The sequence below is a fragment of the Deinococcus fonticola genome (genome assembly GCF_004634215.1).
GTDB lineage: Bacteria > Deinococcota > Deinococci > Deinococcales > Deinococcaceae > Deinococcus > Deinococcus fonticola.
Genome location: NZ_SMMH01000016.1, coordinates 1 through 56,524 on the forward strand (window position 1 = coordinate 1; position 56,524 = coordinate 56,524).

At 66.1% G+C, this 56,524-nt stretch carries 50 protein-coding genes and 2 pseudogenes (1 of these 52 cut by a window edge); 33 read left to right on the top strand and 19 right to left on the bottom strand.

The window, feature by feature from the left end:
- Positions 1–238: 238 nt before the first annotated feature.
- The 5 genes from gcvP to E5Z01_RS10800 form a co-directional block, all read right to left on the bottom strand.
- Entirely contained in the window at positions 239–3,097 is a 2,859-nt protein-coding gene (gcvP, locus tag E5Z01_RS10780; RefSeq protein WP_135229370.1) for an aminomethyl-transferring glycine dehydrogenase, read from the bottom strand.
- A 468-nt stretch (positions 3,098–3,565) separates the two neighbouring features.
- On the bottom strand, positions 3,566–3,931 hold the full coding sequence (gene gcvH / locus E5Z01_RS10785) for a glycine cleavage system protein GcvH (RefSeq protein ID WP_135229371.1): 366 nt from the start codon (positions 3,929–3,931) through the stop codon (positions 3,566–3,568).
- Positions 3,932–4,005: 74 nt separating this feature from the next.
- On the bottom strand, positions 4,006–5,079 hold the full coding sequence (gene gcvT / locus E5Z01_RS10790) for a glycine cleavage system aminomethyltransferase GcvT (protein ID WP_135229372.1): 1,074 nt from the start codon (positions 5,077–5,079) through the stop codon (positions 4,006–4,008).
- Positions 5,080–5,184: 105 nt separating this feature from the next.
- Positions 5,185–5,745: a 5-formyltetrahydrofolate cyclo-ligase gene (locus tag E5Z01_RS10795; protein ID WP_240738301.1), complete on the bottom strand. Its 561-nt coding sequence runs from the start codon at positions 5,743–5,745 to the stop codon at positions 5,185–5,187.
- Positions 5,742–6,686, bottom strand: a complete 945-nt coding sequence (locus E5Z01_RS10800) for a phosphodiesterase (protein ID WP_135229373.1) — start codon at positions 6,684–6,686, stop codon at positions 5,742–5,744. Before E5Z01_RS10800 ends, E5Z01_RS10795 begins: the two co-directional genes overlap by 4 nt.
- 210 nt (positions 6,687–6,896) lie before the next feature.
- Here E5Z01_RS10800 and E5Z01_RS10805 point away from each other — a divergent pair, with 210 nt between their 5' ends.
- Both E5Z01_RS10805 and E5Z01_RS10810 read left to right on the top strand, forming a co-directional pair.
- Positions 6,897–7,445, top strand: coding sequence for a phosphoribosyltransferase family protein (locus E5Z01_RS10805; RefSeq protein WP_119762337.1), 549 nt, complete (start codon positions 6,897–6,899; stop codon positions 7,443–7,445).
- Positions 7,446–7,672: 227 nt separating this feature from the next.
- Complete coding sequence (locus E5Z01_RS10810) at positions 7,673–9,226, top strand: S41 family peptidase (protein WP_135229374.1); 1,554 nt, start codon at positions 7,673–7,675, stop codon at positions 9,224–9,226.
- Between the two features lie 112 nt (positions 9,227–9,338).
- Here the strand turns inward: E5Z01_RS10810 and E5Z01_RS10815 are convergent, their stop codons facing one another.
- Positions 9,339–9,659: a hypothetical protein gene (locus E5Z01_RS10815; RefSeq protein WP_119762332.1), complete on the bottom strand. Its 321-nt coding sequence runs from the start codon at positions 9,657–9,659 to the stop codon at positions 9,339–9,341.
- Positions 9,660–9,752: 93 nt separating this feature from the next.
- Here E5Z01_RS10815 and E5Z01_RS10820 point away from each other — a divergent pair, with 93 nt between their 5' ends.
- The 6 genes from E5Z01_RS10820 to alr all read left to right on the top strand — a co-directional run bounded on the left by E5Z01_RS10820 (position 9,753) and on the right by alr (position 13,770).
- A complete protein-coding gene (locus E5Z01_RS10820; RefSeq protein WP_135229375.1) occupies positions 9,753–10,229 on the top strand; it encodes an NUDIX hydrolase in 477 nt (158 codons plus the stop codon).
- A 150-nt stretch (positions 10,230–10,379) separates the two neighbouring features.
- Positions 10,380–11,165 carry a LysM peptidoglycan-binding domain-containing protein gene (locus tag E5Z01_RS10825; protein WP_135229376.1) on the top strand — a complete coding sequence of 262 codons (786 nt, stop codon included), beginning with the start codon at positions 10,380–10,382 and terminating at the stop codon, positions 11,163–11,165.
- A gap of 88 nt (positions 11,166–11,253) precedes the next feature.
- Entirely contained in the window at positions 11,254–11,574 is a 321-nt protein-coding gene (locus E5Z01_RS10830; protein WP_135229377.1) for a PadR family transcriptional regulator, read from the top strand.
- Positions 11,571–11,942, top strand: coding sequence for a hypothetical protein (locus E5Z01_RS10835; protein ID WP_135229378.1), 372 nt, complete (start codon positions 11,571–11,573; stop codon positions 11,940–11,942). The genes E5Z01_RS10830 and E5Z01_RS10835 overlap by 4 nt, the downstream gene beginning before the upstream one ends.
- The gene (gene lepB, locus E5Z01_RS10840) at positions 11,939–12,643 is read left to right on the top strand and encodes a signal peptidase I (RefSeq protein ID WP_135229379.1); all 705 of its coding nucleotides are present in this window, start codon (positions 11,939–11,941) and stop codon (positions 12,641–12,643) included. The genes E5Z01_RS10835 and lepB overlap by 4 nt, the downstream gene beginning before the upstream one ends.
- Positions 12,644–12,696: 53 nt before the next feature.
- The gene (gene alr, locus E5Z01_RS10845) at positions 12,697–13,770 is read left to right on the top strand and encodes an alanine racemase (RefSeq protein ID WP_135229380.1); all 1,074 of its coding nucleotides are present in this window, start codon (positions 12,697–12,699) and stop codon (positions 13,768–13,770) included.
- Between the two features lie 104 nt (positions 13,771–13,874).
- Here the strand turns inward: alr and E5Z01_RS10850 are convergent, their stop codons facing one another.
- The gene (locus tag E5Z01_RS10850) at positions 13,875–14,924 is read right to left on the bottom strand and encodes a peptidylprolyl isomerase (RefSeq protein WP_135229381.1); all 1,050 of its coding nucleotides are present in this window, start codon (positions 14,922–14,924) and stop codon (positions 13,875–13,877) included.
- Between the two features lie 280 nt (positions 14,925–15,204).
- Here E5Z01_RS10850 and E5Z01_RS10855 point away from each other — a divergent pair, with 280 nt between their 5' ends.
- Positions 15,205–16,278: a lipid II:glycine glycyltransferase FemX gene (locus E5Z01_RS10855; protein WP_135229382.1), complete on the top strand. Its 1,074-nt coding sequence runs from the start codon at positions 15,205–15,207 to the stop codon at positions 16,276–16,278.
- Between the two features lie 47 nt (positions 16,279–16,325).
- Here the strand turns inward: E5Z01_RS10855 and E5Z01_RS10860 are convergent, their stop codons facing one another.
- Positions 16,326–19,064, bottom strand: a complete 2,739-nt coding sequence (locus tag E5Z01_RS10860; RefSeq protein ID WP_135229383.1) for an ATP-binding protein — start codon at positions 19,062–19,064, stop codon at positions 16,326–16,328.
- 75 nt (positions 19,065–19,139) lie between these two features.
- Here E5Z01_RS10860 and E5Z01_RS10865 point away from each other — a divergent pair, with 75 nt between their 5' ends.
- On the top strand, positions 19,140–19,337 hold the full coding sequence (locus tag E5Z01_RS10865) for a hypothetical protein (protein ID WP_135229384.1): 198 nt from the start codon (positions 19,140–19,142) through the stop codon (positions 19,335–19,337).
- A gap of 137 nt (positions 19,338–19,474) precedes the next feature.
- Positions 19,475–21,127: a C1 family peptidase gene (locus E5Z01_RS10870; protein WP_135229385.1), complete on the top strand. Its 1,653-nt coding sequence runs from the start codon at positions 19,475–19,477 to the stop codon at positions 21,125–21,127.
- A 180-nt stretch (positions 21,128–21,307) separates the two neighbouring features.
- Here the strand turns inward: E5Z01_RS10870 and E5Z01_RS10875 are convergent, their stop codons facing one another.
- The gene (locus E5Z01_RS10875) at positions 21,308–22,525 is read right to left on the bottom strand and encodes a saccharopine dehydrogenase family protein (RefSeq protein WP_135229386.1); all 1,218 of its coding nucleotides are present in this window, start codon (positions 22,523–22,525) and stop codon (positions 21,308–21,310) included.
- Positions 22,526–22,658: 133 nt separating this feature from the next.
- Here E5Z01_RS10875 and E5Z01_RS10880 point away from each other — a divergent pair, with 133 nt between their 5' ends.
- The gene (locus E5Z01_RS10880) at positions 22,659–23,276 is read left to right on the top strand and encodes a hypothetical protein (protein WP_135229387.1); all 618 of its coding nucleotides are present in this window, start codon (positions 22,659–22,661) and stop codon (positions 23,274–23,276) included.
- Between the two features lie 12 nt (positions 23,277–23,288).
- On the opposite strand, the gene E5Z01_RS10885 is transcribed toward E5Z01_RS10880, so the two are convergent.
- The 7 genes and pseudogenes from E5Z01_RS10885 to E5Z01_RS10910 form a co-directional block, all read right to left on the bottom strand.
- The gene (locus E5Z01_RS10885) at positions 23,289–24,491 is read right to left on the bottom strand and encodes an FHA domain-containing protein (RefSeq protein ID WP_135229388.1); all 1,203 of its coding nucleotides are present in this window, start codon (positions 24,489–24,491) and stop codon (positions 23,289–23,291) included.
- Positions 24,492–24,506: 15 nt separating this feature from the next.
- Positions 24,507–26,825: a serine/threonine-protein kinase gene (locus E5Z01_RS10890; protein WP_240738306.1), complete on the bottom strand. Its 2,319-nt coding sequence runs from the start codon at positions 26,823–26,825 to the stop codon at positions 24,507–24,509.
- A gap of 9 nt (positions 26,826–26,834) precedes the next feature.
- Positions 26,835–26,900: pseudogene (locus E5Z01_RS20375) on the bottom strand (zinc-ribbon domain-containing protein); the annotation flags it as partial.
- 124 nt (positions 26,901–27,024) lie between these two features.
- Entirely contained in the window at positions 27,025–28,944 is a 1,920-nt protein-coding gene (locus tag E5Z01_RS10895; protein ID WP_240738307.1) for a protein phosphatase 2C domain-containing protein, read from the bottom strand.
- 2 nt (positions 28,945–28,946) lie between these two features.
- Positions 28,947–29,903: an FHA domain-containing protein gene (locus E5Z01_RS10900; protein WP_135229390.1), complete on the bottom strand. Its 957-nt coding sequence runs from the start codon at positions 29,901–29,903 to the stop codon at positions 28,947–28,949.
- A gap of 58 nt (positions 29,904–29,961) precedes the next feature.
- Positions 29,962–31,578, bottom strand: a complete 1,617-nt coding sequence (locus tag E5Z01_RS10905; RefSeq protein ID WP_240738308.1) for a serine/threonine-protein kinase — start codon at positions 31,576–31,578, stop codon at positions 29,962–29,964.
- Positions 31,579–31,626: 48 nt separating this feature from the next.
- Positions 31,627–33,030, bottom strand: coding sequence for a vWA domain-containing protein (locus tag E5Z01_RS10910; protein ID WP_135229391.1), 1,404 nt, complete (start codon positions 33,028–33,030; stop codon positions 31,627–31,629).
- A gap of 236 nt (positions 33,031–33,266) precedes the next feature.
- Here E5Z01_RS10910 and E5Z01_RS10915 point away from each other — a divergent pair, with 236 nt between their 5' ends.
- The 11 genes and pseudogenes from E5Z01_RS10915 (at position 33,267) to E5Z01_RS10965 (ending at position 43,593) form a co-directional block, all read left to right on the top strand.
- Positions 33,267–34,136, top strand: coding sequence for a glycerophosphodiester phosphodiesterase family protein (locus tag E5Z01_RS10915; RefSeq protein WP_135229392.1), 870 nt, complete (start codon positions 33,267–33,269; stop codon positions 34,134–34,136).
- Positions 34,133–34,681, top strand: a pseudogene (locus E5Z01_RS10920) (DUF1572 family protein). The gene E5Z01_RS10915 and the pseudogene E5Z01_RS10920 overlap by 4 nt, the downstream one beginning before the upstream one ends.
- Positions 34,682–34,738: 57 nt before the next feature.
- Complete coding sequence (locus tag E5Z01_RS10925; RefSeq protein ID WP_135229393.1) at positions 34,739–35,698, top strand: NAD-dependent epimerase/dehydratase family protein; 960 nt, start codon at positions 34,739–34,741, stop codon at positions 35,696–35,698.
- The gene (locus E5Z01_RS10930; protein ID WP_135229394.1) at positions 35,695–36,540 is read left to right on the top strand and encodes an MBL fold metallo-hydrolase; all 846 of its coding nucleotides are present in this window, start codon (positions 35,695–35,697) and stop codon (positions 36,538–36,540) included. Before E5Z01_RS10925 ends, E5Z01_RS10930 begins: the two co-directional genes overlap by 4 nt.
- The gene (locus E5Z01_RS10935; RefSeq protein WP_240738310.1) at positions 36,533–37,846 is read left to right on the top strand and encodes a F390 synthetase-related protein; all 1,314 of its coding nucleotides are present in this window, start codon (positions 36,533–36,535) and stop codon (positions 37,844–37,846) included. The genes E5Z01_RS10930 and E5Z01_RS10935 overlap by 8 nt, the downstream gene beginning before the upstream one ends.
- Entirely contained in the window at positions 37,843–38,826 is a 984-nt protein-coding gene (locus E5Z01_RS10940; RefSeq protein WP_135229395.1) for a 3-oxoacyl-ACP synthase III family protein, read from the top strand. The genes E5Z01_RS10935 and E5Z01_RS10940 overlap by 4 nt, the downstream gene beginning before the upstream one ends.
- Positions 38,823–39,908: a glycosyltransferase family 2 protein gene (locus E5Z01_RS10945; RefSeq protein WP_135229396.1), complete on the top strand. Its 1,086-nt coding sequence runs from the start codon at positions 38,823–38,825 to the stop codon at positions 39,906–39,908. The genes E5Z01_RS10940 and E5Z01_RS10945 overlap by 4 nt, the downstream gene beginning before the upstream one ends.
- A gap of 95 nt (positions 39,909–40,003) precedes the next feature.
- Positions 40,004–40,441, top strand: a complete 438-nt coding sequence (locus E5Z01_RS10950) for a hypothetical protein (RefSeq protein ID WP_240738312.1) — start codon at positions 40,004–40,006, stop codon at positions 40,439–40,441.
- Positions 40,442–40,504: 63 nt separating this feature from the next.
- Positions 40,505–41,836, top strand: coding sequence for a 3-phosphoshikimate 1-carboxyvinyltransferase (aroA, locus tag E5Z01_RS10955; RefSeq protein WP_135229398.1), 1,332 nt, complete (start codon positions 40,505–40,507; stop codon positions 41,834–41,836).
- 250 nt (positions 41,837–42,086) lie between these two features.
- Entirely contained in the window at positions 42,087–42,392 is a 306-nt protein-coding gene (locus E5Z01_RS10960) for a YiaA/YiaB family inner membrane protein (protein WP_119762279.1), read from the top strand.
- A gap of 88 nt (positions 42,393–42,480) precedes the next feature.
- Positions 42,481–43,593, top strand: coding sequence for a PQQ-dependent sugar dehydrogenase (locus tag E5Z01_RS10965; RefSeq protein ID WP_135229399.1), 1,113 nt, complete (start codon positions 42,481–42,483; stop codon positions 43,591–43,593).
- A gap of 132 nt (positions 43,594–43,725) precedes the next feature.
- Here E5Z01_RS10965 and E5Z01_RS10970 read toward each other — a convergent pair whose 3' ends face one another.
- Positions 43,726–44,121, bottom strand: a complete 396-nt coding sequence (locus E5Z01_RS10970) for an Hsp20/alpha crystallin family protein (RefSeq protein ID WP_135229400.1) — start codon at positions 44,119–44,121, stop codon at positions 43,726–43,728.
- Positions 44,122–44,165: 44 nt separating this feature from the next.
- Between E5Z01_RS10970 and miaA the strand changes: the two genes are divergently transcribed.
- Positions 44,166–45,074 (top strand): tRNA (adenosine(37)-N6)-dimethylallyltransferase MiaA, encoded by a 909-nt coding sequence (gene miaA, locus E5Z01_RS10975; protein ID WP_135229401.1) that lies wholly within the window; start codon positions 44,166–44,168, stop codon positions 45,072–45,074.
- A 225-nt stretch (positions 45,075–45,299) separates the two neighbouring features.
- The gene (gene glgC, locus E5Z01_RS10980; RefSeq protein ID WP_135229402.1) at positions 45,300–46,541 is read left to right on the top strand and encodes a glucose-1-phosphate adenylyltransferase; all 1,242 of its coding nucleotides are present in this window, start codon (positions 45,300–45,302) and stop codon (positions 46,539–46,541) included.
- Positions 46,542–46,725: 184 nt separating this feature from the next.
- Here glgC and E5Z01_RS10985 read toward each other — a convergent pair whose 3' ends face one another.
- A complete protein-coding gene (locus E5Z01_RS10985; protein ID WP_135229403.1) occupies positions 46,726–48,372 on the bottom strand; it encodes a methylmalonyl-CoA mutase family protein in 1,647 nt (548 codons plus the stop codon).
- A 392-nt stretch (positions 48,373–48,764) separates the two neighbouring features.
- On the opposite strand from E5Z01_RS10985, the gene E5Z01_RS10990 reads away from it, so the two are divergent.
- The 5 genes from E5Z01_RS10990 to E5Z01_RS11010 all read left to right on the top strand — a co-directional run bounded on the left by E5Z01_RS10990 (position 48,765) and on the right by E5Z01_RS11010 (position 53,549).
- Positions 48,765–49,565 (top strand): ABC transporter permease, encoded by an 801-nt coding sequence (locus E5Z01_RS10990; RefSeq protein ID WP_135229404.1) that lies wholly within the window; start codon positions 48,765–48,767, stop codon positions 49,563–49,565.
- Positions 49,558–50,397, top strand: coding sequence for an ABC transporter permease (locus tag E5Z01_RS10995; protein WP_135229405.1), 840 nt, complete (start codon positions 49,558–49,560; stop codon positions 50,395–50,397). The genes E5Z01_RS10990 and E5Z01_RS10995 overlap by 8 nt, the downstream gene beginning before the upstream one ends.
- Before the next feature lie 63 nt (positions 50,398–50,460).
- Positions 50,461–51,375, top strand: coding sequence for an ABC transporter ATP-binding protein (locus tag E5Z01_RS11000; RefSeq protein WP_135229406.1), 915 nt, complete (start codon positions 50,461–50,463; stop codon positions 51,373–51,375).
- A 130-nt stretch (positions 51,376–51,505) separates the two neighbouring features.
- Complete coding sequence (locus E5Z01_RS11005; RefSeq protein ID WP_135229407.1) at positions 51,506–52,774, top strand: AI-2E family transporter; 1,269 nt, start codon at positions 51,506–51,508, stop codon at positions 52,772–52,774.
- Positions 52,775–52,919: 145 nt separating this feature from the next.
- On the top strand, positions 52,920–53,549 hold the full coding sequence (locus E5Z01_RS11010; RefSeq protein ID WP_135229408.1) for a phospholipase A2: 630 nt from the start codon (positions 52,920–52,922) through the stop codon (positions 53,547–53,549).
- 141 nt (positions 53,550–53,690) lie between these two features.
- Here E5Z01_RS11010 and pdxR read toward each other — a convergent pair whose 3' ends face one another.
- Positions 53,691–55,190, bottom strand: a complete 1,500-nt coding sequence (pdxR, locus tag E5Z01_RS11015) for a MocR-like pyridoxine biosynthesis transcription factor PdxR (protein ID WP_135229409.1) — start codon at positions 55,188–55,190, stop codon at positions 53,691–53,693.
- Between the two features lie 85 nt (positions 55,191–55,275).
- On the opposite strand from pdxR, the gene E5Z01_RS11020 reads away from it, so the two are divergent.
- The 3 genes in view from E5Z01_RS11020 to E5Z01_RS11030 are tightly spaced (each overlapping or abutting the next) and all read left to right on the top strand, a layout consistent with a single transcriptional unit that may run on beyond the window.
- Positions 55,276–55,569 (top strand): cupin domain-containing protein, encoded by a 294-nt coding sequence (locus E5Z01_RS11020; protein ID WP_205750483.1) that lies wholly within the window; start codon positions 55,276–55,278, stop codon positions 55,567–55,569.
- Positions 55,566–56,006 carry a GNAT family N-acetyltransferase gene (locus E5Z01_RS11025; RefSeq protein ID WP_240738314.1) on the top strand — a complete coding sequence of 147 codons (441 nt, stop codon included), beginning with the start codon at positions 55,566–55,568 and terminating at the stop codon, positions 56,004–56,006. The genes E5Z01_RS11020 and E5Z01_RS11025 overlap by 4 nt, the downstream gene beginning before the upstream one ends.
- A protein-coding gene (locus E5Z01_RS11030; protein ID WP_135229410.1) for a YfiT family bacillithiol transferase crosses the window boundary here: on the top strand, positions 56,003–56,524 show its 5' portion. The gene runs 3 nt beyond the window's last position; only the first 522 of its 525 coding nucleotides appear in the window; its start codon is at positions 56,003–56,005; its stop codon lies beyond the right edge, outside the window. Before E5Z01_RS11025 ends, E5Z01_RS11030 begins: the two co-directional genes overlap by 4 nt.

Below are 56,524 nucleotides of genomic sequence, written 5' to 3' on the forward strand. Positions count from 1 at the left end.
ATCACCTTGGGTCTGAGAGAATTGGTACGGGCGTGGAGCCAGCCTGAAAAACAGCGTGGGGTACAGCTACTTGCCTTTATTGACCTCCTTTCTCCATCCCAGACGGGATTTTTGGAAACTGTCGGGTACTGAGGTGCTTTTGGTAAACAAATACCATTGTTTGAAGAAACTGAAATCCAATAATCAATTAGGCAGCCCCCATCCCCCGGAGGCTGCCCCTTTTCTATCCTTTCTATACTTACGCGCCGACGTAATCCTCAATTGGCGGGCAGGCGCACATGAAATTCCTATCGCCGTACACGTTGTCCACTCGGTTCACGGCGGGCCAGAACTTCCAGTTCTTCTGGTACCGGCTGGGGTAGGCGGCGGTTTCGCGGCTGTAGGCGCGGTTCCACTCGGCGTCAATCAGGTCGGTCTGGGTGTGGGGGGCGTGCTTCAGCGGGCTGTCGGCGGCGGCCATGGTGCCGTCCTGGACTTCCTGAATTTCGCGGCGGATCTGAAGCATGGCGTCGATGAACCGGTCGAGTTCGGCTTTGGGTTCGCTCTCGGTGGGTTCGATCATCAGGGTGCCGGGCACGGGGAAGCTCATGGTGGGGGCGTGGAAGCCGTAGTCCATGAGGCGTTTGGCGATGTCTTCCTCGGTGATGCCGCTGTCCTGTTTCAGGGGGCGGATGTCGATGATGCACTCGTGCGCCACGCGGTCATTGCGGCCCGTGTAGAGGATGGGGTAGGCGCCGCTGAGTTTCCTGGCGATGTAGTTGGCGTTGAGCAGGGCGACCTGGGTGCTCTTGCGCAGGCCGTGCGCGCCGAGGAGTTTGATGTACAGGTAGCTGATGGGGAGGATGCTGGCGCTGCCGTACTGCGCGGCACTCACGGCGCCCGTCTGGCTCCCTGAGGTGGGGATGACGGGATGGTTGGGCAGATAGGGCGCGAGGTGGGCCTTGACGCCGATGGGGCCCATGCCGGGGCCGCCGCCGCCGTGGGGGATGGCGAAGGTCTTGTGCAGGTTCAGGTGGGAGACGTCACTGCCGATCAGGCCGGGTTTGCTCAGGCCCACCTGGGCGTTCATGTTCGCGCCGTCCAGGTACACCTGCCCGCCGTGCTGGTGGATCAGGTCGCACACGTCCTTCACGTTTTCCTCGTACACGCCGTGCGTGCTGGGGTAGGTGATCATCAGGGCGGACAGGTGCTCGCTGTGCTTCTCGGCCTGCGCTTTCAGGTCGTCCCAGTCGATGTTGCCGTTCGCGTCGGTCTTCACGACGACGACCTGCATGCCCATCATGGCGGCGCTGGCAGGGTTGGTGCCGTGGGCGCTGGCGGGAATCAGGCACACGTTGCGGTGGCCCTGGCCGTTGGCTTCCTGGTACTTGCGGATGGCGAGCAGGCCGGCGTACTCGCCGCTGGCGCCGCTGTTCGGCTGGAGGCTCACGGCCTCGTAGCCGGTGATGTCGGCCAGCCAGCGTTCCAGTTCGCCCAGCAGCGCGGCGTAGCCCTGGGTCTGGGTGCCAGGCGCGAAGGGGTGCATGTTCCCGAACTCGGGCCACGTGACGGGGATCATCTCAGTGGTGGCGTTGAGTTTCATGGTGCAGCTGCCCAGCGGGATCATGCCGTGCACCAGACTGTAGTCGCGGTTTTCCAGCTGCTTGAGGTACCGGAGCATGCCGTGCTCGCTGCGGTGGCTGCTGAACACGGGGTGCGTGAGGAACTCGCTCTGGCGCTTGAGGTGGTCGGGGATGCCGTCCACAGCCTGGGCGTCCAGGGCCAGCACGTCCGTCTGCTCACCGGTCAGGGCTTCGATCACGTCGCTGAGGTCGGCGGGGGTGACAGTCTCGTCCAGGCTGATGCTGATCAGGTCGGCCTGGGTGCCGGTGCCGTAGCGGAAGTTGATGCCTTTCGCCTCGGCGCGCGCGCGGATGGTGGCCGCGTCGCCCTGCACGGTCAGGGTGTCGAAGAAGGTCTCGTTGGGGGTCAGGCCGGCGTTCGTCAGCGCCCGGGCGAGGATGCCGGTCAGGCGGTGCACCCGCTCGGCGATGGTGCGCAGCCCGTCCGCGCCATGGTACACGGCGTACGCGGCGGCCATGTTGGCCAGCAGCGCCTGCGCGGTGCAGATGTTGCTGGTGGCCTTCTCGCGGCGGATGTGCTGCTCGCGGGTCTGCATGGCCATGCGCAGGGCGGTGTTGCCGCGGGCGTCCTTGCTCACGCCGATCACGCGGCCCGGCATGCTGCGCTCGAAGCCTTTCTGGCAGGCCAGGAACGCGGCGTGCGGCCCGCCGAAGCCCATCGGGACGCCCAGGCGCTGCGCGCTGCCGACCACGATGTCCGCGCCGAGTTCCCCGGCGGGTTTCACCAGGGCGCTGGCGAGCAGGTCGGTCGCCACGATCAGCGCGCCGCCCTGGGCGTGCACCTTTTCGGCGATGGGCGCGAGATCCAGCAGCTGTCCGTGCGTGCCCGGGTACTGCACCAGCACCCCGAAGGCGCCTTCGGGCACCTGGTCGGCCGGGCCGACCTGCACGTCGAACCCGAAGTACTCGGCGCGGGTCTGCACGACGTTCAGGGTCTGCGGGTGCACGTTGTCGGCCACGTAGAACACGTTGCCCTTGCTCTTGCCGCTGCGTTTGGCGAGCGTCATGGCTTCGGCGGCGGCGGTGGCCTCGTCCAGCAGGCTGGCGTTGGAAATCGGCATGCCGGTCAGATCCATCACGGTCTGCTGGAAGTTCAGCAGCATCTCCAGGCGGCCCTGGCTGATCTCGGCCTGGTAGGGGGTGTACGCGGTGTACCAGCCGGGGTTTTCCAGCATGTTGCGCAGGATCACGGGCGGCACGTGCGTGCCGTAGTATCCCGTGCCGATGTAGCTGCGGAACACCTTGTTCTGCTGCGCCAGGGCTTTCAGGTCGGCCAGCGCCTGCGCTTCGGTCACGCCGTCCCCGGCGTTCAGGTCGCCCTCGAAGCGAATGGCGGCGGGCAGGGTGGTGTCTGTCAGTTCATCCAGGCTCTTCAGCCCGAACTCGGCCAGCATCTCGGCCTGTTCCGCTTCGCTGGGGCCGAGGTGACGGGCGGTGAAGTCATTGGTTTGCAGCAGGTCTTGCAGCGCTTTCATGGGTGTGCTCCTTATTCATGTGGGATCATTCGAGTGGTGAGTACCTTAGTTCTGGAACTATTACAGTGAGGAAGTAAATAAGAATAAACGTGGAAGAAATAAATCCGAATCTCGTCCATGTTTGTCTTAGTGGAAAGAAAACCAGCACGCCTATAAAGGAAAAGAACGTTATAAGCATGGGAACAGGAATATCAGGAAGGTTGATATTGTTGGTGGCTATAACGAGTAGCGTAAGCAAAATGAAGGGTACGAGGACGGCCAGGTAATCTGACAGATGCCACCCTTTTGGTTGGATGAGTTGGCATAGGAGATAGGTAATTCCGAAGCCTGCGATTGAAATCAGCAGATGCCCGATGTAATCGGCCCTCATCTACTCCCTCTCATTTCAGAAAATAATTCTCAAATTAATGAGCCACAGGCCCGAGCATTTGCAGCTCATGGCCCACAGCTCACGGCGCACGGCTTCGCTCAGTGGTCGGCCTGGGCTTCGTAGGCGGCGGCGTCCAGCAGGTCGGCGCCTTCCTCGGTGACTTCCAGCTGGAACAGCCACCCGTCCTCGAAGGGGCCGCTGTTGACCAGTTCGGGGCTGCCGCTCAGGGCGTCGTTCACGGCCACAATTTTGCCGCTGGCGGGGGCGTAGATGTCGCTGGCGGTCTTCACGCTCTCGACCACAGCCACGGCTTCCCCGGCGCTCACTTCACGGCCGACTTCGGGCAGTTCGACATACACCACGTCCCCCAGTTGCTCCTGGGCGTGGTGGGTGATGCCGACCTTGCCGTCGGAGGCGAGCCATTCGTGGGAAGCGGCGTATTTCAGGGTGGTGGGGTTCGTCATGGTTTATTCTCCTTGATTCTGGTGGGTGGCCGGTCGGTTACGGGAAAGAGTAGCTTTTCTGTGCGCTCCGAATTCTAGGCGCCCTTGTAAAAAGGCACGTCCGTTTTCGTGGCGGGGTGATCCTTACCGCGCACTTCAACTTCAAAGTCGTTGCCCTGGGCAGCTTCGGCGTTCACGAGCGCCATGGCAATCGGGTGGCCCAGCGTGGGGCTGGTGGTGCCGCTGGTGATGTGACCGATGACCTGCCCGCCCTGCTTGACCGGGTAGCCTTCGCGTACCGGAATCTTCTCCAGTTTCAGGCCGATCAGTTTCTGGCTGGGGGTGGATTTGAGTTTCTCGCGGCCAAAGTGTTCTTTGTCCTTGGCGACCCAGGTGTAGTGGCTGCTCAGCGGGTGGATGTCCTCGCCAAACTCGTGGCCGTACAGCGGGAAGCCCGCTTCCAGGCGCAGGGTGTCGCGCGCGCCCAGGCCGGCGGGCGTGATCCCCAGGGCGACGATCTTGTCCCACAGCGCCTCGGCCTGCTCAGGCTTCACGAAGACTTCGTAGCCGTCTTCGCCGGTGTAGCCGGTGCGGGCAAACAGCACGTCCACGCCGAACAGTTTGCCGGCCAGGAAGTCGTTCTTCTTGCGGGCCACGATGTCCGGCTCGGCGTGCGGGGCCAGCAGTTCCACGGCGCGGGGGCCCTGCACCGCCAGCAGCGCCCACTGGTCGGACTCGTTGGTGAGCTGTACGTCGAAACCGGCGGTCAACGCACTGAGGTGCGCCCAGTCTTTTTCCATGTTGCTGGCGTTCACGACCATCAGGTACTCGTTTTCATTCACGCGGTAAATGAAGATGTCGTCCACCAGGCCGCCCTGGTCGTTGGGCAGCCAGTTGTAGTGGGCGCGTCCGGGCTTGAACTTGCTGACATCGTTGGTGGTCACGTGTTGCAGGAACTTCAGGGCGTCCTGGCCCTGAATACGGAATTCACCCATGTGCGACACATCGAACATCCCGGCCCGCTGGCGCACGGCCTCGTGTTCGGCTTTCAGGCCCGCGTACTGCACCGGCATGTCCCACCCGCCGAAGGGCACCATGCGGGCGCCCGAGCGCAGGTGCGCGGCGTGCAGGGGCGTCCGCTTGAGCGGCGTTTGCGTACTTTCACTCATACCGTCACTTTAATAGACCGTCTGTTGCGCCGTCCGGGGGGTGGGGACGCCGCAGCCATACGCCAGAGTCGGGGCAGGGGAGTTCTGGCCCGTCAGCAGCGGCGTTTAGGCCTCCGTTTGCCAGAGTCCCTGCTCGGTCGCCACCCAGCCCACCGGGCAGTCGTGTGGCTCGCGCGGCAGGTGCGGCACGGTCAGGGCCGACCACACCACCCCGACGCTCGGGCCCACGAAACCGGGCAGCAGCCGGTCGTAAAAGCCGCCGCCGTACCCCATCCGCACGCCGTGCCGGTCGTAGGCCAGACCGGGCAGCAGCACCGCGTCGAGGCTGCTCAGCGCGACCTGCGGGGCGCTGGCAGGCGGTTGCAGGTAACCGAACTTGCTGACCTCGCTGGCCGTGTCCCAGGGGTGAAGGGTCAGGTGGCGCTCCGGCTTGTAGCGCGTGCGGGTGGTGAACAGCTCGAACTCCTGCGCCAGCGCGGACATGTCGGGTTCGCCCGGCAGGGCCCGGTAGGCCAGCACGCGCCGGGCGCCGCGCCCTTGCAGAAAGGCCCGCAGGTGCGCCACCACGTCCGCCGGGTCGAGGTCGGCGGGCAGCGATTGGCGTGTGGCGAAGGCCCAGGCCCGCCAGTCGGCCTTGCTGGTCGTCACGTCCGGCACGCTGCTCACGGTGCCCACCCTTGACCGTCGTGCAGCGTCTCCCACGGGCCGGGGCTGACGGCGCTGGCATACGTGGTCAGGCCCGTGTCCGGCGTGAAGTGGTGCAGCAGGTAGCCGGGCGGCTGGCGCTGCACGATCAATTTGTCCGGCTGGGTCAGGTCGGGCAGCCAGGCATACTCCAGCGCGGGGGCGGTCATGACTAGCGTGCCCGCGAAGCGCCGCACCAGCCGCATGTGCAGGTGCCCGGCCACCACCGCTTCGACCTGCGGGTGGGCGCCGACCAGTTCTTGCAGGGCCTGGGTGCCGTCCAGGCCGATGCTGTCCATCACCTTCAGGCCGGTCAGCAGTGGCGGGTGGTGCAGGGCGATCAGGGTGGGCGTGCGGGGCGCTTCGCCCAGGCGTTCGGCCAGCCAGCCCAGGCGCGGCGCGTCCAGCTGGCCGCCATTTGCGCCAGGGCAGTGGGTGTCCAGCGCCAGCACGCGCACCGGGCCAAGCTCCACCACGAACTGCGCGAAGCCCGGCAGGCCCTGGGTGCCCTGCGGCCCGAACGCCTTCAGGAACTCCTCCCGGTCATCGTGGTTGCCGGGAATCAGATAGGTGGGCACGGTCAGGGGGCGCAGCAGTTCGCGCAGCAGGGCATATTCGTCGGTCCACCCGTGCTCGGTGCAGTCGCCCGACACCAGCACCGCGTCCGGGCGCATGGGCAGGGACAGCAGATGGTCGATGGCCCGGCGCAGCGCCCCACTTTTCTCGGGGCGGTGAAGGTCGATGTGCGGGTCACTCAGTTGGACAATCAGCATGAAAACCTCGGTCAGTGGGAGATGGTGGTCTGCCCGTATCCTTGCACGTGCGTTCCGCGCCGGGCCGCAGACTTTCTGCTTCAGGCCTGTGAAGTCGACAGTCAGGCCCGCCAGCCGCAGCTGAGCGAGGACGGCTTCGACCACGCCCATGACGCGCAGGGCACGCGGCAGCGCACCAGCTTTCGCAGTAAGTCGAGCAGTTCAGAGACGAGGTGCGCGTCCTCCTGGTGGCTCCTGCCATTGCTGCACATTTTGAGTGAAATTTCGCGCTCTGGCAGCCCACCGCAGTTAAAAGGTGACCTCCAGCCCAGCCGGTTTGTGCGGTTATGACACCGAATCACAAATGGGTACACTGGTCAGGTGAAAACGCACCGTGTTCAAATTGGTGAAGTGACCCGCGACCTGCCCGTGGTGGAAATTGCCCCTGGCACCAGCGTCGCCCTGTTCAACATGCTGGGCGACCCCGAAGTGACCGAGGCCGCCGGCAAGGCCCTGGCCGCCAGGCTGCCGGCCGATGTCGAAGTGCTGATCACGCCGGAAGTCAAGGCACTGTCGCTGGCGCACGTCATCAGCCGCGAGACGGGCAAGCCCTACATCGTGATTCGCAAGACCCAGAAACCCTACATGGTCGATCCGGTGATACGCGAGGTGATCAGCATCACCACCGGCAAACCGCAACTGCTGGTGCTGGACGGCTTCGATGTCGATAAAGTCCGGGGCCACAAGGTCGCCATCGTGGACGACGTGGTGTCCAGCGGCGGCACCCTGCACTCGCTGGAACAGATCATCAACGAGGTGGGCGGGCAGCTCAGCGCCGTGCTGGCGGTGTTTACCGAGGGTTCCGAACGTGAGGAAGTGGTCGCGCTGGGCCATCTGCCGCTGTTCAAGGACGAGGATCATGTGGACTGATAGGGGCTCCGCTTGAATCGTTGACGGAGTGATCCCATCCGGGCGGATTTGCACAGCAGAGAACGGACTCCGGGCGAGGAGGTTGCCGACCAGCTCTTTGCCGGCGCGTTAAGGGGATAGTGAGAAGCGCGTTCAGGACGTTGGATTTCAGCCCTGTCTCGTATACCTGGATACCGGCGCGGCAATTCTTATGATGTGGCTGCTGCCTGCACCTCAGAATAAGCCCGATGAAGAAATCCATGATGGCGCTGCTCAGCGCCGCCCTGCTGCTGTCCTCCTGCGCCCAGAACCCCACGCCCGAACCGACCACGCCCAACAGCGCTTCGGAAATCCCGGCCGTTCCCCGCAAGGTCAACACCGGAACGTTCGACTGCTCCGCCCTGGATGGGCAGCGGGCCTTGCCCCTGAGCGTCAGGCTGAACCGGGGAACCGATATCTTTGACCAGGGCACGCGCGTCGCCAGCTCCATGACCGCCCAGGCCGATCTGCCCAATACCCTTCAGGACCTGCTCTACACCAGCAAGAGCATCGTCAACAACATGTATTTCGGGTACAGCAAGGTCGACCTCGATCAGGTGCACGAAGACGCCTATCAGGCCATGAAGAAGGATTTCCCCAAAGCCCTGAACTCCTACATCATTTCCGACTACTGGTTTACCTACAGCAATGTCACGGAAAAACAGCAAGATCTGATCGACGGTCACATGGACGACTACATCAGCAGCATTGAGGACGAGCACACCTTCTACATGGACCGTGCCGCTACCGATGCCGACAAGAACGGCTCGGCCCCCACGCCGGTGCTGGGGGGCAACCTGGCCCTGGTGCCGGGCCAGGGCGGCCTGCTGCTGACCTCGGTGCGTCTGGACGGCCCGGCCTGGACGGCCGGTCTGCGTCGGGGCGACGTGATTCTGGGCATCAACGGCAAGAGCCTGACCCGCACGGCGGGCCTGGATGACAAGAAGCAGTACGCCGCCTTCCGCAAGGTGCTGTCCGACGCCATCGCTGCGGGCGGCAACCTGGACTTGCAGGTCAAGACCGCCGGGAAGGTGCGTTCCGTCCGGGCCACCCCCGCCGTGCTGACCGGCACCAGCATGCCCTGGGGCGAAGTCCGCACCGACAGCAGCGGCAAGAAGCACTATTACCTGCGCATTCCCACCTTCTCCTCGGTGGCGCCGCAGCGCAGCCAGAGCGTGTCCACCCCGATTGCCGACCGCGTACACCAGCTGGTCGCTGAGGCCCAGAGCAAGGGCGTCGACAACATCGTGGTCGACCTGCGCGACAACGGCGGCGGGCTGCTGATCGAGTTCGTCGGCGCGGCGGCGGCCTTTGCGCCGAACGTGGCGGGCGAATCGACCCGCTACATCGACGGCAGCTCCATCGACTTTTCCTACAAGGCCGGCAACGTTCACCTGGCCGACGGCTGCGGCCTTTACAGCGCCGATTTCGCGGTGCACAACCCGACCCAGTGGAAAGGCAAGGTGACTGTGCTGGTCAATGAAAACAGCGCCAGCGCTTCCGAGATGTTCAGCACCAACCTGCGCGAGGCCGGCTTCAAGATCATCGGGACGGACACCTACGGCGTGGGCAGCACCAGCACCTACCACCTGGACTTGCCCGCCGGCCGCAGCATGAGCATCACGGCGGGCCGCACCTACATCAACAACAAGCCCGTGGCCGACAACATCAAACCCGACGTGTTGTCCAAGGACGACTATGCCAAACTGGCCGACACGGGCGTGGACAACACCCTGGAAGCCGCTTACAACCAGATGAAATAAAGAGGTCGCGTCAAGGACGCCCCAGTTTTATCCGCAAGAAGGCCGCTCCTCCAGACAGGGAGCGGCCTTCTTCTGTTTGCCTTCTGGGCCTCGCGTGCTGGACCGACGGGCCTCAATCGGGCAGTGGCGTCGTGCGGGCCGGGCCACCATCGATGCCGCCGCTGCGCTCTGCACCCTCGCCGCCGCGGGCGTCGCCGCCCAGATCGCTGTCGCCGGTGTTGTTGGGTTCGCCCTGTCGGTCTTCACCGTCGCTGCCGCCCAGCCGGCCGTCGTCGAAGCCCGGTTCGTCGTTGGCGTTGCGCTGGTTGGCGTCGGCGTTGTCGCGCAGGAGCTGCTCGGTGCTCATCTTGTCCTGCACCAGTTCGCGGGTGGTGCCCTCATCCACCACTTCACCTGGCATGCCTTCCATGTCGTCCCGGTCTGGTCTCGTCATGCCTGTAGGCTAGGGGGTGCGGGTGGGCCGGGGCTGAACGGCACCTTGAGGAAATGCAGGGGAAAGGCGTGGGGTGCGCTATTCTGCGCGGCAATGAGTCACCTGTCGCGTACCCTGCCCCTCAAACGCGCCGCTCACGTTTACCTGGTGCAGGACAAGCACCTCCTGCTGGTCGAAGAACGCATGGACGACGGCAGTATTTTCTACGGCCTGCCGGGCGGCAAAGCCCTGGCCGGCGAGAACCTGGGGGACGCGGCGGTGCGGCAGGTGAAACTGGAAACCGGCCTGACCGTCACGGATCTGAACTTCGTGAGCCTGCTGGAAGGGGAGATGCTGACCGGCACGCGCAACGAGGCTTACGCCATGTTCGGGCGCTTCACGGCGCACTTCACCGGGCGCATCGACCCGACCGACCCGGAGGTCGTGGGCGTGAAGTGGGTGCCCTTCGCGCAGGTCGAGGGCCTGGTGCGCTACGGCCCGCCACCCGAGTGTGAGGAACGCAACCCCCTGATCTGGGTGCCGACGCGTGACTTCATTGCCGGGAACCCGCGCACCTACTACCCCATCTGATGACCCCGGCCTTACTCCGGACGCGGCTCATTCTGCACAGGCCGGCGGCCACCTCTGGCGCGGCACACCTGTCAGAAAGCTTGTGAGGCAGGATTTAAGCCGCGCTTTATCAAACGTAGCCCAGGTTACAGGGCGGTGTAGCATCGGGGCATGTGGCCTTTTGGAAAAAGCACGAAGGATCGAGTCGCTGAAGCCCTCAACGCTCAGCCCCGTCTCCAGAACCTGGGTCTTCAGGTCACCGAGCAGGGTGGCAACGTCCGTGTGACCGGCATGGTGCCCAATGACCGCTACGGCAACCTGGTCAAGGTGGTTGCCGAGGGTATCAACGGCGTCAAGAGCGTGGACGTGTCGGGCCTGGTGGCGCAGCAGGAAACCAGCCCCGTTCAGGCGGGCAGCACTTCGGCCGGCACAGGCACCTCGGCCGGGGCGACCACGCCGGCGGCCCAGACCCCGGATATCCAGATGGGCGAGAAAACCATGACCCAGCAGAGCGCCGGCACCGCCGAACTGGACGACCAGGCCTTCGAGGAGCAGAGCAAGATCGCCAAGGCCGTGCTGAGCGCCATTCGCAGCAACGGTGAGCTGTCCGACGACCCCATCGACGTGCTGCAAAGCGGCAAAAGCGTGATTCTGCGCGGCGCCGTCGACAACGACCACGAGCTGCGCCTGCTGGAGCAGGTGGCGCGCGCCGTGAGTGGCGTGGCGGGCGTGGACACCAGCGGCGTGAAAGTCACGGTGGGCACCAAGGAACTGGCCAAGGAAAAGGACACCGAATCCGGCGATACCGTGTATACCGTGAAATCCGGCGATACCCTCAGCGAAATCGCGCAGAAGTACTACGGCGACGCTATGGAGTACAAGAAGATCGCGCACTACAACAACATCAGTAACCCGGATCTGATTCAGCCCGGCCAGAAAATCCGCATCCCCGGCTGAGCCCGGCCCCTTCCTGACCGCCTCGACCACGGGGCGGTTTTCCTGTTTTCACCACCATCACATCCTGATATCGGAAACTGATAGTGATATGGATATCAACCTTTTCAAAGGTAACCTCGACCTGATCCTGCTGAGTGTGCTGGAACGCGAGGGCGGGTACGGGCAGGACGTCGCCAAGCGTGTGAATGCCCTGACGAACGGCGAGATCACCCTGAACGCCGGGAGCCTGTATCCGGCGCTGCATCGTCTGGAACGCGCCGGGTTTTTGCAAGCTCAGGAAACCCTGCCGGCGCGGGGCGGGCCGCCCGTGCGTACCTACGCCCTCACGGCGGCGGGCCGCGCCGAACTGCGCCGCCGCCAGAACAGTTACCATTCCTTCGATCAGGCGCTGCGCCGGTTGTGGTCATGACCCCGCCAGCCCTTTCCGAAAGCACGGCTCCCGAAAACGTTCTCCCGGAAAGCGTGAACCGTTACCTGAACGCCGTCACCTGCCTGCTTTTGCCCCGAGCGGCCCGGCAGGTTCGCGCGGAATTCCTGGGCCATCTCGCTCAGGACATGCGGGACGCGCAACTCGGGGGGCTGGCTGAACAGGAGGCCTGGAACCATGCTCTGAGCCTGGCTGGCCCGGCCTGGAAAGCCGCGCTGGGGTTGGGCCGCGTGCATACGCTGGGCCTCCTGCTGCGTGGGCTGCTGCTGGGGGCGGCGCTCGGGGGTGCCTCCTACGCGTTGCAGTCGGGGGTGCTGAACGGGCCTCACGCGCAGGTGAGCCGGCCATGAAGCGGGGGCAGCTGACGGCCAACCTGCGCGAATGGACCTCCACGCTGCTGTTCGCCCTGGGCTTCACGCAATTTGCCGCCAGCGCTGTGCAGGTAGACGGCACCAGCATGTTGCCCACCCTGCGCCACGGTGAGGTGCTGCTGCTTCCCAAACTGGAAGGCTGGGCGCACCGGGTCGGATGGGGTCAGTACCAGCGGGGCGACATCGTGGTGTTCAAACCCCCGCGCGACATGGAGGCCGAGTGGACAAATCAGTACCGGGGGCTCCCGCTGCCGTGGAAGTACCGCCCTTATCTGGTCAAGCGCGTGGTCGGAATGCCCGGCGACACCGTGCAGATCAGGGCCGGGGTGCTGTACGTAAATGGGCGGCGTGTAGATGAACCCGGCGTCCTGAACTACTGGCAGAGCTTCTGTCACGACGTCGCCTCCGACCTGGCCAACACCTCGCCCGTGCGTATCCCGGCCCGGCAGTACTTCGTGATGGGCGACAACCGCAGCCCCGGGGGCAGCCTCGACAGCCGCGTCTTCGGCCCGGTCAGCGTGCACGACATCGCCGCCCGCGCTCCCCTCAGCGTCCTGCCACTGCTGCGCCAGGGCCAGGTCACGCCCCCCTGCGACACCCAGCCGCACCCGGAACAGCGCACGCAGCCAGGCGGCGCGTTGGACTGGAACCCGCGCCTGCTGCGTCCCGCCGGCCGCTGACCGTCTGAACGAGTGACGCCCCGGCCCGGCAAAGCGGGTCTATGCTGAACGCCATGCTTGCCCGCGCCGTCGCCCACGTTTCCGCCAGTGCCCTGCAACACAACCTGCACGCCCTGTCCCGCCGCGCCGGCGTGCCGCTGCTGCTGCCGGTCAAGGCCGATGCCTACGGCCACGGCCTGGAAGTGGTGTCCAGGGTGGCCGCCGCCCACCCGGACGTGTGGGGCCTGGCGGTCGCCACCCCGCAGGAAGCCGTGAACCTGGCGGCCCTGAACCTGGGAAAACCCGTGCTGCTGCTCACGCCCCCTGCCCCGGAAGAGGTGGGGCCGCTGGCCGACCTGGGCGTGCGCCTGCCCGTCAGCACCCTGCAGGACGCCCAGCAGTTGCCCGCGCACGCCCGCGCCCACCTGAAGGTGGACACCGGTATGAACCGCCTGGGAGCGCGGCCCGCCGAGGCCGTCAGCATCGGCCAATACCTGGCCGGGCGCGGCCTGCTGGAAGGGGCGTACACCCACTTTGCCAGCGCCGACGAGCCGGACCTGGCCTTTGCCCGGCACCAGCTTGAGCTGTTTCAGCGCGTGCTGGAGCACCTGCCGCCCCTGCTGGCGCACGCGGCCAGTGGCGGCGGCCTGGTCAGCTTCGGGCCACTGCCCGGCATGGCCCTGGCCCGCCCCGGTCTGGCTTCCTATGGGTTCCTGCCCGCACACCTGCGCCCGCTGGTGCCCCTGAAACCGGTAATGACCCTGCGGGCCAGGGTGAACTTCATTCATGACGTGTACGCCGGCGAAAGCGTCAGCTACAACAACCTCTGGACGGCCCCGCACGACGTGCGCGTGGCGGTGCTGGGCATGGGCTACGCCGACGGTTACCCGCGCAACGCCACCCTGAAGGCCAGTGTCCTGATCGGTGGCCGCAGCGGCCAGCCGCAGCGCCGCCCGGTGCTGGGGCGCATCTGCATGGACCAGATGATGGTGGACATCAGCGGGCTGGACGTGCAGGTGGGTGACTGGGCCGAACTGTGGGGCGCGGGTGAAATCACCGTTTCGGACGTGGCCGCCTGGGGCGACACCATCGAGTACGAAGTCCTGACCGGCCTGGGTCAGCGGGTGGAACGACACCTGGCCCCGTAAACCCATAAACGAGGCCGCCAGCGTCCTGTGGGGATCACTGGCGGCGGCTCTGTAGGCTGCCCTGGTAAGACCGGCTGACTGCTGCGGCTTACTTCTGGGTGGGGTTACTTCTGGGTGGGGGCAGGCGGCAGCAGGGCCGGGAAGGTCTCGATCTGAATCCGGGCGATCTGCGCGTCCACGTACTTCTGCGCGGCCTCGCGGCCGAGCTGGTCACGGATCAGCGGCGCGGCCTCGGCCTGGGGCGTGACCCCCGCCGCCGTGCGCTTGGTCACCACCAGCACGTGATAACCGAACTGGCTTTTGATGGTCTGCACGGCATTGACCGCCCCCTTGAAGCTGGCCTGCTCGAACTCGGGCACCATCACGCCTTCACCGAAGCAGCCCAGTTCACCGCCCTTGGCCGCGCTGCCGGGGTCTTTGCTTTTCTCCTGCGCCAGTTTGGCAAAGTCGCCCCCGCCCGCCAGGGCGTCCGTAACGGCCTTCGCCTCGGCCTCGGTGGGCACCAGGATGTGCTTCACGCAGGCTTCGCTCTGGCGCTGAAATTTGGCCTGATTCAGCTTGTAGTAACTGCCCACGAACGCGTCCCCGAACTTGAAGCCGCCTTTCAGACTGTCGAGGTACTTGGCGACCACCTGCTGCTGCTCCAGGCTGCTGCGCAGGGCCTCCTGGCTGCCGTAGCCGGTCTGTTCCAGCGCCTGCTTGAATTCCTGATCGTTGGCGAAGCGCCCGCGCAGCTCGGTCAGCTGCGCGTCCAGCGCCGCCGTGTCGGTCTTCACGCTGCGGCGCGCCAGCTGGTACAGGGCGAGGTCGCGCACGTACTGCTTGAGGTAATCGGCGCGTGCCCCGGCAAACTCGTTGTACACGTCCTCGCTGAAGGGCATGCCCTGCTGGTTCAGCAATCGGGCTACCGCGCGGCGAAAGGCGCTGTCGAACTCGGCCAGGGTCACGGTCTGCGTGCCGATGCGGGCCACCACCGCCTTGGGGTCGGCGGGCTGGGCCGGCGTGGTCGTGGTCGGTGCGGCGGGCGTGGTCGCGGGAGCCGGGGTAGTGGTGGCCGGGGTGGCTGGAGTGGTCGCGGGCGCAGCAGGCGCAGTGGTCTGGGCCAGAGCAACACTGCCGCACAGCAGCGCCAGGGTGGTCAACAGGGTTTTCATGCCACGCACTCTAGCGTGCCAGGCTGATTGTCCGCTGCGGATCAAGTGTTCATCTCATACGAACTCGGCCTGAACTGTTTTGTAAACGGTTCAGGCCGAGCGAAGCGAGAAGGAGCAAAACGGCTTCCGGACGTGGAGTGAACCAACCGGTGATGTCCCGGTGGGTGAACGAAACAAACGGAAGCCGTACCCCCTGTTCATCTGGCGCGAACCGGGAGAGGGCCCGGTGCGCCCTTTCGCGCGGCCCCGCCCCTGACGCCCCCCTGCTAGAATTCGCGGCGTGCGCTTGACCCTCGAGGAAACCACCGACCCCCACGTCTACGACGATGCCGTGCGAAACCTGCCCATCACCAGCGCCCTGCAGGGCTGGGGGTACGGCGAGGCCCGGCGCGTGCTGGGGCAGGTGCCGGTGCGTTACCTGATCCGGCAGGACGGGCGCACGGTGGGCGCGGTGCAACTGATTCGCAAGCGCCTGATTCCCGGTTTCTCGACACTGTATGCCCCGCGCGGCCCGGCGCTGGAATCGCTGGAACTGCTGCCGCACCTGGCCCCGGCCTTCAAGAAGGTGGCGCGGCCCACCGACGCCCTGCTGAAAATAGAGCCGCCCGCGCCGCTGGACGCCAGTGCCGACGACTCCTACGACGCGTTGCCCGCCAGCTACGGCCCCTTTACCCGCGCCGGCACTGAGCAGCCCGAACACACCATCATCGCCGACCTGACCCGCAGCGAAGACCAGATGCTCAAGGACCTGAGCAGCATGGCGCGCCGCAACGTCCGCACCGCCGAGAAGCTGGGCGTGGTGGCCGGACGCGACGACGACTTCGAGGCCTTCTGGGAGATTTTCACCGCCACCAACGAGCGCGCCAAGCTGGGCGCTTTTCCCCGCGCCTACTACGAGACCATGCTGCGCGAAGGCAACGCGCACGGCGGCGAAGCATACATCGTGCTGTCGCGTTACCAGGGAAAGGCGCTGGCGGGGGGGTTCTTCATCGCTATGGGCAAGGGCACGTACTACCTCTTTGGCGGCAGTGTCCGTGACGACCGCGTGGGAGAAGACGGCGCGCCCTTCAAGGACAGCAAGGCCCCCGACGCCTTCTACTGGCACGCCATGCTGGACGCCAAACGGCGCGGCTACGAGCTGTTCGATTTCTGGGGCATTCCGCGCGTGCTGGACGAGAGCAAGCACAGCTACGGCGTCTTCAAGATGAAGCTGAAATTCAGCGAGCAGCGTGTGTGGTACCCCGCCTACGACCTGAACCTGAACCCCGCCGCACCCGCCATCGTGAAGGCCCTGCGCTGGCGCAAGACGCAGAACAACCTCCGCAAACGCGGCAGCGCCGACGACGTGCTGTAAACGTCCGTTCTGCCTGTGCGCCTGGCGCTTCTATCTCCCAAAGTGACCTAACCACTGGCCGCCGGAAAGTTGAGGTGCTGCAGGGCGGCGGTCAGGGCCGTCAGGGTGGCGGTGCCCTCGGTGTCGCCCGCGACCAGGGGGGTGGCCAGTTCGGCCAGGTGGGCCGCGCCGCTACAGTCCCCCTGGGCGCACAGCACCAGGCCCAGCTCGGCCAGTACCACGCCCAGCAGCGAGCCGGAGTTGAGGGTGGTGCCCTCGGCGCGGGCCTGCTCCAGCGCCTGCTGGGCTTCTTCCAGGCGGCCCAGGCGGCGCAGCGCCAGCCCGCGCTTCCAGAGGTTCAGCACCCGCCCGCGTGAAATCTGGCCCTGGGGCAGCCGTTCCAGGCACTCGCGGTAGGCTTCCTCAGCGCCCTGCGCGTCCCCCCGTTCCAGCCGGCAGTACCCCAGCCAGTACAGCGTATTTGTGTGCAGCATGGGCGCGCCCCCCTGGCCCTCTTCCCGGGCGGCAAGCAGCATGGCGTGCGCCTCGTCCCAGCGGCTCAGGCAGGCCAGCGCCGCGCCGCCTTCCAGCAGCAACTCTGCGCGCCTTTCCCGGCTGATCTGCTGGCCCAGGGCGTGCAGGGCCTGCTGCACTTCCTGCACCGCCTGCGCGTACTCGTCGCATTCGGTGTAGAAAACGGCGCAGCGGCGGGCACAGCGGGCCTTGACTTCGGGGTCGGTGCTCTGCTCGGCGAGCTGCCGCAGGTGCCGCAGGCTCTGCTGCTGGCCCGGCAGGTCGTCGGTATAGCGCTGCAACTGGCTGATGGCCAGGTGAAGGTCGAACTGCACGTCCTGCGGGGGCGAGTCGGCCAGGGCGCGGCGGTACAGCCCCACGGCCTCTTCGTGCGCGAACAGCCGTTCGGCCTCCAGCGCGGCCGAGCGCCAGAACGGCCAGGCCAGCGGGTGCTCGCCGGCCTGCTCATGGTGCTCGGCCAGCTTGACCGGGGAGGTGCCGGGCGGCGCCAGCCGCGCCAGCTGGCTGTGCAGAAAGCGCCGGCGCGGCCCGCCGAGGCTGCGAATCATCTCGCGGCGGTACAGGTCGTGCCCGAAGCGGTAGTTGGGGCCTTCAGGAATGACCAGCCGGGCGGTTTCGGCGCGTTCCAGGGCGTCCAGGGCCGCGCCGGTCTCCAGGCCGCAGGTGGCGGCGACCAGTTCGGCAGGAAAAGCCTCGCCCCACAGCGCGCCGGCCTGAAGCAGCTGACGGGTGGGCCCGCCCAGGCGCTCGGTGCGCTCGCCGATGGCTGCCGTGACGCTTTCCGGAACCGGCACCTCGGCGTAATCCTCGGTGAAGGTGTCGTAGGGCGTGCGCCACACCCCCTGGGTCATGCTGAGTTCACCGCTTTCGCGCAGCCCCCGCAGGGTCTCGACCAGAAACAGCGGATTTCCTGCCGTGGCCGAGTACAGGCGTCTGGAGAACAGCGGGGCGGGTTGCCCGGCCATCTGGCGGATCAGTTCCGCGACGTCCTCTCCGGTCAGTTCGGTCAGGGTCAGGCGCGGAACCTGGCTGCTGCCCAGCAGGCGCAGCAGTTCGGGGCGCTCCTGCAATTCGCTCCAGCGGCCCGTGAGCCACACCCGCCGCGCTCCCCGGAACAGGGCCAGGAAGACACTTTCCAGAGTGCCACTGTCCAGCCAATGGATGTCCTCCACGATCAAGGTGCGGCTGCCCAGCACGCCGTTCAGGGCCTGCGCCAGCGCGTCCAGCAACCTGGCCCGGTCGGTGGGCGCGGCCAGACTGGTCTCCTGCTGCAGCGACGACAGCACCTGTCTGAGCGGTTCCGGGCAGCCCTGCCACTCCACCGAGCGCAGCAGCTCGAACAGCGCCCCGAAAGGCAGCGGGGTCAGCTCGCGCACCGCCCGCAGGATCAGGGCGTCTCGTCCCGCCACCTCCTGCACCAGTTTGGATTTGCCCACCCCGGCCTCGCCCAGCACCAGCAGCAGCGGGCTGCCTTCCAGCCGGCGGCGCTGGCTTTCGCGCCCGACCAGTGGCAGGGGAAAGGCCGTGGTGTTCTCGGGCAGGGCGGCCGTGCCGGGCGCAGAGCTGCGCAGCACCTCGAGGCGTTCGCGCAGCACCTGCGTGGCGGGCAGCGGAGACAGGCCCAGTTCCTCCTGCAATCGCCGGGCCAGGCTGACGTAGGCGTTCTGGGCCGCGTCGAACTGCCCCAGTGAAATCAGCAGTTCCATCAGGGCGCGCACGCTCCGCTCGCGCAGTGGGTCGAGGCGCACCGCCTGTTCGCGCAGCGAAAGGGCCGCCGCCGGCTGACCCTGCGCGGCCAGCGCCTGCGCGTACCCGTCCAGCGCCCGCCACTGCTCGTCGCGCAGGGTGCTGGCGGTCTGCTCGCGCCACTCGTCGAAGGCCGGCGCATTCGGCAGGGACAGGTGATCCAGAAAGTTCCCCCGGGCAAACCCGCACGCCCGCCGGAAATCCCCGTCGGCCAGCGCGGCGCGGAACAGGTGCACGTCCACCTCGGCGCCGGGGGCCAGTTGCAGCGCCTGGCTGGACAGCCTCAGCCACGCCCCGGCCGGCGACTGCCGCAGGCGGTGAATCAGCACCCGCAGGTTGCGCCGCGCCGCCTCGGCCGGCTGATCTGGCCACAGCAGGTCGGCCAGCGCCTCGCGCGTGGTCTGGCCTTCGACCGCCAGATACGCCAGCAGCGCCAGGCTTTTGCCCTGCACGTCCAGGGGCTGTTCCCCCAGGGCCACCTGAGGAACACCCAGCGTGTTGACCTGCAAGACCACCCGGTCAGACATGAGGTCATTGTAAGAGTCCCTGAGCAACGGTCATGTAACGCACGCGGCATTACCGTGCCAGTACAGGAGCCAGCCATGGAAGTCGATCTCATCAAACGCGAGAAGCAGTGGCTCATCCGGGTCATCTGGGACGAAGAAAACCGGCAGATGGCGCGGGTGCTGCTGTGCCCCTGCAACGGTGAGACTCCCCCGGTGTGGACTGAGTTCACCGATCAGGACAGTTTCCTGCGCCACCTCTGGCACCTGATCGACCAGCAGGCCGGCGTGCGCTGAAGCCGCCGCCTGACTCTGCTGGTCTGTCCGGCGTTACGCCGGGGGATTCACGGCAGTCGCCACAGGCAACGGTCAGGTAACGCCCCGGCATCTACCCTCCAGGCAGCAGCGGAAACCAGCTTGACAAGGAGATCACCATGAAAAGCCCCGCCCCTTCCGTCCTTCTCCTCGCCACTTTGCTCCTGACCGTCTCTGCCCAGGCCCAGAATCGCCCTATTTTGCAGCCTGTTCCGCGAGTCCCGCTGCAACAGGTACCGCTGCAACTGCCCAGCGCCCTGCAGCTCAGGTTGCAGACCCTGCCCAGTTTCGGCGCGCCGCCTCCTTTCAAAGCGCTGGACAGCGCCACCAGCAACCGTTTCCTGAACGGCAACACCATCTGGCTCACCGCGCCGGGCCTCGAGGCCAGCCGCCAGGCCAGACTCCAGAACTTCAGCGCCAACCTCGCCCGGCTGCAACCCCTGGCCAGCCAGCCGCGCATTCAGGCCGTGCTAAACGCCGCGAAACTGCAAGGGTTGCAGGAACCGCTGCTGCAGGTGCAAACGAAAAGCGGCCCCCTGACCATCAAACTCCTGAGTGCCGACGTGGGGGCCAGCATCGCCGCCCGCGAACTGGGGCAGGATGCCGAGGCCAATGCCCGCGTGGCCGTGACACGCATGGCCCAGGACATGGACATCGACCCGGCCGTGGTCGGCCAGGTGGCCCAGGCGGTTCCGGCCCAGCGCCTGAACACCGCGCTGCAACTGCAACCCAGCCTGGCGCGCATCCTGGGCAACCGGCCCCTTCTGCCCATCATGTCGCCGGTTGGCACGGGCAACGGCCTGGACGCCGTGCCGAACAGTTGCGCCCCGGCCAGCGGCAAGCTGTTTGCCCTTTATGACTTTCCTATGAAGAAAAATCTGCCCGCCGTGAAAAACCAGGGCGGGCGCGGCACCTGCTGGGCCTTTGCCACCATCAGCGTGGCCGAAACCCTGATCCGCACGCAGTATGGCCGCCGCGTCGACCTGAGCGAACAGGATTACGTGGCCTACTCCAAACTGAAGTACGGCTCACCCACCGACGGAGACGGCGCCGATCCCTTCGCCCTGCTGGGGCTGAATGCCCAGAACGGTTACCGGTTTGCCTACGAGAAGGTCTGGGAGTACAACCAGAGCCTCAGCCGCAGCGCCACCGAAACCCCGCCCGACTCCGGGAAGTACAACTACCAGAACTCCTGTGGCGGGTACCCTCACCAGGATCAGTGTGAGGACAGCGTGTCCCAGGCCGAAACCGGCTGCATCGTCACCGCCGGAAAGACGGTGTGCGGCGCGCAGATTCCCACCGAACGCACCAGTTACGGCATCGACACCAGCTCCCTGAAAAACATGTGGGACTGGAACCAGAAGGACGGCGGCCTGGGCTGGTCCGTGCTGGCGCTGGGCTTCGGCACGCCGGTGATGCTGCTGCACGACGCCCGCTACCTGCAAGGCGACGCCAACGGCTTCGTGGGCGACCTGCCCTACAACCGCGCCAGCCACCCGGTCAAGCAGGCCGACGGCAGCACCAAATGGGAGCCGAACACCGAAAAGGACGTGGCGTGGTGGAACCACATCGCCATGCTGGTGGGGTACGTCAGCAACCAGCGCCTTCAGGAAGTCATGCCCGGCGCACCGGCTGGCCCCGGCGGGGGGTACTTCATCATGAAGAACTCCTGGGGAACGTGCTGGAGCGACGGCGGGTACATCTACCTGTCGTGGGACTGGATGAAGAAGTATGCCGGCGGCCTGTATCTGGGAACCCGGATCACCAACTGATCGGCCTCCGCTTGAGTCACCCCAACGATTCGATCGGACGGTCAGGAGGGAAACGGATTCCGGGCTGGGCCACGGCACAGACGGAATCCGGGTGAAGTCACCCCAGTTCTCAAAGCAGGAAACGAAGGCCGGCTCCCGGGGGGTGAGCCGGCCTGCGCTTAGCGGTGAAGAGGGACAGCTTCAGTCTTTCACGAGTTCGATGCCGGCCAGTTCGTCGATGGGCAGGCCCCACTTGTTCATGGCGTCGAAGAAGGGATCGGGGTCGAGTTGCTCGACGTTCCACACGCCTTCCCTCATCCACTGGCCCTGCAGCATCAGCATGGCGCCGATCATGGCGGGTACGCCGGTGGTGTAACTGACGCCCTGGGCCTGCACTTCGCGGTAGCAGTCGGCATGGTCTTTCACGTTGTAGACGAAATGCACCTTGGGCTGGCCGTCCTTGCCGATGCCCTTGGCCTGCACGCCGATGCAGGTCTGGCCGGTGTAGCCGGCTGCCAGACTCTCGGGGGCGGGCAGCACGGCCTTCAGGAACTCGATGGGCGCAATTTGCTGGCCCTTGAAGTCGATCGGCTCGATGCTGGTCATGCCGATGCCTTCCAGCACGTTCAGGTGCTTGATGTACGCCTCGCCGAAGGTCATCCAGAAGCGGGCGCGCTTGATGGTCGGGAAGTGCTTGACCAGCGACTCGAGTTCCTCGTGGTACAGCACGAAGCTCTTGCGGGTCGCCACTTTGGGGTAGTAGATGTCCTGGCTGATTTCCAGCGGCTCGGTTTCCACCCACTCGCCGTTCTCGAAGTAGCGGCCATTGGCGGTGATTTCGCGGATGTTGATTTCCGGGTTGAAGTTCGTGGCAAACGCCTTGCCGTGGTTGCCGTTGTTGCAGTCCACGATGTCCAGATAATGAATTTCGGAGAAGTGGTGCTTGGCGTGGTGGGCGGTAAAAGCCTGGGTCGCGCCGGGGTCGAAGCCGCAACCCAGCAGCGCCATCAGGCCGGCGTTCTTGAATTTGTCCTGATACGCCCACTGCCACGAGTACTCGAACTTCGCCACGTCCTTGGGTTCGTAGTTGGCGGTGTCCAGGTAGTGCACGCCGGTTTCCAGGCAGGCGTCCATGATGGTCAGATCCTGATAGGGCAGGGCCACGTTGATGACCATTTTCGGCCCGAACTCCCGGATCAGCTTGGCCAGTTCCGGCACGTTGTCCGCGTCCACGGTGGCGGTGCTGAATCTGGTTTTGCTGTCCGGCATGTGCTCTTTAATTTCGGCCACGATCTTGTCGGCCTTGCTGACTGTCCGGGTGGCGATCAGCACTTCGGTGAACACGCTGTCGTTCTGGGCACACTTCTTCGCCACGACGTTCGCCACGCCGCCCGCTCCAATAATGATGACTTTACTCACGCTCCGCAGTTTAACAGGCACAGGCGAACCGCCCGTCAGCCGCCCATCAACTTGGCCCCGTGCGTGGACACCAGTTTGCGTTCCTTGCCGGCAAGTCCTGCCCTTTTTCCGCTGGGGCCGTTAGCATGGGCGGGTGACTGCGCCCCCCCCAAAACAGCCCCCGCGTGAACCCACCCCCGAAGAGAGGGCGCGGGCGGCCCGCCTGGTGTGGCTGATTGTGCTGGGGCTGCCCACAGTGGTGGGGGCGATGGTGGCGTACCTGACCTGGGGCGGGCGTCAGGTGCGCGATTACGGGCGCGAAGTGATCGGTGCCGTGCAGCAGCAGTCGGGCAGTAGCATCCCTGGCCTGGAGCAGGGCGGCGAGGAGTGCGGGAAGGTGGTTCCCGGCATTCCGGCGGGCGTGCAGTCCTGCCGGATCGAGCGGGTGAACGACGGCCTGCTGGTGACCTTGACGGTAGACGGTGGGCGGCAGTACCAGGTGTCCAGTGCCGGCGGCAAGGTGTCGGACCGGGTGCAGGCCGGCGAGGTGGACGCCAGGGCCTACGCGGGAAGGGTGGCGACCCATTTTCCGGCATTTGTGCAGGCGAATAAGCCCCCTGCGCTGGAGCTTCAGGCGGTGCCGTGTCGGCAGGTCATCCCCGATCCTGTGCCGGCCGGCGTGCAGGCGTGCCAGGTGGAGTCCGGCCCGGCCGATGGGCCGCAGGTGGCCTTGAAACTGACCGATGGGCGCACGGTGACGCTGCCCTTTTGATCCCCCTCCTTTTCAGCATTGGGCAGATGACTGCTTCAGCGTCACCGGGTCCGACTTGATCAGCGCAAATTCGGTGTCGCCCAGTTTCAGCAGGTCGCCGGGGCGCAGGGGCGAAGTGGTGCCCGCCGCGAGGGGCCGGTCGTTCAGTTCCAGCGGCGCCTGAGCGTGAAGTCGAAGGGTGCCGTCGGGCAGCGCGGAGATGATGGCGTGGTGCGCCTGAATGCCCGAGCCCTGAACGCGCAGCTCTCCACCCGTGCCCAGACTCAACTGCTGGAAGTCGGCCGGAAAATGCACCGCCTGGTGGTTCGCCTGCAACGCCAGCGGCGGCACGGGCACGCGGCTGGAAGCGGCCTGGCCTTTTTGCCCGAACACCAGTTCCGTTTGCCCGAAGGTCAGGCGGTCACCGTTTTGCAACGCTGCCCGGGTTTTCGGCTGGCGGTTGATCAGGATGGATCCGCCCTCCCAGTGCCAGCTGCCGCCGCGTTGCACCAGCGTGCCGGCCTGCAAGGGCACCTGCGCGTCGTGGGACAGGCTGATGTCGCTTGTCTCGCTGCGGCCCACCGTCACGGCGGGTTTGCCCAGGATGTACTGCTTACCCTCAGAGCGCCCGGTGGTGGTGCCCAGCAGCCACGCGCCCTTGAGGAACTCCTGGGCCAGCCGCAGCATGAAGCCGATCGCTGCGCCCAGCAGGGTCAGGCCCACCAGGCGGGCCACCGTGCCCGTGTCCTCCTCGCCAAAGCGCAGGGCCGTGAAACTGTCGAACACCAGCCCGCCCAGGAACCCACCCGCCGCGCCGCCCAGCGCGCCCCGCAGGGCCTTGGCCGGCGAGCGGTCGTGCAGGCCCAGCAGCAGGCCCACGCCCGCGCCCATGACGGCCCACCCCAGCGCCCGCATCAGTCGCCCCGGCAGGCCAGCCATTAACCCCAGCGCATAGATGAACTGGGCCAGCGCGCCCGAAAATGCTCCCAGCAGCAGCGCCGGGAGCCACACCTGCGCCAGCCCGCGCGACCAGCGCCCGCGCATGCCCAGCAGGTTCTCGCCCGCCAGCAACAGCAGGGTCAGCGGCAGCATCAGCAGGGCCGTCCACCACGCCGTGCCGACGATATTCCCCAGGAACCCGCCGGAACCGGACTGCGGCACCAGCACTTCCGACAGCACGAACCCCAGAAAGCCGCCCAGGGCGCCGAGGAGGGTGGTCTGGAGCGTCCGGTTCATGGGCCGGACACGCCCCTACTGAATGGGAAGTTTCTCGTAGACACGCTTCGTCCTCCCGTTATCGAAAACGATGTCCCCGATGACGTTGATGCTGGTGTACTGCCGACCCTCCCGCTCGCGCACCGTCAACGGCAGGCTGAAAACCAGATTGTTGCCCTGCTCCTCGAAGTTCACGGCCGGTTCCCCGTCGGCCGGCCAGCGGCTGCGGGCGCCGATGGTCTTTTTCCTCGCCTCGCCGTCTTCCAGATACTCCAGCTCATACGAGAACGATGCACTCACCGGCCGTGCCCCATTCGGCACGGTCTCGATGACCAGCGAGCAGAATTGCAACGCGCCCAGCGTCAGGCCGGTGTGGCTCGCTCCGGTCTGCGCGTCCTGACACGTCGTGAAGAACCACTGCGCGAAGGTGGGGGCCTCGGCTGGCGTGGTCGCGGCCTGAGTCGTGTCTGCTTGAGCTTCGAGAGCCGCCCAGGTGTCCGGGCCGATCACTCCATCTGCCTCCAGCCCGCGTGATTGCTGGAACCCCTTCACGGCATCCGCCGTTTCAGGGCCGAAAAAACCATCCACGCCAACCTCAGCGCCTTGCGCTTGCAAAAGCGTCTGAAGGCGGGACACGGCTGGCCCACTGTTCCCCTCGGTCAGGGTGGGCTTCAGCGTGTTCGTCAGGGCCTCGGCGGCAGCGGACAGCTCATCGGCGTTCTGCGGGGCGAGGTCACGTTCCACCTTCGTTTCCGGATGAATGGCCCCCCGTTCCGCCGTGATGACCAGGTGTTCACCGTCGCCCACCAGATCAAGAACCGTGTACGCCGTGCCGCTCAGTTCCCTGGTGTCGTTGCTGACGGTGTAGCGGTAATCGAAACGCACCTGCCGCACGTCCCCGCTGCCGTGCAGGGTAATGTCGGTGGTTCTCTGGTAGGAACGCCGCGGCCAGCGCCGAAAGTAAGCGCGTTTGTCGGCCATCAGCGCCTCTCTGGACTGCGTGCCCTGATCGAAGTACTCCACCTGCTCGGCGTAGAGGTTCATGCTGGCGTTCAGGTCGTCCTGCCCGCCCAGGCGCAGGTACTCGTCCACGAACTCCCGCACCTGTCCGGCCGAGATGGCCGGCACGTCAGGGGTGGGTTCCGCTTCGGCGGGCGCGGGCAATTCCGCTTCCGGTGGGGCAGGCTCAGGCGGGGCAGCTTCCGATGCGGGCGCTGGCGGTGGAGGCGCTGGCGTGGCCGTCGGCGCAGTTGTCGGTGGGGCAGCCGTGGGGGCGGGTGGAATGGCCGGGTCGGCGGGCGGGGTGCTCGCTTCCGGGACGACCGGCGGCTCAGCAGGAGTTGCAGCGGCGGGAGGAGAGGGCCGGTCATGGCCGCGCAGCAGGGCGAATCCCCCCGCTCCCGCCAGGGCGACGAGCGCCAGCGGCCACGCTGAAAAACCCCTCTTTTGCGCTGGCGGTGCCAGAGGAGTGGGAAGTTGAGGCGCAGGCGCGGGAACCGCCGGGGCGGACGGCGGCCCTGAGAGCAAGCTCAGGAATTCCTGCGCGGACTGCGCCCTGTCCGCCACACGCGGGGACACGGCGGCCTGAAGGGCGTCCCGGAGGCCGGCGGGCGTGTTGGCAGGTAAGGCGGGCAAAGGTGTTCCCGTCATCAGGTCAGGCGCGGAAGGCGGCATTTTTCCGGTCAGGGCGTGGTGAATGGTGGCTCCCAGCGCGTAAATGTCGGTGTAAGGCCCGAAGCGCGCCTCGCTGCTGTACTGTTCCATTGGGGCGTACCCGGGCGTGACCAGCCGCGTGTGCCGGACTGTCTGGCCGGCCACGAACCCGCGCGCCGAACCGAAATCTATGAGCACCACGCGCCCGGACGCCTCCAGAAAAATATTGTCCGGTTTCAGGTCGCGGTGAAGCAGGCCTGCGCTGTGCACCACACCCAGCGCCCGCGCCACCCGTTCCGCCAGCCCCTGAACATCCTGCGGATTGAGGGCTCCCCGCCGCTCCAGGCGCTGCTGAAGCGTTTCACCTGCCAGCCGCTCCATCACCATGTAAGCCGTGCCGCTGTCCTCGAACAGGTCAAGGACGCGCACGATGTCCGGGTGCTGAAACTGCGCCAGCAGTTGCGCCTCGGCCGTGAAGTCCCGCTTGGCCTGCGACCACTCCTGAAGACCGAACGTCGCCGGCGGGAACACCGTCTGCCCCTGGCGCAGCGTGCCGCTCGGGAACAACTCCTTGATCGCCACGGGGGCATTTAAAACCGTCTGGGTCGCGGCGTAGGTGATTCCGAAGCCCCCCTGGCCCAGCACGCCATCGATGCGGTAACGGCTCCCTTGCAACACCGAACCCGCCGCCAGAGCCGACATGCCCAGCGGACTCCCACACGCCGGACAGGTCGTCGAGGTCACAGGCACGGGTGCGCCGCAGTAAGGACAGTTCATAGGAAACCCGGTTGAATCATAACGGAGTGGGCCACACCCTCACATTTCCTTTGAGGAAGTGGGGGAGACCCACGGCATTCTGATTCGACCGGGTTAAGCGCGAGTTAGAGAGGGCGCTGGAAACTCACTTGATCCGTTCGATAACCAGCGCGGTGATGTTGTCGGGAGCGCCGGCAGCCAGCGCGCGTTCGAGCAGGGTGTCCACCAGCTTGTGGGGGCTGGGTTCGGTCAAAAGCAGGTGCTCCAGTTCGGCGGGTTCCACTTCGCCCCACACCCCGTCACTGACCAGCAGAATGCGGTCGCCCAGCTTGAGTTCCAGCGGGGTGTCCAGCGTCTGCACGTAGTTGTCCTGCGGAACGCGCAGGCTGCCCAGAGAACGCAGCACCTTGTTGCGGTCCGGGCTGTTTTGCGCTTCGTCGGGCGTCATCTGACCGCTGGCGACCATCGCCGCCACGTAGGAGTGGTCTTTGCTGAGTTGCGTGACCTGAGCGCCCGTGCGGTGGTAAGCGCGGGTGTCGCCCACGTGACCGAGTTGAAGGTGTGCTCCACGAATCTCCACGGCGCTGATGGTGCAGCCGCCGTCCTTGCCGTCCATGGCGGCCACCACGGCGGCGTTCGCGTCCCACACCATTTCCGGCAGGGTGGGGTAAGTGGAGTTCAAGAAGGCCTGCACGGCCGCGCGACTGGCGACCTCACCGGCGGCCATGCCGCCCATGCCGTCCGATACGCACGCCCGGATCAGCATTTCGGGGGCGGCGTGCGCTTCCACCTGCCGCATGAAGTACCCGTAAGCGTCCTCGTTGGTGGGCCGTTGCGGGTTCAGGCCGATGTTCGTGGCGGCCGCGATGTCGTACTTGGGAATTTCGTTGGCAGCTTGCACTTTCAGGTACTCCAGCAGGGCCGTGGGCGTCGGGCGGTTCGCTTCGTCGGTCAGCATCAGCGCCAGCAACTGAGGCATCCCCGGGGCGCTCACGCCCGCCAGCGTCACGGCTGAAACGCCTTCGGGCGGGATGGTCTGCCCGGTCAGCCACTCGAACAGCAGCGCCCCCAGCAGGTAAATTCCGGATCTGGCGGTCGCGGCCTGCCCGGCCTGCACTTCGGGCGGGGTGAAACCGTCGCGCAGGGTGGGCTCCACTGCCTCGCCAAGGCGGGCCAGGCGCGGCGGAAAGCGCAGCTTCAGGCCCTGCGCCGTTTGCAGGAAGCTGCGCGGGTCGATGTCCGTCACCGCGAAGCCCTGTTTCTCCAGCGCGAACAGCAGCCGCGTGAACTCCGTCACGTAGGCGCGCGCCTGCTCGGCGGGAATGGGCGTGGCGAGAGGCGGCCCGGCCATCGGCTCCACCACGTGCAGGTCACCTTCCTGCGTGGTCTGCGGCAGCAGGCGGTGGGCCGCCACGCCCGCCCACAGGGGGTCAGGTCGCACGTACACGTCGCGTTTGCGCCTGTCCGTCAGCGAGTGCGCGGAAAACCAGCCCCGGCCCAGGTCTTCATCCAGGTGGTAAGCCCCGAAGTCCTGACCTTCCTGCGGCCCGCTGACGGGCGCGGTGGACTCGTACACGACCTCCTCCAGGTCGTTCGACAGGCCCGCGCTGGTGGGCGTTGGAGCAGCTGGAACCGGGAGGGGTGCTGCAACCGGGCCGGGTGAGGGAGAGTCGGGCACCGCCAGGTCGGGTGCATTCAGGTCAGGCGCGGTCAACTCGGGTACGGCGGGGGCAGGTTCCAGCGCGGGAGTTGTGTCTTCTGCCGCCTCATCCACCGCCGGTTCGAGGGGCACGGACTCCAGCGGAGCCGAAGGGGGGGCCTGCACCTCGGGCGCAGGCATTCCTTCCTCCACCTGTGGAACCTCCAGGGCCGTCTGTGTTTCCTGACTGACCGCTGGACTTTCCGTTTGCAGTCTCGTCACCGCCGTTTCATCCGCAGCGTTCAGGCCGTCCGCATCGAAAACGATATCCACGGAAGGCTCGGCGGGCGGTTCGACCTGCTCCTTGAAAATATCCCTGAGTCCGGCCTGCAAGTCGGGGGTGTTCTGATCGTCTGGGGGGGTCATCCTCAACCCTGGTTGAACGTGAGCATCACGTTGCCGAACGCCAGTTCATCGCCGTCGGCCAGCGCGGCGGGTTCCTGAAGGCGCGGCGAGAAGGTGCTTTCTCCTTTCTTCTTCAGGAAGACGCCGTTGGTGCTGCCCAGGTCGCGGACGTGCCACACGCCGTTCTGGTTGTACAGCTCGGCGTGGTGGCGCGAGATGTGCTCTTTGCCGGCCATGTCGCCCAGGTCGATATCGACCGGCCCGCTGGAAGCGTCGAAGCGCCCGACCACCAGTTTCTCGCCGTTCAGGGGGATGAAGTCCCCGGTGGGCTGCCCGAATTTCTTCAGGCCCAACTTTGCCGCGCCGCCCGTCCCTGTCGTGGTGGTGGGGCTGCTGATGGGGGCTGCCATGACGGGGGATTCGGTGCTGGCCGGGGCGGTGGTGTTTTCCATCGGGGGCACTTCCACAGCGGGGGTACTCACCGGAGCGGCGGTTTCGCTGGGCAGGCTGGCATCTGCGTTGCTGACGTCAGGAGTGCTGGTAGCAACGGGCGCCGTGAACTCGGGCCCAGTCAACTCAGGCGCGGTCAATTCGGGCGTAGTGGCGCTGGCCGTTGTCGCGGGGGCGCTGTCCATCTGACCGATGGACGTTTCGGACAGGGGCGTGCGGTAGGGGTTGGGCGTGGTGCCTGAGCCGATGGTTTCCGGGGGCGTCAGTGGCGTGATGGGCGCGGCGGCCGCAGAGGCCGTGTCTGACATCATGCCGTCGGGCGTGGGGACGGACGTGGCCGGGTCGATGGGGTCAGCTTCGCTGACGGGCGGGCTGGACATGGCCGCCGTTTCGGCAACGGGTGCAGCGGCCCCGTTCATGGACGCAGTTTCGGTGGTGGGGGTGTTGTGCGTGAGTTCGACGCCGCAGCCGTCGCAGTACTTGTTGGTGTCGGGGTTGGCGGTTCCGCAGACTTGGCAGTTGATGGTCATGGTTGTTTCCTCCCGGATGAATGAAGCGAGTCAAAGACGACTTGAACGGAATTGACCTTCAGAAAGAAATTCTCTGAATCAGTCGCATGAAAATAATGGAGAGGGTGGCGGCCATAATGGCCAGGCTCCCCACGGTGGGCCAGTGCAGGCCGTACCCGTTGGCCAGGTACGCCGCCGCCAGGGCCGCCACGGGCGGCAGCAGGATGGGCATGGCCGCCCACACCAGCATGCCGAGGAACAGCCCCAGCACCGCCCCCACCGCGCCAGCGCCCAGCATGAAGGTCTGGTCGCCCTGCGGCAGTTGGCCCATCAGGCCGCTCTGGTAGGCGGAAACGGCGAACAGCGCCCCGAACCCCAGGAAGAACAGCAGCAGGACGGCGCGGGTGATGGGCGCACGCGCCTTGCCGGCCGCTGCGGGCTGCTGAGGAGCGGGCTGACGCTTGGGCGGTGCCGGAACAGCAGGAGCAGGAATAGGGGCAGTCGGAACACGAGGGGCCGGGACAGGCCGGGGCGCGGGAACGGGCTGGGGTGGTGGCGCGGGCGACTGGCGCACGGGCGCGGCGGCTGGTGGGACAGGGGCTGGCGTGCGGCTGCGAGTGGGTGCGGGTTGAGGTGTGGGTACAGGCTGGGGTCTGGGTGGCGCCGGGCGTGCGGGCTGTGACTGGTTGGCCGCCACCCGCGTGGGGTTGCTGGGGGTCGGGCCGGGGCGAGGTTCGGCGGGTTTGGGCGGCATGGGCGCGGGGGCCGGTGCGCCGCCCAGCAGCCGCAGCAGGTCGTCGGCGCTCTGGGGTCTATCCTCGATTTTCAGGGACATGGCCCGCGTGATCGCCTCGCGCAGCACCGGGGGTGTGCTGGCAGGCATGACCGGAAGCTTCGTGCCCATCATCAGATCGGTGGCGGGTGGGGGCATCACACCCGTCAGGGCGTGCAACAGCGTGGCGCCCAGGGAGTAGATGTCGGTGTACGGCCCGAATTTCGCGGCGCTGCTGTACTGCTCCAGCGGCGCGTAACCGGGCGTAACCAGGCGCGTGTGACTGACCGTCTGCCCCGCCTGAAAGGTGCGCACCGACCCGAAATCGATCAGGATGACGCGCCCCTGCTTGTCCAGAAAAATGTTGTCCGGTTTGATGTCGCGGTGAAGCAGTCCGGCGTTGTGAACCAGGGCCAGCGGGCGCGTGATGGAGCGGGCGACCTCCATGACCACTTCGGGCGGCATGGGGCCGCGTTTCTCGATGGCGCTGCCCAGCGTCGCGCCCTCCAGAAACTCCATGACCAGGTAAGCGGTGTTGTTTTCCTCGAAGTAGTTCAGCACCTGCACGATGCCCGGGTCGTTGAAGCGGTAAAGCACCTTGGCTTCCTCGACAAAGCGCCGTTTCGATTCCTGATACTCGGCGGCCGTGTAGCTGCCCGGCGGCAGGACATCGCGGCCCCGGCGGGTGGAACCGTCGATGAACAGTTCCTTGACAGCCACGTGAATGCCCAGTTGCGTGTCCTGCGCGTCGTACGTGATGCCGAAGCCACCCTGCCCCAGCACCCGGTTGACGCGGTAACGCCCGCTATGCAGCGTGGTGCCCGCCGGAAACTGGGGGTTGGGGTTCAGGGGGGCGCCGCACGTCTTGCAACTCAGGTCGGTGGGCTGAACGGGCGAACCGCAAACGGGACAGGCCAGGGCCACGCTAATAACCTCGCCAGAAGGGGAAGGGTGGCGTGCGAAGCATCATCCTTATGCCCCGGTCATCTTGCGGATTTCTTCGTCGCTGGGCAGTGCCCCGTCCGTGCTGCCGGGGGTTTCCGGGCCGCTCCTGAGCACCTGCGTTTTGGCGCCCAGACGCATGGTCTTCGCGGTGCCCAGGCTGATGGTCTTGCTGCTGCCCAGTTCGCCAATGGCCCTGTCGAGCACCTGCGTCATCGCGCCGTTCCCGAGGCGCTGGGTCATGCTGCGCGCAAGTTCCAGGGTTTTGGCGGCCTGCTGTGGGTTGCTCTGCGCCTCGCGGGTGGCCTGCGCGACCAGGCCCTCGATGTTGCGCTGCTGCACCCACTGCATCACTTCCGGGTCAATGCGGGCGGCCTGCGCCTCGTCGGCGGTGAATTCCACCACCACGTCCACCGGCGGCACTTCGCCGCGGTAGTTCGCGCCGGGCACCTCGTAGGTCAGGCCCAGTTGCGCCAGCCGCATACGCGCCGCCGGACGGGCGGGCAGCGTGAACTCCAGCACGTAGGTGGCGCCCGTCGTCACGTCCACACTGCCCAGGTTCAGCGGGCCGTCCGTTTTCGCCACTTCGGTCTGGGTGGGCTGCACGCGGGTCACGCGGTCGAGCACCACGTCCTTGACGGCCCGCACCGAGAGCTGCACGTTTGTGACCGTTTCGTTCACGGCCTGTTGCATGTCTCCCAGCAGGGCGGCCGGCAACTCGGTGGCGCGAACCGCCGGAGGCTGCGGGTTGTCGGTGTCCGGCACCACGTCGATCGGTTGCCCCTGCGTCAGGTCCGTGATGCGGGTCAGCAGTTCCGTGTTCACCTCATCGCCCACGCCCACCGTCGTGACCGGCACATTCAGGTGCGCCAGTTCCTGCGCCTGATCCTCAGCGACCGCCGCGTCGAAAGCCTGCCCGTCGGTCAGCAGCACCATGCGGCGGCTGCCCGACTCGCTTTGCAGCAGTTTCGTGCCCGCCACCATGCCCGCGCCCATCTGCGTGCCGCCCGAGTACCAGTCCAGCCGCTCGACGGCCGCCAGCAGCCGCGCCCGGTCCGTGGCCGGGGTAAACGGCACCAGCACATCGGCCATGTCGTCGAACTTCACCAGCGCGATGCGGTCTTCCGGGCGCAGCAGATCCGAATGCACCACGGCCCTGAGCGCCTCGGTCAGCAGTTCCAGCTTGTTTTTCGCGCCGCGCACCACCTCGTAATCACGGCCGTCGATGCGGGTGTGCTGTCCGGTGCGCTCGGTCGGCTCGGTCACCACCTCGCGCATGGAACCGGACGTGTCCACCACGAACGCCACCGACAGGGCCGGCCGCGCCTGCCGGGCCTCCCCGGTGGGCATGACACTCAGCGCCAGGAACAGCTTCTGCCCCGGCGTCTGTGCCAGCAGGAATTCACGATGTGCTCGGATTTTGGCATCAAGCATGCAAGTCTCCTCCCAAACCACACTTCTTGAACTTCACTTCTTAAACGTCACTTCCTCGCCATTATGGCCGGCGCCTTGCAAGACGGGCGTTAAAATGACGGTTGTTTGAGGATTCTCATCAAGGTCGGGGGCGTGGCTGGTGGAAACCATAGTGCCCCCAGTTACGCGGCGGCCTCGGTGAGGGTTCCCGGTAGGCAACTTGCTGACGCCTGACGTTCATCGTTCAGAATGCGGGCATGCGCCGACCTGCCCTGCTGCTTTTGCCCGCGCTTCTGGCCTCCTGTTCGACTGGCCCGGCGAAACCCGGCCCGTTCATTCAGGGAAGGACGCTGAACATCGCGCATCAGGGCGGTGAGGGCCTGTGGCCCAGCAACACCATGCTGGCTTACCGCAAGGCCGTGGAACTGGGTGTGGACATGCTGGAAGTGGACATGCATGCCACCCGTGACGGGGTGCTGGTGCTCTCGCACGACGACACGCTCGATCGCCTGACCGACACCAGGGGTCGCATTGCAGACCTGCCCCTTTCCGAGGTGCTGAAAGCCGACGCGGGGTTCACGCTTGACCCGCAGGGCCAGAAGGCCTACCCGTTCCGTGGGCAGGGCGTGCAGGTGGCGCAGGTTCGGGACGTGCTGACCAGTTTCCCGAACACGCCCATGATCATCGAACTCAAGCAGGCGGCGCCCAGCCTCGCCGCGCCGTTCTGCAAGCTGCTGCGCGACATGCGCATGACCGACAAAGTGATTGTCGCCAGTTTCAGCGACGACGCCCTGAACGACTTTCGGCGCCAGTGTCCCGGCGTGGGCACCAGCATGACTGCCCGGGAACTGCGGCCCCTCGTGCTGCTCAGCAAGGTCGGGCTGGCGGGCCTGGCCAAAACCCCGCCGTCTGCGGTGGCTGCTCAGGTTCCGGTGCGGGCCGAGGGGCTGGAGGTGGTCACGCCCGCGTTTATTCGCGCCCTGCACGCCCGCGGCATCGCCGTACAGGTGTGGACGATCAACGACGAGGCCGAGATGCGCCGCCTGATCGACATGGGCGTGGACGGGATCATCACCGACTACCCGGACGTGCTGAAAAAGGTGCTGGCTGAAGAGGGTGCGGGGTGAGTCTCGCTGACCTGTACCTGCGCGACGTGCGCGGGCGAATGCGGGGAGTGAAGGCGCTGGGGGACGGTGCCCTGACCCAGCTGCGTGAGGAGGAATGGCACCTCGCCCTTTCTGGCGAGGGCAACTCTGCCGCCGTGTTGATTCAGCACCTTTCCGGCAACATGCACTCGCGCTGGGGCGCGTTCCAGCACGGGTTCACTGCCGGAGCGGAAGGCGAAACGGCGGGCCGCGACCGTGACCGGGAATTCACGGAAGGCCAGCAGACGCCCGCGCAACTCCTGGCGCTGTGGGACGAGGGCTGGCAGGTCTTTCTCTAGGCCCTGGACAATTTCAAACCAGACGACTTGACTGCCGAACTGACCATTCGGAGCGAGCAGCACACCATTCTGGAAGCCATTCAGCGCCAGGTGGCGCACTACAGCGGGCACGTGTACCAGCTTGTTTTCCTGGTGAAAACCCTGCGCGGGCGGGAATTCCGGTCGCTCAGCATCCCGCGTGGCGGCTCGGCGGCCTTCAATGCAGAGATGATGCGAAAACCACGCTAATTTGTATCTCGTCTCGTTTCGCCGGGTGAAGTCTGGGCAAGGGGCTATGCTCTGGGGATGCGCGTGCTGGTGACCGGAGCGACAGGGTTCCTGGGTGGAACAGCCGCCCGCTTGTGGCAGAGCGCGGGGATGGACGTGGTGGGGGTGGGCCGTGACCCGGTGCGGGGGGCGGCCCTGCAGGCGGCCGGGGTGGAGTGGGTGCAGGTTGATCTGCTGAACCGGGGGTCATGGGAGCCGTTGTTCGACCGTGTGGATGCGGTGTTTCACGCGGCGGCCCTGTCGAGCCTGTGGGGACGCTGGCCGGATTTTTACCGGCAGAACGTTCAGGTGAGCGCCGCTGTGGCGGAGGCGTGTGCGCGGCGTGGCCTGCGCCTCGTTCACGTCAGTACCCCCAGCGTCTACAACGCCACGGGATGGACGCAGAACGTCGGGGAAGATACGCCTCTTGGCCCGACGTTCGATAGCCTATACGCGAAAAGTAAATATCAGGCGGAAGTGGCGGTGCAACGGGCCTGCCCGGACGCCTGCCTGATTCGCCCGCGCGGAATTTACGGGGTGGGCGACACGAGTATCGTTCCGCGCCTGGTGCGTGCCCTGCGAACGGGGCACTTGCCGCGCCTGACACGCACGGAAGTGTTCACAGAATTGACGCACGTCAGGAACGTGGTTCGCGCGGCGGAACTGGCCCTGCACAGTCGAGTGGCGGGCATCTTCAACGTCACGGACGGGGTCGCCACGCCCATCTGGCACACCATCGACCTGCTGGCGGACACCCTGAATCTGACCCGCCCGCAGCGACACGTACCGCCGCGACTGGTGGAAGGCGCAGCAGGCGTCCTGGAACGCGTGTATGCCCTGCATCCCGCACGGCCTGAACCGCCCATTACAGCCAGCAGCGTGCGCCTCCTGACGCGGGGTATGACGCTTGACCTGACCCGCGCGCGTGAACGCCTGGGGTATCAGCCGGTCATTTCCCCGCCTGAGGGACTGGCGGAAGTGCTGCGGAGTCTGGCGTGAACACCGTTCAGGTGATTCCCCTGCGGGCCGGCGAGTGCTTCAATTTCGCGGCAGTGACCGGGCAGGGGGAGCCGTGGCGCGTGAAGTCGTTTCCCGCCGGGTTTGCGCTGATCGTTCATCCGCAACGTGGCCCGGTGCTGTTCGACACCGGGTACAGTTCGCTGGTCAGGCGCCTCATGCGCCGCTGGCCGGGCGTGCTTTACGGCCTGGTGACGCCCGTCAGGTTAGACGAACGCGAAACGGCCAGAGCGCAACTGGCCCGACTGGGCTGGTCTGCCAGCGACATCCGCGAAATCATCGTTTCGCACCTGCACGCCGATCATGTCGGTGCCTTGCGGGATTTCCCACAGGCCCGGTTTCTGCTGGACGCTCCTGCATTCGGTGAATTGCGCGGCTTACAGGGGGTGAAGGCGGTGCGCCGCGCCTTCCTGCCGGAACTCCTGCCCGACGATTTCGCGTCCCGAATCCAGCCGCTGAAGTTCACGGCCGCGCCGCCCGGCCTTTCTCCATTTTCAGAAGTGGCGGACGTGTTCGGCGATGAAAGTGTGCTGGCAGTGCGCGTGCCGGGTCACGCCCCGGGCATGGTGGCGCTGATCGCCCGAACGCACCCGCAGGCCACCTGGGAGGGCGACGGCGCGGGCCTGACAGTGCTGGCCGCCGACGCCGCCTGGACGGTTCGCGCTTTGCGGGAAGGGCTTCCGGTTCACCCGCTGGGCCGCCTGGCCTTCTGGAATGCGGCGCAGGAGGCCCGCAGTGCCCGGCGGTTGTGCGAGTGGCTGACCGGGCACCCGCAGGCCCAGGTGATCGTCAGCCACGACGCGCCCGAGGTGGGCCGTGCTTGACGCCCTGCACGTTCTGAAGCACGCCCTGCTGGAGGGGCGCCTGATGTTCCGTGACCGGGCCGCCCTGGAAAGCCATCAGGAGCGTCAGATCAGGCAGCACCTGCGCTGGGTGGCGCTTCACAGTCCGGCCACGGCGCGGCGTTTTCAACGCGCGGGTCTGACGCTGGGCCGCTGGCGTGAACTGCCGCCCACCGGGAAAGCCGAGATGATGGCGGATTTCGACACGCTCAACACTGCCGGGTTGCGCCTCAGCGAGGCCCTGCGGGTGGCCCGGCAGGCCGAGGATTCGCGGGACTTCACGCCCACCCTGGCGGGAACGCGCGGCCCGGTCACGGTGGGCCTGTCTACCGGCACCAGTGGCAACCAGGGCGTGTTCGTCGCCAGTCGCGCCGAGCGGGTGCAGTGGGCGGGCGTCGTGCTGCGTCACCTGCTGCCGGACTGGCCGCTGGGGTTGCTGCGCGGTCACCGCATTGCCTTTTTCCTGCGGGCCGAGGGAGGGCTGTACCGCACGGTGCAGAGCCGCGCGCTGGATTTCCGCTTCTTCGACCTGCTGCGCCCCGTGCAGGAACTCGCGGCCCAACTGACGGAGTACGCGCCGACGGTGCTGGTCGGGCCGCCCAGCGTCCTGCGGGCGGTCGCGCAGGCCGGAGCAAAAGCTGCACCTCAGCGCGTGGTCAGTGTCGCCGAGGTGCTGGAGGACGCTGAGCGCGACCTGCTGACCCGCAAATTCGGGCCGCTGGTGCAGGTGTACCAGGCCACCGAAGGTTTACTGGCGCTGCCCTGCCCGCACGGCCACCTGCACCTGAACGAAGCGCATGTTCATTTCGACTGGGAACCGCTGGGGGGCGGATACGTGCGCCCAGTCGTGACAGATTTCCGGCGCACCACGCAACCCATCATCCGGCACCGCCTGGACGACGTGCTGCTGCTCGGGAACCCGTGTTCCTGCGGCCTGGCCTCCCGACGGGTCGAACGCATTGCCGGGCGCCAGGACGACGCCTTGCTCCTTCCTGGCCCGTCGGGAAGCATAACCGTCTGGCCGGATTTTCTGCGCGGCGCACTGGGCCGCGTGCCGCTGCTGCAGGAGTACCAGCTTCAGCAAACCGGGCCGGAGTCGCTGCGCCTGTCCCTGCATCCCCTGCATCCAGAGGTGGCGGAGCAGGCCGTGCAGGAACTCCGGCTGGCCCTGACCCGAACCGGGGTGAGCGTGAACACCCTGCAGATAGACGTGCAGCCCTGGACTGCGCCCGCTCCTGGCGTGAAACGCCGCCGGGTGCAGCGGCTTTTTCGAGGAGAAACGCAATGATACTGAACGCCCGCATTCTGGCCACGGGTCAGGCCCTGCCGCAGCGCATCGTGCCTACCGCCGAGGTGGCCGCCCTGTGCGGGGTTCCCGCCGATCTGGCCATGGCCCGCAGCGGCGTGCGCGAGCGCCGCTGGCTGTCCGGCGATGAAACCGCCCTGACCCTGGGGGCCGAGGCGGCCAGGAACGCCGTGCAGGCCGCCGGGCTGTCCCTGGACAACGTGGACGCCTTGCTGAACGCCAGTGGCAGCCACCTGCAACCCATCCCGGACGGCGCCGCCCTGCTGGCACGTGAACTGGGCCTGCGTGGAAAAAGCACGTACAGCCTGCACGCCACCTGCCTCAGCTTCCTGGTGGCCCTGCACCACGCCTGCCTGCTGATTCACACCGGGCAGGTCAGGCACGTCCTGATCGTCAGCACTGAGGCGGGCAGCCTGGGGCTGAACCACGCGCAGGCCGAAAGCACGCTGCTGATCGGGGACGGCGCGGCCGCGGTGCTGCTCGGCCCAGCCCGCCACGCTGCGCAGGGCCTCGAGGCTTACCGGCTGGAAACGTACCCGGAAGGCGCCGAGCACACGCGTATCCGGGCCGGGGGGTCGCTGATGTCGCCCTTGCGACCGGAGGTGACGCGGGCCGACCTGACCTTCGACATGCAGGGCCTGCAGGTTCTGAAACTGGCGCGCCGCGTCATTCCCGGTTTCCTGGAACGCCTGCGCCCTGGGCTCAGTCACGGCCTGACCGGCCTCGACCATGTCATTCCGCACCAGGCCAGTCAGGCGGGCCTGACGCTGATGGAACGCTTCGGCTGGCCCGCCGAGCGTATTGAAGTCACCTTGCCGCACCTGGGGAACGTCATTGCCGCCAGCCTTCCCCTGACGCTGCACCAGGCCATGCGGGAAAAACGGGTGGCCGAGGGAAAAACCATCCTGCTGGTCGGCACCGGAGCGGGCCTGATCGCAGGCGGAGGCATCTTTCACTTATGAAACTGGAACGGGCGTACCTGGGCCTCGCCTTCGCGTTTTTTGCTTTGAAAGGCGCCACGCTGCTGGTCAATGCCCTGACCTTCCCCCGGTTGAAGCGGGAAGCCCCCACCCTTCCCGCTGACTTGAAGGTGTCCATTCTGGTTCCCGCGCGTGACGAGGCGCACAACCTTCCCCGAACCCTTCCAGGCGTGCTGAATCAACCCGTCACCGAGGTACTCCTGCTGGACGACGGCAGCCAGGACGGCACGCCGGAAGTGGCCCGGCGACTGGGCGCCCAGGTTCTGATGGGCCTGCCGCTTCCGCCCGGCTGGATGGGGAAATCCTGGGCGTGCCAGCAACTCGCGCAGGCCGCGTCCGGGGACATCCTGATCTTCACGGACGCCGATGTGCGCTGGCAGGAGGGGGCGGCACAGGCAGTGGTGCACGAACTCTGGGCGCGGCAGGCCGACCTGCTGACTGTGCTGCCCCGCCCGGAAGACCTGACGCTGGGCGCACGCTTCCTGACGCCCCTCGTCGATAACGTCGTTCAGACCTTCCTGCCCTATCCACTGCTGCAAACGCGCTGGCCCCTGGCGACCACGGCGAACGGCGCAGTCATGGCTTTCCGCCGTGAAGCGTACTGGTCACTGGGCGGCCACGCCACCGTGAAAATGGAGATGCTGGAAGACACCGTGTTCGCCCGCCACCTGAAAGCGGGGGGGCACCGCGTCACGCAGGCCAGTGGGCAAACCCTGATCGGCGTGCGCATGTACCGCAGTTACCCGGAGTCCATTCAGGGTTTCAGCAAGAACGCCGTGGGTGTCCACCTGAATTCCCGCCCTCTGATGGTCGGCCTCGCCGTGTGGCAGTTTGCCGCTTACACCTTGCCGTGGCTCTTGCCTGCCCGAACTCTCGCCTGGCAAGCTCTGCGGGCCATGACCCTGCTGGAACGAACCCTGGTGAATCTGGTCACTGGCCGGCACGCCCCCGCCGACCTGCTGGAAGGACTGCTGGGGCCCATCACACCCCTGCTGGCACTGCCCGGGTACCGCCGCGCCCTCAAACCGCACGTCACCTGGAAAGGCCGGGATTATCCGCAGTAACCTTCACTTCACTTTCAGCCGCTACCCTGCCCTGAATGCGCCTTTCTGTCGTCCCCCTTGTCCTCTGCTCCTTCCTGTCCTCGTGCGCTCCGCGAGTGCTCAGCGCGCCCGGCTGGGAAATCGACGCCCTGAACACCAAGGCAAGCGTGAAACTGGTGAACGCTGCCGAGTTCGGCTTCTGCAAGGACAGCCTGGTGGGGTGCAGCGTCCCTATGGGCCAGGGCTGCGTGATCATGCTGGATAAAACGTACTTCCTGAACGGCACCGATCGGCAGAAAGTGCTGCTGCTGGCGCACGAGTTCGGGCATTGCCTGGACGGCTCGCGGCTGCTGTACTCGCACAACCGGTTCGGGGATGCCGGAAAAATTTACGGTCAGTACTATGCGCCTGCCTCGGAAGGCTTCGCCGAAGCCTATGCCCGCGCTTACCTGGAGAAGTGCGGCACGAACCTCGCTCCACTCGGCTGGGGAAAAGGCGAAAAGTGCGAATTGCCAGATCCGAAGCAGGTCACGGCACAGAACCTCCTGAAGTAGCGCGGGGGCGCGTGCCTATCCCGCCCGTCCTGCCCCGTCTCTGCCGGGCGGTAGGCTGCGGCCATGAGTGGTGACGGTCTGCCGGAACAATTCGATGTGGTGGTGCATCCCGCCTCTTCTCTGAACGGGGCGCTGCGGGCGCAACCCAGCAAGAACTACACGACGCGTTATCTGCTGGCGGCGGCGCTGGCGCCCGGGGAAACGCGGGTGGTGGGCGTGGCGACCAGCGAGGACGCTGGGGCCATGCTGCGTTGCCTGCGCGACTGGGGGGCGGGCGTGGAGCTGGTGGGCGAAGACGCCGTGATTCGCGGGTTTGGCGCGTCCCCCAGGGCGGGCGTCACCCTGAATCCGGGCAATGCCGGGGCGGTGGCCCGCTTCCTGATGGGGGTGGCCGCGTTGACCACGGGCACGACGTTCGTGACGGACTACGCCGATTCGCTGGGGAAACGGCCGCAGGGCGATCTGCTGGACGCACTGGAGCGGCTGGGCGCCCGGGTCGGCAGCAACGCGGGGAAATTGCCCATCACCATTTCCGGCCCGGTGCGCGGGGGTGTTGTTGAGGTAAGTGCGGAGAAGTCCAGTCAGTACGCCTCGGCGCTGATGTTTCTGGCCCCGCTATTGCCTGCTGGCCTGGATTTGCGACTGACAGGCGACATCAAGAGTCACGCCCCTCTGCGGCAGACGCTGGACACGCTGGCCGCGTTCGGCGTGCGCGCCAGTGCCAGCGATGACCTGAGCCGCATTTCCATTCCGGGCGGGCAGGTGTACCAGGCCGGGCGCGTCCTGGTGCCGGGCGATTACCCCGGCTCAGCCGCCATTCTGAGCGCCGCTGCCCTGTTACCCGGCGAGGTGCAGCTCTCCAACCTGCGCGAGCATGACCTTCAGGGCGAGAGAGAAGCCGTGAATGTCCTGCGCGACATGGGGGCGGCCATCGTGCGCCAGGGGGACACGCTGGTGGTGCGCGGCGGGCGGCCTCTGCGGGCGGTGACGCGCGACGGCGACTCCTTTACCGACGCAGTGCAGGCCCTGAGCGCCGCCGCTGCTTTCGCGGCGGGCCAGACCACCTGGCAAAACGTCTCCACCCTGCGCCTGAAGGAGTGTGACCGTATCAGCGACACCCGGCGCGAACTGGAGCGGCTGGGCCTCACGGCGTCCGAAACGCAAGGCAGCCTGAGCGTGACGGGAACGGCGGAACTGGCGGGGGGGCTCACGGCGGACGGGCACGGGGATCACCGTATGATCATGCTGCTGACGCTGCTGGGCCTGCGGGCGGCGGCGCCCATCACGATTACCGGGGCGCATCACGTCCGCAAGAGTTACCCGCTGTTCTTCCGGCATCTGGAAGCGCTGGGGGCCAGATTCGATTATCTGCCCACCGATACCCAGTCCGATTGAATTTCGCAAGATGAGGGATGAAATCTGAGCCGCGCGAGAAGGAGCTGGACGCGTTCTGGGCGTGGAGTTTGCAAGTCAGGTCTATTCCGATTTACGAACGAAGCCGATGGAAGCCCTATGACGCGCATTGAATACGTTTTCTTGGATGGCGTCCCCAACCGGGCGCGGGACAATTGTCACCTCTTAAACTGAGTGCATCTTCCTGAGTTTTTCTCGATGACGACATCGATTTCAAGGAGGTTGATGCAGCATGACGACCCTACCCAGACCGTCCAGCAGCCCGTACACCAATCCCGACGTGATCGGCGACTCGCCCGCCTGGCTCAGCTTCATCTGGATCGCCTTCAGTGTGGCGCTGGGCCTGATGATCGTCGGCATCTACTTCCTGCCGGTGGACTGGTGGATCAAGGGTTACCTGTACATGGGTACGCTGTTCCTGACCGCCAGTACCCTCACGCTGTCCAAGAGCCTGCGCGACCGGCACGAATACGAACGCCTGGTCAACCGCGTGAAATCGGCCCGCACCGAACAGGTACTCAGCCAGTACGAAAGCTGAGGCATCAGGCCGTGAATCCTAAGACCAACTAAACCGTTTTTTCCGGCACCCGGCGCAGTTTCTCACGGCTGGGTGCTCTGCTGTTGAAATGAAGAAACTGTCCCTCACCCTGCTGGCCGCGCTGGGTGTCAGTGCCTGCGCCCAGACACCCGCCGCCCAGACACCCGCCGCCCAGACGACCGCCGCACAGGTGCCCTCCGATTTCAAGGTCAACGTATTCGCGGACGGTTTCGATCAACCACGTTACCTGGCCCTGGCGCCCAACGGGGACATCTTCGTAAGCGACCCCGGTAAGGGTGAAATTGTCGTGCTGACCGATGCCAACAAGGATGGCAAGGCCGAAGGCCGCACGGTGTTTGCCGCGGGCCTGAACCGCCCCTTCAGCATCGAATTCCACAGGAATTACGTGTACGTGGGGAACACCAACGGCGTGGTACGCTTTCCGTATAAATCCGGTGACCGCAAGGCCACGGGCGCGGCCGAGAAACTGATCGACCTGCCGGAGGGCGGACACTGGACGCGCACCGCCGTGTTCGGGCCGGACGGAAAACTGTACGTGTCGGTGGGCAGCACCTGCAACGTGTGCGAGGAAACCGATGCGCGCCGCGCCGCCATCTGGGTGTACGACGAGAACGGCAAGAACGGAAAGGTTTACGCCACCGGCCTACGCAATGCCGTGGGCCTGGAGTGGTCGGGCAACCAGCTTTACGCCACCAACAACGGGCGTGACCAATTGGGCGACAACCTTCCGCCCGAAGGTTTCTACAAGGTCAAGGAGGGCGGTTTCTACGGCTGGCCGTACTGCTACACCACGCAGGCCGGGCAACCCCAGGTGTGGGACAAGGATTTCGGACGCAAGAACGCCGACACCTGCAAGAAAGCCACGCCCGCCTTTGCCCTGACCACCGCGCACTCCGCGCCGCTGGGCCTGGCCTTTTACACCGGCAATACCTTCCCGGCCCAGTACAAGGGCCAGATGTTCGTCGCCCTGCACGGCAGCTGGAACCGCAGCCAGAAAAGCGGCTACAAGGTCGTGACTGTGAACCCGCAGACCGGGAAGGTCACGGACTTCATGACCGGCTTCCTGAAAGGCCAGAACACCCAGGGCCGCCCCGTCGACCTGGTGGTCGCCGCCGACGGCAGCCTGCTCCTCTCGGACGACGGCACGGGGAAAGTCTGGCGCATTCAGTACGGTAAGTAAGGAAGGAAGCTAAGGCCGGGGCAAGGGAGGTTCCGGCCTGCCTGCTGTCCACTTCTCTGGTTGGCTTCCTTCTGCGGATGCGGTGCTTGACCTTATTTCGCACCGTCCAGGGCCTTCTTTGTCAGCGCCGGCTCACTTTTCTGTTTCAGTCTGGCAGGTCACGTCGATGGTGGGGTGCTTCTTCTCGAACTGCACGGTCAGCACGCCATTCTTCACGGTGGCTTGCCCGGTCTGCGGTAGCACTTCCTGTGGAAAAGTCAGCTTGCGGGTAAACGTGCCGCCGGGGCGTTCGGCGCTCAGGCGGTGCTCGGGGGTGCTGCGTTCACCCGTGATGGTTACAGTGTCGCCCTGCTCCTCCAGCGCCAGTGACTCGACGTTGACGCCCGGCACGTCCATCAGCAGCAGCAGATGGGTTCCGGCGTCCACCCAGTCGGCGGCGGGGTGCCAGGCGCCCGGCTGGCCCAGGTTCTCCACGCCCTCGCGGATGGTCATGAGTTGTTGCAGTCTCGACAGCACCGGCTCGTTCATGGAGTGCAGCGTAGCAGAGCCGCGCTTCTGGCAAAATTGGCGGAGTGACACTTCTGCCCCTGCCTGTCCTGACCGCGCCCACCGCCGCTGGCAAATCCAGCCTGGCGCTGGAACTCGCGCGGCAGTTCGACCTGGAAATCGTGTCGGCCGACGCCTTCACGGTCTACCGGGGGCTGGACATCGGCACCGCGAAACCGAACCGGGCAGAGTTGCGCCGGGTGCCCCACCACCTGATCGACGTGGCCGACGTGACTGAGAATTTCGATGTGGCGCAATTCGTGACGCTCGCACAGAATGCCCTCCAGGACATCCTGAACCGGGGCCGGATTCCGCTTGTCGTGGGCGGAACCGGGTTTTACCTGTCGGCGCTGATCCGCGGCCTGCCCCTGACGCCCCCCAGCGTGCCTGCCGAACGCGAGGCCGTCGAACAGGACTTGCAGCGGCGCGGCCTGGACGCCCTGCTCCTGGACATCGAGCAGGTCGACCCTGCCGAGGCGCGGCGCATGGAGCGCAATCCGCGCCGGGTCGTGCGGGCGCTGGAGGTGTACCGCCGCAGCGGGCGCTTTCCGGGCCAGTTCGGGTACAGCACCCCCGCTTTCCAGTACGCGGTCACGGCTTTCACGCGCCCCGGCGAGGAACTGGAGGAACGTATGAGGCAGCGCACTCAGGCCATGCTGGCGGGCGGCTGGCCCGACGAAGCTGGGTGGCTGGCGGCGCAGGTCGACCCGGACGCCGATCCCCGGCCCACCGCGTGGCAGGCACTGGGGTACCGCGAGGCGCTGGGCGTGGCCCGTGGTGAATTGAGCGTTCCGGAGGCCGCAGAGCGCATTTTCCTGGCGACCCGGCAGTATGCCCGGCGGCAAGTTACCTGGATGCGCTCCCAGCTGGGCGTGTCGGTCGTGACCCCCGAGGCGGCGCAGCAGGCGCTGAGGGAACACTTGAAGAATTGGTAAAGCCCTGGAGCCACACCTGGAAGAGTGCGTCGAGCCCGTCTTTCCTGGCGCGGAGGGCCGCAGGCTGGCCCGAGGGAATGGATGTGTGCCGGGGGCCAGGGCAGACGCACCTGCTGCTGGGCGCTAAAGTAAAGGAGCAGTTAAAAGCTGCTGGAAGCGAAAGAATTTACGTTCGTCACCCCTGCCCGCACCGCACGGATTGACGGTCACGCACGGAGTCCAAGCATGAAACCAAGAATTCTCGGCATGATTCTCGCCGGTGGGCAGGGTTCCCGCCTCGCTCCCCTCACCCAGAAACGCAGCAAACCCGCCGTGCCGTTCGGCAGCAAGTACCGCATCATCGACTTCGCCATCAACAACTTCATCAACAGCGGCGTGTTCTCCATTTACGTCCTGACGCAGTACAAGGCCCAGAGCCTCACCGAGCACATTCAGCGCGGCTGGCGCTTCGGCACCTTCCTCAGCGACTACTTCATTACGCTGGTGCCCGCGCAGATGTACCGCTTCGAGGAACTGGGCGCGGCGTGGTACCGGGGAACCGCCGACGCCGTGTACCAGAACATGCACCTGATCGACAACTACGAGGCCGATTACGTCGCTATTTTCAGCGGTGACCACATCTACAAGATGAATGTGGAACACATGCTGGAAAAACACATCGAGGCCCGCGCCGACATCACCATCGCCGCTTACCCCATGCCGCAAAGTGAAGCGCACCGCTTCGGCGTGATGCAGGTGGACGACCGCTGGCGCGTCACGGAATTTCTGGAAAAGCCCAAGAATCCCCCCGGCATCCCCAGCGACCCGCAAACCTCCCTGACCAGCATGGGGAACTACATCTTCTCGCGCCGCGCCCTGGAAGAACTGCTGGAAGCCAGCATCAGCGGCCAGGAGGACGGCTTCGATTTCGGTCAGGACGTTATTCCCCGCGCCCTGTCGGACGGGTACCACGTGCAGGCCTACGACTTCCACAAAAACCCCATCCCCGGCCAGACCCGCCCGAACACCTACTGGCGCGATGTGGGTACCCTCGACGCATATTTTGAAGCCAACATGGATCTGGTGTCGGTGAACCCTGAATTCGACATCTACAACCCGGAGTGGCCGCTGCGCACCAGCAGCGAGTTCTCACCGCCCTCCAAGTTCGTTCACGAGAGCGAAGGCCGCAAAGGACAGGCCTTCAACACGATCATGGCCGGGGGCGTCATCATCAGCGGCGGCACCGTCAGGGACAGTGTGCTGGCCCGCAACGTGCGCACCCACTCTTACTCACTCGTGGAAAACAGTGTCGTCTTTGAGAACGTGGTCGTGGGCCGCCACGCGCACGTGAAGAACGCCATTATCGACAAGAACGTGGAAGTCCCGCCCGGCGTCAACATCGGCGTCGACCCCGAAGAAGACCGGGCGCGGGGCTTTACCATCACCGAAAGCGGCGTGGTGGTGGTGCCTAAGGGGTACAGCTTCTAGACGAAGCCGCTTTGCCGAGCCGTCCGGGTTGTTGCCCTGGGCGGCTTTTCCTTGAATGCTGCCAGCCCATACCCGGCGAGGGTTAAGGAGGACGGTGCCTGAGGTTGGGTAGATGGTCAGCGGAAAAAGCAGGTGGGAGCCAGCGCAAAGGCCGAGGCTCCCACCTGCTCTTACTGGTCTTCGCTTAAATCATGACGGGTTCGGTGTAAATGCCGTACACGGCTTTCAGGGTGTCCATCTGCTCGCCCAGGGTGCAGTAGGCGTGGGCACATTCCAGGAAGGCAGGCATGCTGTTCGCGCCGGTCACGGCGGTGTCGCGCAGTGCGGCCAGGGCCGCGTCGGCACGCTGCGGGTCGCGTTCGCGCTTAACCTGCGCGAGGCGGCGGGCCTGAAGTTCCTCGACGGCGGGGTCGATGATCTGAATGGGGACTTCCACGGCGTCCTGCACGAACTCGTTGACGCCCACGATGATGCGGTCTTTCGTTTCCACTTCACGCTGGTAGCGGTAGGCGGCCTCGGCCATTTCGAGCTGGAAGAAGCCGTTGTCGATGCCGGCCTCCACACCGCCCATCATGCGAATCTGCTCGATGTACCCCATGGCGGCGGCCTCGATGTCGTCGGTGAGTTTCTCGACGTAGTAGCTGCCGGCCAGCGGGTCGACCACGCCGGCCACGCCCGTTTCGTAGGCGATGATCTGCTGGGTGCGCAGGGCGATGGCGGCGCTCTCCTCGGTCGGAAGGGCCAGCGCCTCGTCGAAGGCGTCGGTGTGCAGGGATTGCGTACCGCCCAGCACGGCCGCGAGCGCCTGAATCGCCACGCGGGCAATGTTGTTCAGGGGCTGTTGCGCGGGCAGGCTCACGCCCGCCGTCTGGCTGTGCGTGCGCAGCATCCAGCTCTTGGGGTTCTTCGCGCCGTAACGGTCGCGCATTTGCCGTGCCCAGATGCGGCGGGCGGCACGCAGTTTGGCGATTTCCTCGAAGAAGTCGTTGTGAATGTCCCAGAAGAACGAGATGCGGGGCGCGAACTCGTCGATGTCCAGACCGCGCTCCAGGGCTTTTTCCACGTAATGAAAGCCGTCGGCCAGCGTGAAGGCCAGTTCCTGCACGCCGGTCGCGCCGGCCTCGCGGATGTGGTAGCCGCTCACGGAAATGAAGTTCCATTTGGGAACGATTTTCGGCCCCCACTCGAAGGTGTCGATCACCAGTTTCACGCTGGGCGCCGGCGGGTAGATGAATTCCTTCTGGGCGATGAATTCTTTGAGGATGTCGTTCTGAATGGTGCCGCCGACCCTGTTCAGGTCCTTGCCCTGCTTCTGCGCGTTGGCGATGTACATGGCCCAGATGGCGTTTGCCGGGCTGTTGATGGTCATGGACGTGGTCACGGCTTCCGGGTCGATGCCCTGGAACAGAATTTCCATGTCCGCCAGGCTGCTCACGGCCACGCCACACTTGCCCACCTCGCCCTTGGAAAAGGGGTGGTCACTGTCGTAGCCCATCAGGGTGGGCAGGTCGAACGCCGTCGACAGGCCGGTCTGCCCGGCTTTGAGCAGCGAGTGAAAGCGCTCGTTGGTCTGCTCGGCACTGCCGAAGCCCGCGAACATCCGCATTGTCCAGAGCTTCCCACGGTAAACGCTGGACTGCACGCCACGCGTGAACGGGAACTCGCCGGGGTAGCCCAGGTCGCGTTCGGCGTCCCAGTTTTTCAGGTCATCCGCCGTGTAGATCGGCTCCGGCTCCATGTCGGACAGGTTCTTGAAGTTGTATTTCCGCTCCGGGAATTTCTGCGTGGCGGGCTGGTAGACACTCTGCATCCACTCGTTCTTGGTCTTCATGCGGCCTCCTCGGGGTGGCGAAACACCGAATTAAAACACGGAAACTAACACTCGTTAGGTTGGGGAACAGGGTAGCAGAAACCGCGAAACCCCACCCGCTGCCTGAGCACACGGCCACCACCCTACGCCAATTGACGTAAGCGCCCAGACACCTCCCCTGACTATCCTTTGAACCTCAGTTCGGCAGCTGAAATCACGGGATGGGGGAGATTCACACTGAAAAAGATAAGGAGCCGGCAAGGTCAGACCGTCAAACGGCCTGCACGTCCAGCCGCAGGAAAGGCGGGAGCTTCGCAGGCTGGCCGAACCGAAAGGAAAACGGCCAGCCATACGCCGGGTAGGAGACAGAGGCGGCACAATCCCTCGACGTCATTCTTCAAAAAGCGCTGTTTATGTTGAGGTCGCCGCATCTCGCCCTTTACGCCGCCGTGGCCCGGCTGGGGTTCCGGCGACAGTTCGCCTACCTGCCTGCGGCGGTGTGGGGCATGGTCACGAACGTGTTTTTCGGGGCGCTGCGAATCGCCGTGTTGCTGGCCCTGTTCGGAAAGCAGCCGCAGGTGGCGGGGTACACCGCGCAGGACGCCGTGACCTACGTGGCCCTGACGCAGGTGTTCATCGCCTCGTTCAGCCTGTTCGGCTGGTACGACTTCATGCGCACCATTCACCGGGGCGAGGTCGCCACTGATCTGCTGCGCCCCTTTCACCTGCTGGGGTACTGGGCCGCGCAGGACGCCGGGCGGGCGGCGGGGCAGTTCGTGGTGCGCGGCGCGCCCATGCTGCTTCTTTTCCCGTTGGTGTGGGACATGAAGTGGCCCGCCCAGCCGCTTTTGACGCTGATCAGTGTGCTGCTGGCGTGGGCCTGCGGCTTCGCGTTCCGCTTTCTGGTGAACTGCGCGGCCTTCTGGTCGGCGGATGCCGTGGGCATCGGGCGCCTTGCCTGGGCCGTTCTGGGGCTGGGCTGCGGGTTTTTGATGCCTCTGGCCTTTTTCCCCGAGTGGTTCCGCCAGACCCTGGGCTTCACGCCGTTTCCCGCCATGTTGAACGCCATGGTGGAACTGTGGGTGGGCCTGAAAACAGGGGCGGCCGCCTGGGAAGCTGTGGCCCTGCAACTGGGGTGGACGCTGGCGCTGTTCGTGCTGGCCGGAGTGGTGCTGGCACGCGGCCTGAAGCGGCTGGAGGTGGCGGGTGGCTAGGCTCTGGTTAACTAGGCTCTGGAGTGACTTTCGGCACCACGTAAAGCTGTACTTCCTGCTGCTTGGCGCCCAGGTACGTTCGCAGGGTGTTTACCGCGTGTCGTTCGCGCTGGACGCCGCCTCGACGGCCCTGATCACGCTGGCGGAATTCGCGGCGTTCGCGCTGGTGCTGCCGCGCTTCGGTTCGCTCAGCGGCTGGACACTGGGCGAGGTGGCGCTGCTGTACGGCCTGGCGGAACTGAGTTTCGTGGTGATGGACCTGCTGTTCGGCGGCTTCGACAACCTCGGCACGCACATTCGCAGCGGCTCGTTCAGCACCTTTCTGCTGCGGCCCGTGCCGTTGCCCCTTCAGGTGTTCGGGTCGGATTTCGCCCTGCGCCGCCTGTCGCGCGTCATTCTTGCCGCCGGCATCCTCGCTTACGGCCTGACGCACGTCAGCTTCCCCTGGAGTGCCGGGAGTGCTCTGCTGCTTCTGAGCAGCATGGTCGGGATGATCGCCTTTTTCGGCGGTCTGTTCGTCATCGGCGGCACGGTCACCTTCTGGACGGTGGAGAACGTCGAGGCCATGAATGTCCTGACGTACGGTGGGCGCACCCTGATCAGTTACCCCATGGACATTTACGGCCACCTGCTGCGCAAGACCTTCACTTACGTCCTGCCTGCCGCGTTCCTGTCGTACTTTCCGGTGCTGCACCTGCTGGGCCGCCCGCTGCCCGACGGTCTGCCCGGCTGGGTTGCCTTTCTGTCGCCCGTAATGGGCAGCCTGATGCTCGCGGCCGCTTTCGCCTTCTGGAAAGTCGGTGTGAGCCGTTACCAGGGCACCGGGAACTGAGGGGGCTCAAAGGATTTCCCGCCCCTGTTTTTCTATCTTCCACGCTCCAAAGGAGTCGCTTCTATGATCGATGTGCAGCACCTGAACAAGGCCTTCAAGGGCAAGCCCGCCGTGCAGGACGTTTCTTTCTCCATCACTCGCGGTGAGATGGTCGGTTACCTGGGGCCGAACGGCGCCGGGAAATCCACCACCATCAAGGTGCTGACGGGCCTGCTGGTGCCGGATTCCGGGGTGGTGAGCGTGGGCGGCCTGGTGCCGTGGCGCGAGCGGCGCCGGCACGTGGCGCGGCTGGGCGCGGTGTTCGGGCAGCGCACGACTCTGTGGTGGGACTTGCCGGTGCGCGAATCGCTGGAGCTCCTGCGCCACGTGTACCGCGTCCCACGGGAAAAGTTCGTGGAGAACCTGCGGGCCTTCACGGAACTGCTGGAACTGGGGCCGTTCCTGAACACGCCTGCCCGGTCACTCTCGCTGGGGCAGCGCATGCGGGCCGACCTGGCGGCGGCCCTGCTGCATGACCCCGAACTGCTTTTTCTGGATGAACCGACGGTGGGCCTGGATGTGGTCGCCAAGGAACGCATCCGCGAGTTCGTGCGCCACATCAACGCGCAGCGGGGCGTGACCGTGCTGCTGACCACGCACGACCTGGGGGACGTGGAGCGGCTGGCGCGGCGCGTCATGATCATCGACACCGGGCGGCTGCTGTACGACGGTGACCTGCCGGAACTTCAGGCTCGCTACGGCAGCGCCCGCGAACTGATCGTGGATTTCGAGGAAGCGCCCGCCGCTGCGCCCCTGCCCGGCCTGGAGGTGCTGGAGCACAGCGGCCCGCGCGTCCGCTACGCCTTCAGTGGCCCGGCCGCCGTGCCCATCGCCCGCGTTACCGCCCTGGCCCCGGTGCGGGACATCACCGTGAAGGAACCCGACATCGAGGCCACCATCCGCCGCATCTACGAGGGCAAACTGCTGGCCGGCGTTTAGGGCCGCCACCAGGGGAGGGGGGCTCTTTCCCTGCTGTGGCAGCGTTGAGAAAGCAGCGTTGAAAAAGCGGGCCGGAAAAAGCACGGCGAGGGCGGAAAAAGCGGGGGTATAGCAGGATAAACTGGGCGGCATGACCCAGCCGCCCGCCGCTCCGCGGAACAACATCACCGTCGTCAACCTGCTGCCCGTGGCCCTGACCGTGATCGCGGTGCTGCTGCTGCTGAGTTTCTTCGGCCAGGTGGCCCCCTCGCTGCTGGCGATCACGCTGGCCCTGATCCTGGCAACAGCCCTCAACCCACTGGCCCGGTATTTCGAAAGGTTTATGCCGCGGGCGGCGGCGGCGGGCGTGACCGTGCTGCTGGTGCTGCTGGGCCTGGTCGGCATGGGGTTTCTGGCCTTTCCGCCCATCGTGTCGCAACTGGCGGGCCTGAGTGACAACCTGCCCACCAACTCCACGCAACTGGTGGCCACCGTCAAACCCTGGATTCACGCTCACCCGCAGGTGGCCGCCGTAATCGGCGACGACACCCTGACCAGGCTGGGCGCGCAACTGAACACCCTGGCCGGCAAACTGGCCGGCATGCTGCCCAGCGTGGCTGCCCTGATCGTCGGCGGGGTAGCGACCGCGTTGGTCACGCTGGTGATGGTGGTCTTTGCGCTGGGGAACCCCGTGCCGCTGGTGAACGGGGCGCTGGGGGCGGTGCCGCCTCGCCACCGCGTGAAGGCCACGCAGGCGCTGGCGCAGATGCTCAAGCAACTGGGGGCCTGGGGCCGCGCCACCATGCTGATCATGCTGGTGACCGGCACCATCACCTCGCTGGGGTTCTGGGCGCTGGGCGTGAACAACTGGCTGGTGTTCGGCATCCTGGCGGCGCTGGGCGAACTGATTCCCACGCTTGGCCCCATCGCCGCGACCATTCCCCCGGTGCTGTTCACGCTGGCCGAGAACCCCGAAAAGGCGCTGTTCGTGCTGATTTTCGTGGTGGCCTTCCAGCAGTTCGAGAGTTACGTCCTGGCCCCTTTCCTGATCGGCGGGGCGGGCGAACTGCATCCCCTTTCCACCACCATCGGGATTCTGCTGTTCGGCGGGGTGTTCGGGCTGACCGGCGCTTTCCTGACCGTGCCTTTCCTGATCGTCATCAAGGCGCTGTACCAATACTTCTACCTGAAAGACGCGCCCGACATTCCCGACGCGGTGGCCATGGCCCTGATCAGCGGCAAGGTCGAGGAACAGCTCGACCGCGAAAAGGAAGCCAACGCCGAAACCGAGAAAGCCCTTCAGGAAGCCCGTGATGCCGAATTGACCCGCCAGGCCGAGGAGGGAGAGCTGGACTTGCAAGCGGTGCTGGAAGACCCCGCCCCCGACACGCCGACTGAACCCAGGCCGCCACAATCCTGAAACGGGCCGTTCGGGTGGGCAGAGACTTACGGCAGACGCCAGGCTGATACGCCAGCGTCAGGATGCCGTCGTGGCTTGATTGTGCCCGGCAGAACTCGCTACACTCACGCCACCATCGAATTCAACGCTGTGCCAGGAGTTCACCATGAAAAGACGGCTTGCTGTTGCTGGTTTCCTGTCTGCCCTGCTCGCCTCGTGCGGCACCGCCCCCACGGCCCCTTCACTGGTCAGCGATTATGCGGGGCGCCCCGAGTTGCAGGACGCGGGCAGTCAGGCCATCCTGGCGCGCTACGGGAACGATCCCGGCCTGCTGGCCGCCCTTCAGGAAGCCTACGAGGAACGGCCCGGCGACCTGAGTCTGCCCCGCGTCCCCGAACTCGGCGCCCTGGACTATGCCAGTGACCGCCTGGCGTACATCAAACGCACCGGCTGGGGCAGCGTCGGCAATTACAACAGCCAGTACGCCGCTTACAGCGCCACCAGCCTGCCCTACACCGGCCTGAACTGGACGCGCGACGGCTGCAGCGCCCCGGACGGCGTGGGCCTCGGTTACCGCGAGGACTTTCGGCCGGCCTGCAACGTCCACGACTTCGGTTACCGCAACCTGAAGGTGTACGAACGCACCGATGCCAACCGCAAAACCACCGACGACGCTTTTTACACCAACATGAAAACCATCTGCGCCGCCAAGAGCTGGTACGCACGCCCCGCCTGCTACAGCGCCGCCTACGCCTACTACCAGGGCGTGCGCATCGGTGGTAGCAGCAGCTTCTGAGGCTGAGCAGTATTCCGGTTGATGGGTGATCTGGGAAACCCGATCAGCGGGAAAAGGAACAGGGCTGACAGTGAGGAGCGGTTCTCACGGATTCACCGGCCGCCATCTCAGCGGCTTGCAGGCCAGAGGAACCCAGAGGATTTAGAGCATTGCGTTCAGGACTCGCCGTATTTCCCGGGCGCCCTCGACGGCTTCGTTCACGGTAAGGCCGCCGTAACCGAGAAGCAGGGCGTTCGGCGTGGCGCCTGTACCGCTGTCGTTCGGGGCGCTGTATTCGGGGACGCTGTACTCGGCGACGGTGGAGACGTGAACGTTTCGCCGGGCCAGGGTCAGGGCGATGCGGGTCGCGTCGAAGTCCGGCGCCAGGTGCAGGCACACGTGCAGGCCGGCTTCGATGCCACCCAGTTTCGCTAAGGGTTCCAGCGGCGCCAGCTCCTGCGTCAGGGCCTCGCGCACCTGGGCGTGCCAGCGGCGGCTGCGGCGAATGTGCCGGTCGACTTCGCTGTGCGTCATCAGGTACGTCAGGGCGTGCTGAAGCGGCAGCGGGTGACCGGAGTCCATCAGCGTGCGGGCACGCACGAGGGCGGGCATCAGGGCCGGAGGCGCGGTCAGGAAGCCGGTGCGCACAGCGGGCGTCAGGACTTTGCTGAGGGTGCCCAGGTACAGCACCCGCCCCGAGGTGTCCAGGCTGGCCAGAGGCGGCAGGGGCGCGGCGCCGTAGCGGAATTCTCCGTCGTAATCGTCTTCGATAATAAGGGCGTCGTTCTTCTCGGCCCATTCCAGCAGCTTCAGGCGGCGCGGCAGGCTCATGCGCACCCCCAGCGGGAACTGGTGACTGGGCGTCACGTACACCAGCCGGGCGGGTGGCGTGTCCGGCGTAATCACCGGGCCGTCCTCATCCAGCGGCAGGGGATGAACAGAAAGTCCGGCGTCCAGCAGCACCTGGCGGCCGGCGCGGTAGCCGGGGTTTTCCATCAGGACGCTGGAACCGGGCGGCAAAATGGCTTTCACGATCAGGTTGAGGGCCTGCAGGGTGCCGGCCGTGACCATCACGCCTTCCGGGGAGACGGGCAGCCCGCGTGAGCGCCCCACGAAGGCGGCCAGGGCCGCGCGCAGTTCTGGTTCGCCCTGCGGGTCGGCGTAATCGCCGCTGACATCCTGCCGCGCGGCGTGTGCCCAGGCCTGGCGCCACACCTTGGCGTCGAGGGTGGCGGTGGTCGCCACGCCCGTCTTGAAGTGAATGCCGCCTGACCCGCTGGTGCGGTCGGCAAATTCGAAGGGCGCGGCGGGCGGCTCGGTGAACCAGGCCGGCGCGCCTGCACTGGCACGCTCGCGCCGCGCGGCGCCGGCCGGCACGCGCGTGCCGCTGCCCACCTCGGCTTCCAGCGTGCCGTCGGCCACCAGGGCCGCGTAGGCTTCGGCCACCACGCCGCGCGTCACGCCCAGGCTGTGCGCCAGCAGGCGTGAACCGGGCAATCTCAGGCCCGCCGGCAGGGTGCCGTTCAGCACGCCGGCCCGCAGCTGCGCGGTCAGTTGCTGGTGCAGCGCACCGGTTTCGCCGCGCCTGAGGTGCAGCGCCAGCGGAAATTCCGCAAGTGGACTGCCTCTTTTGGCAGAAAGTGGAACTTCAGGGCGGGCCATATGCTGGGTAGTGTAGCGGACATGAAACACGGCATTCCCCTTTCCCTGGCCCGCCAGCAGACCCCCTGCCGGGTTTTCTGGACGTGTGTTCCGGCGCGGCAGCCTCCGCGTGGAACTGTACCGCCCGCGCGGCCACGACCGCCAGACCCCGCACCAGCAAGACGAACTTTACGTGGTGGTTGGCGGCTCCGGCACTTTTTTCTGCGACGGCGAACGGCAGAGCTTCCAGGCTGGCGACCTGCTGTTCGCGGCTGCCGGAGCTGGGCACCGCTTCGAGACGTTCAGCGACGATCTGGAAGTCTGGGTGATCTTCTTCGGCCCGCCGGGAGGCGAACGGCCCACCACAAGAACGCTGTTCGGCCAGGACGTGACCGAGTGATCCGCCGCATTGCGCCGGGGGATGCGGCGCTGGCTTTCGCGGCCCTGAGGGAACTGCGCCCGACCTCGCCGATCATGGCCTCGCTGCACACCTTTCAGGCCTTTCTGGAGGCGGCCGGGCGAGAAAGCTACGCGCTGGTCGGTTCCTTTGAAGAGGGGAGCCGTGAAGCGGTGGCCGTCGCCGGCTACCGTGTGATGACCATGCTGTACGTGGGGAGGCTGCTGTACGTGGACGACCTCTCCACCCTGCCCGAATTCCGGGGCCGGGGCCACGCCGGGGCGCTGCTGCACTGGCTGGAAGCCGAAGCGAGCCGCCTGGGGGCGGCAGAACTTCACCTCGACAGCGGCACCGGTTCGGCGCGCTTTGCCGCCCACCGCCAGTACCTTAAGCACGGTTTGAACATCACCGCCCACCACTTCAGCAAGGAGTTGTCATGACCGCCGACCCGCGTTACCCGCTTGGCCCCGCCCCGCAAGTCACCACCTTGACCCCGCCGCAGCGCCGCGAGGGGATGGCCGCGCTGCGTGCTCTGCCAGAGGAACTCCAGGCCGCCCTGTCCGGTCTGGGCGCCGAACAGCTGGACACGCCCTACCGCGAAGGCGGCTGGACGTTGCGGCAACTGGCGCACCATGTCGCGGATAGCCACCTGAACGCCTATGTCCGCACCCGACTGGCGCTGACCGAACCGGAGCCTACCGTTACCCCCTACGAAGAGCAGCGCTGGGCCGAGTTGCCCGACCGCCACCTTGACCCGTCCGTGAGCCTGGAGTTGCTGCGGGCGCTGCACACGCGCTGGGTGGCGACCCTGGATGGGCTGGAGGAAGCGGACTGGCCAAAGACCTTTCACCACCCGGTCAACGGCCCCACCACGCTGGAGCAGATGCTGGCCTATTACACCTGGCACGGCCGGCACCACACCGCTCACATCCTGAAGTTGCGTGAAAAGAGGGGCTGG

Excerpts from the sequence above, each read along its gene's own strand:
- gcvP (WP_135229370.1), bottom strand. The coding sequence starts at position 3,097 with ATGAAAGCGCTGCAAGACCTGCTGCAAACCAATGACTTCACCGCCCGT.
- gcvH (WP_135229371.1), bottom strand. The coding sequence starts at position 3,931 with ATGACGAACCCCACCACCCTGAAATACGCCGCTTCCCACGAATGGCTC.
- gcvT (WP_135229372.1), bottom strand. The coding sequence starts at position 5,079 with ATGAGTGAAAGTACGCAAACGCCGCTCAAGCGGACGCCCCTGCACGCC.
- E5Z01_RS10800 (WP_135229373.1), bottom strand. The coding sequence starts at position 6,686 with ATGGGCGTGGTCGAAGCCGTCCTCGCTCAGCTGCGGCTGGCGGGCCTG.
- E5Z01_RS10810 (WP_135229374.1), top strand. The coding sequence starts at position 7,673 with ATGAAGAAATCCATGATGGCGCTGCTCAGCGCCGCCCTGCTGCTGTCC.
- E5Z01_RS10815 (WP_119762332.1), bottom strand. The coding sequence starts at position 9,659 with ATGACGAGACCAGACCGGGACGACATGGAAGGCATGCCAGGTGAAGTG.
- E5Z01_RS10820 (WP_135229375.1), top strand. The coding sequence starts at position 9,753 with ATGAGTCACCTGTCGCGTACCCTGCCCCTCAAACGCGCCGCTCACGTT.
- E5Z01_RS10825 (WP_135229376.1), top strand. The coding sequence starts at position 10,380 with ATGTGGCCTTTTGGAAAAAGCACGAAGGATCGAGTCGCTGAAGCCCTC.
- E5Z01_RS10830 (WP_135229377.1), top strand. The coding sequence starts at position 11,254 with ATGGATATCAACCTTTTCAAAGGTAACCTCGACCTGATCCTGCTGAGT.
- E5Z01_RS10835 (WP_135229378.1), top strand. The coding sequence starts at position 11,571 with ATGACCCCGCCAGCCCTTTCCGAAAGCACGGCTCCCGAAAACGTTCTC.
- lepB (WP_135229379.1), top strand. The coding sequence starts at position 11,939 with ATGAAGCGGGGGCAGCTGACGGCCAACCTGCGCGAATGGACCTCCACG.
- alr (WP_135229380.1), top strand. The coding sequence starts at position 12,697 with ATGCTTGCCCGCGCCGTCGCCCACGTTTCCGCCAGTGCCCTGCAACAC.
- E5Z01_RS10850 (WP_135229381.1), bottom strand. The coding sequence starts at position 14,924 with ATGAAAACCCTGTTGACCACCCTGGCGCTGCTGTGCGGCAGTGTTGCT.
- E5Z01_RS10860 (WP_135229383.1), bottom strand. The coding sequence starts at position 19,064 with ATGTCTGACCGGGTGGTCTTGCAGGTCAACACGCTGGGTGTTCCTCAG.
- E5Z01_RS10865 (WP_135229384.1), top strand. The coding sequence starts at position 19,140 with ATGGAAGTCGATCTCATCAAACGCGAGAAGCAGTGGCTCATCCGGGTC.
- E5Z01_RS10870 (WP_135229385.1), top strand. The coding sequence starts at position 19,475 with ATGAAAAGCCCCGCCCCTTCCGTCCTTCTCCTCGCCACTTTGCTCCTG.
- E5Z01_RS10885 (WP_135229388.1), bottom strand. The coding sequence starts at position 24,491 with ATGAACCGGACGCTCCAGACCACCCTCCTCGGCGCCCTGGGCGGCTTT.
- E5Z01_RS10890 (WP_240738306.1), bottom strand. The coding sequence starts at position 26,825 with ATGTCGGCTCTGGCGGCGGGTTCGGTGTTGCAAGGGAGCCGTTACCGC.
- E5Z01_RS10895 (WP_240738307.1), bottom strand. The coding sequence starts at position 28,944 with ATGACCCCCCCAGACGATCAGAACACCCCCGACTTGCAGGCCGGACTC.
- E5Z01_RS10900 (WP_135229390.1), bottom strand. The coding sequence starts at position 29,903 with ATGACCATCAACTGCCAAGTCTGCGGAACCGCCAACCCCGACACCAAC.
- E5Z01_RS10910 (WP_135229391.1), bottom strand. The coding sequence starts at position 33,030 with ATGCTTGATGCCAAAATCCGAGCACATCGTGAATTCCTGCTGGCACAG.
- E5Z01_RS10915 (WP_135229392.1), top strand. The coding sequence starts at position 33,267 with ATGCGCCGACCTGCCCTGCTGCTTTTGCCCGCGCTTCTGGCCTCCTGT.
- E5Z01_RS10925 (WP_135229393.1), top strand. The coding sequence starts at position 34,739 with ATGCGCGTGCTGGTGACCGGAGCGACAGGGTTCCTGGGTGGAACAGCC.
- E5Z01_RS10940 (WP_135229395.1), top strand. The coding sequence starts at position 37,843 with ATGATACTGAACGCCCGCATTCTGGCCACGGGTCAGGCCCTGCCGCAG.
- E5Z01_RS10945 (WP_135229396.1), top strand. The coding sequence starts at position 38,823 with ATGAAACTGGAACGGGCGTACCTGGGCCTCGCCTTCGCGTTTTTTGCT.
- aroA (WP_135229398.1), top strand. The coding sequence starts at position 40,505 with ATGAGTGGTGACGGTCTGCCGGAACAATTCGATGTGGTGGTGCATCCC.
- E5Z01_RS10960 (WP_119762279.1), top strand. The coding sequence starts at position 42,087 with ATGACGACCCTACCCAGACCGTCCAGCAGCCCGTACACCAATCCCGAC.
- E5Z01_RS10965 (WP_135229399.1), top strand. The coding sequence starts at position 42,481 with ATGAAGAAACTGTCCCTCACCCTGCTGGCCGCGCTGGGTGTCAGTGCC.
- E5Z01_RS10970 (WP_135229400.1), bottom strand. The coding sequence starts at position 44,121 with ATGAACGAGCCGGTGCTGTCGAGACTGCAACAACTCATGACCATCCGC.
- glgC (WP_135229402.1), top strand. The coding sequence starts at position 45,300 with ATGAAACCAAGAATTCTCGGCATGATTCTCGCCGGTGGGCAGGGTTCC.
- E5Z01_RS10985 (WP_135229403.1), bottom strand. The coding sequence starts at position 48,372 with ATGAAGACCAAGAACGAGTGGATGCAGAGTGTCTACCAGCCCGCCACG.
- E5Z01_RS10990 (WP_135229404.1), top strand. The coding sequence starts at position 48,765 with ATGTTGAGGTCGCCGCATCTCGCCCTTTACGCCGCCGTGGCCCGGCTG.
- E5Z01_RS11000 (WP_135229406.1), top strand. The coding sequence starts at position 50,461 with ATGATCGATGTGCAGCACCTGAACAAGGCCTTCAAGGGCAAGCCCGCC.
- E5Z01_RS11005 (WP_135229407.1), top strand. The coding sequence starts at position 51,506 with ATGACCCAGCCGCCCGCCGCTCCGCGGAACAACATCACCGTCGTCAAC.
- E5Z01_RS11010 (WP_135229408.1), top strand. The coding sequence starts at position 52,920 with ATGAAAAGACGGCTTGCTGTTGCTGGTTTCCTGTCTGCCCTGCTCGCC.
- pdxR (WP_135229409.1), bottom strand. The coding sequence starts at position 55,190 with ATGGCCCGCCCTGAAGTTCCACTTTCTGCCAAAAGAGGCAGTCCACTT.